The organism is Pseudoflavonifractor sp. An187 (assembly GCF_002160275.1).
In the GTDB taxonomy this organism is placed as follows: domain Bacteria; phylum Bacillota; class Clostridia; order Oscillospirales; family Oscillospiraceae; genus Enterenecus; species Enterenecus faecium.
On sequence record NZ_NFKG01000005.1, the window covers coordinates 56026 to 98729 of the forward strand.

The following is a 42704-nucleotide window of genomic DNA, read 5'->3' on the forward strand; positions in this document are numbered from 1 at the left end:
ACCAGCACCAGCTGCACCACCACATAGGCCAGGTAGATGAGCAGGCCGGGCAGAATGGCCGCCAGCATCTCCTGGTCCAGATTCTGGGGGTTCAAGTTGGACAGGGCATCCAAGTCCAGGTTGGACACCACCCACAGAGGCACCACCGAGCCCATGAAGTTGATGATCATGTGCATGAGCACAGGATAGCGGAGGCGACGGGTGCGCAGGTACACATAGGCAAAAATCAGACCCATGCCGAAGGCATAGAAGAACTGAAACAGATTCATGTGGAACAGAGCGAAGGTGAGAGCGGAGAACACCATGGCGGTCTTCTCCCCATACTGGGCGCAGCGGTCCAGCAGCTGCTTACGGAACACCAGCTCCTCCACCAATGGGGCCAAAATCACCACGGTAAACAGAATCAACGGGTTTCCACCGCTGACCATGGCCTCCACACCATTTTGTGCTGTTCCGCCGGACAGCAGCCCGGACAAGAAGGTGCCAACCAGATTTCCGATGAACATCACCGGGAAGCACATCAGCAACAGCGCCCAAAACTTTCCTCCCCCCAGTTTGGTCTGGGACTGCTCCACCACGGGCATCTTGCGGAGGATCAACAAAAACAGAGGCACACCCACCAGGTACTGCGGGATAAAGGAAGCCGCCCACAAAAACCAGGCGTTCTCTAACACGTTCACACCCATGGCCAACAACACGCCCCCAATCGCCACTGCCACAAGCTGCAGCACGACGATGACCATCGCATAGGCACACAGGGCCCATCCCAATCTGCCAAAGCAGGACTTTGCTTTCTCCACTGATACCAAGTTCTCTTCCTCCATGTGGTATTCCCTCCCATTTCTCTCTCGTTTGAGGTCTTGCTTTTGCCCATTCTCTCATATCTTCCACAAAGAATCAATCCCCTTGTGCAACTTCTCTCCCCTCATCCTCTATCTTTCCATTGACAGATTTAATCGAATGCGTTAGACTGACAGTGTAATCGAACGCATTCGACTAAGGAGGTGACACCATGGACACGCCGAAGATTTTCGAGAGCGAATACCGATTCTGCCTGATTTTGTGGGAGCACGAACCCATCAAGAGTGGGGAGTTGGTGGCGCTGTGCAAAGAGCAACTGGGGTGGAAGAACTCCACCACCTACACGGTCATCAAGCGCCTGGCCCAGCGAGGAGTGCTGAAGAACGAGGACACCATTGTCACCTCTCTGGTCTCCAAGGACCAGGTGCAGGCCGCTGAGATCGACGAGCTGGTGGAGACCAAATTTGAGGGTTCGCTCCCCGCCTTTGTGGCGGCCTTTACCCGCCACCAGAAGATGACCCAGAAGGAGATCGACCAGGTACAGGCGATGATCGACCAATTTAGAAAGGGGAATGGGCCATGACTGAGCTGTTTTTGCACATCGTAAACATCAGTATTTCTGCCAGCTGGCTGGTGTTGGCGGTGCTTCTGGCCCGCCTGGTGCTGAAGCGGGCTCCAAAATGGGCCCATGTGCTGCTGTGGGGCATTGTGGGGGTGCGGCTCATCTTCCCCTTCTCCCTGGAGAGCGCCCTGAGCCTCATTCCCAGTGCCGAGACCATCTCCCCCACCATCCTCACCGACGGCATCCACAGGGTCTACACCGGATTTCCCACCCTGAACCAGTCCATCAATCCCGTACTCTCCCAGGCCGCTACCTCTACCACAGACGCCGCCCCCAACCTCCTGGAGATTTGGCTTCCGGTGCTGGCGGTCCTCTGGTTCTTTGGTGTGGCGGCGCTGCTAGGTTGGAGTGCCGTGAGCTATCTGCGCCTGCGGCGGCGGGTGGCCACGGCGGTACAGCTGGAGGACAATCTCTATCAGAGCGAGGCGGTCCTCTCCCCCTTTGTGCTGGGGCTGGTTCACCCTCGCATGTATCTTCCCTTCTATCTGGACCAGGACACCATGGAGCACGTGGTGGCCCATGAGCGGGCTCACATCCAGCGCAGAGATCACTGGTGGAAACTCCTGGCCTTTGTGCTGCTGAGCGTGTACTGGTTCAACCCTCTGCTGTGGCTGGCCTATCTGCTGCTGTGCCGGGATATTGAGCTGGCCTGTGATGAGAAGGTGGTGCGGGGCATGGAGCCCCAGCAGCGGGCGGACTACTCCCAGGCCCTGCTCTCCTGCTCGGTGCGCCGCCCTGCCATTGCCGCCTGTCCCCTGGCCTTTGGCGAAGCAGGAGTGAAGCAGCGGGTGAAGTCGGTGCTGCGCTATCAGCGGCCCACCGTTCTGGCGGTGGCCGCCTCGGTGGTGGTGTGCGCCATCGTCGGGGTGTGCTTTCTCACCAATCCTCCCATTCCCCGAGGCTTCCCCATGCAGGGACACAATGTGGCAGATTTAGACCCTCAAGAAATTACGGAGCAAATTGCACGGATCGAGCGGCTCCAGGATGCCTCCACCCTCAATGTCAACCCCGACCAGTTTGAAGTCCGTCTCAACGCAGACTTTCAGTGGGTGGACACCGGCACCGTCCGCTTCTTTTACTGGCAGAACCAGCAGTCCTACAGCGCACAGCTACAGCTGAATCTAGAGGATAGCACGTATACGGTCACTCAGCCCACCACCTGCCCAGAGCAGACTACCATATACAAACTGCGGGACTATTTGGAGGCCTTGAAGTATCTGCCCCAGGAGGAGATTCGCCGCCTGGCTCCAGATGCAGACCAGTTTTCCATCACCCATGTAGCCGAAGGCGCTCCAGGTGGGAATCACTCCATCACCTACACCGCCGATGGTGTGGGCAATATCAACAGCTGGCTCATCCATTTGACGGTATTGCCGCTATATAAAACCGGGGACAACGAGTACACCAGCACAGGGGATGGCTTCATCCACCTGTTCTACGGTGCCCAATCCGCCCAAATCCTCGCCACCTATTGGGGCACAGACAACCCCGGCCAATTGCAGCTTCAATCCCCCGACACCACCTATTCCTATGATGCACCCTGTCTGCAATTACTCAATGACGGCACCTTTATCTGGACACCTTCTTCGTATATGAGTTATATCGCCCAAGGATATTATGAGCAGACGGAGGACACTCTGACTCTGTACACCAACGACGGCGCCCTCCTATATGCATATGACAAGGCGGGAGATACCTTGATTTACCATTCAGGTACCACCTTCCAACCTCTCATCACCCAACGACCGCAGTTGCCTAGTACGTAAAAACATCCCACGGAAACCCATTCAGGGTCTCCGTGGGATGTTTTCGTACCATTGAAATTAGAAGAACACCTGCTTGTCCACAGGGGCGGTGCTGGCAATCAGCTTGCCCTTGCGGTAATTGCGCAGGACATTGGCGTCATAGTTCAAAGCGTCGTACCAGTCCTTGGCGTCCAGGATGATGAAGTTGGCGGCGTTACCCTCCTTGATGCCATAGGCATCTCCCAGGTGGAGGGTGCGGGCGGCGTTGGTGGTGACGAAGCGATAGGAGTTGACGATCTCCTCATAGCCCAGCATGTGGCCCGCATACAGGCCCATGAACACCTGGTCCCGCATTTTGGCATTGCCCAGGGGATTCCAGGGGTCGAAGATATCGTCGGAGCCGAAGGAGACGTTGATGCCCTCGTCGTTGAGCTCCTTCACCCGGGTCATGCTGCGGCGCTTGGGATAGGTGTCAGTGCGGCCACCCAGGTGGACATTGACGCAGGGATTGGCCACAAAGTTGATGCCGGACAGCTTGAGAAGCCGCATCAGGCGGATGACATAGGCGTTGTTGTAGCTGTGCATGGCGGTGGTGTGGGAGGCGGTGACCTTCTCCCCCATGCCCATCTCATAGGCCCGGGTGGCCAGAGTCTCCAGGCCACGGGAGGCCTCGTCGTCGATCTCGTCACAGTGGACGTCCACCAGCTTGTTGTACTTGGCAGCCAGGTCCATGCAGATGTTCAGAGACTCCACGGAGTACTCCCGGGTGAACTCGAAGTGGGGGATGGCACCGGCGGCGTCCGCTCCCATCTCCAGGGCCTGCTCCAGCAGCTTGGCCCCGTTGGGGTAGCTGAGAATGCCATACTGGGGGAAGGCCACGATCTGGATGTCCATGTAGTCACGGACCTCTTCCCGAATCTCCAGCATGGCCTCCAGGGCGGTGAGCTTGGGGTCGTTGATGTCCACGTGGGTGCGGACGTACTGGATGCCATTGGCCGCCTGCATGCGGATGGCCTGGTTGACCCGGGCCTTCACATCCTCATGGGTCAGGGAGGGCTTGTACTCCTCCCAGCACTGGATGCCCTCAAAGAGGGTACCGCTGAGGTTCCAGCGGGGACGGCCAGCGGTGAGGCAGGTGTCCAGGTGCACGTGGGATTCCACAAAGGGCGGCAGAGCCATCTTTCCAGCGCAGTCGGCCACCACTTCTTCCCCGGGCAGGGGCTCCAGGTGGGGAGCGATGGCGTCAAACTTGCCGTCGGTGACTCGAATGTCCACCGTGTCCTGGGCATTGCCCAGGTGAAGCTTTTGAAAGAGCATGGTAAAATCCTCCCTGTTTGTTTAGTTGTGTTTTTTACCCAGCAGTTCTCCCAGGAAGAAACACACCGCCGCCACGATCATGGCGTTGATGGCGGCAATGCCCCAGGGAAGGACGTTGGCTGCCACAGCACCCACCACGATGCCGGCAATGTTGAACCAGTTGACGGTCACACGTCGATCGGCGTCCCGGAACTTGCTGCGGTTTTTGAAGAAGTCCAGAATGACAATGGCACCGATGGGGGGCAGCGCGCAGTTCAAGATGTTCAGCCAGCCAGTGAAGTTCCAGTACAGCCAGATGGCCAGGGCGGTACCCACGATACCGGCAATCCAGGTGGTGAACTTCATGCGCACCCCGGAGACGTTGGAGATGGCCAGGCCGCCGGTGTACAGAGCGTTGTTGTTGGTGGTCCAGATGTTGGCGCCCAGCACGATGAGGGCGGGGATAGCCAAGCCCTGGGCGATCATCACATAGAAGATATCATCCTTCCCGGTGAAGGCGCCGCCCACAGCGCCGAAGCAGAACATCAGAGTATTTCCCAGGAAAAAGGCGATGACAGTGGTCCACACCGCGATTTTGCTGTTTTTTGCAAAACGGATGAAGTTGGGGGTGGCGGTGCCGCCGGAGATAAAGGAGCCGATGACGTAGCCAATGCCAGTGACCAGGCTGATGCCGCCGGCAGACTGGGCGAAGATGGCAGTGAGTCCGCCGCCCTCTCCGGTGGCAGTGATCATGGAGTACATGCCCAGCACCACAATGAGGGGCACAGAGATATAGCTGACGATCTCCAGGGCCTTCATGCCGGTGGCCGCGGTGGCGGTCATCAGCAGGCCAGCCACGATGGTCAGCGCCCACGCATTGACCCCCAGGAGCTCAGCAGCAGGGATGGAGAACATGGCCACGCCCACGCCGAACCAGCCGATCTGGGTAAAGCCCAGAATGGCGGAAGACAGGTAGGAGCCCTTCTCACCGAAGGTCTTGCGGCACAGCAGGTCCATGTTCAGCCCGGTGCTGGAGCCAATGTAGGCCAGGATGCCGCAGTAGGCGGAGAGAATCAGGCCGCCGATGAGACAGGCCCAGGCAAAGCCGGACAGGTCCAGACCGTTACCCAGCTTGGCGCCCACGCTCATGCTGGCGGAAAAGAAGGTAAAGCCAAGCATGACAAAGAACATGTTCCAAAAGCCTTTCCGGGCCGAGGTGGGAACCGCCTCCAGGGAATAGTCGGCGTCTACCTGGTGTTGTTTTTCTCGTTCGTGTTTACTCATACGCAATGAATCTCCCTCTCAGTTTCTTATTTCATGGAGTCTACACTCAGTTGAATAATATACCATGATTTTGACAGCAATGTCCACCTACCCTTTCCCTAAAAAATGTCGAAAATCCCCCCACCTCTCCCAGCAAAATTATCCTTTACCAGAAGAGGAATAAAATGCACCCATGTAGCCAGTTTGTCTCCACTTCTCCATATAATTCCTCACAATTTCCACTTACCATCTTCCATTTCGCATAGTTTCAATTCCATCTTACTTCGATTCTTTTGTTGACTTTTCACAGTCTCCGGTCTACAATAGGTAGGTAAAGGCCTGGAATGGGTATCGTTTCCCCCGTCCCCTGTTCCAGCGCATAATCCTCACAAATTGTCAACCCCGTACCGAACTGCAAGGCACAGTTGGAGGCTTCTCCCCAAGGTGTTGGAGTGTCGTTTTCCCTTTCCTGCGTTTTGGTGGGGTTTTCCTTTGTATGATAGGCCAGAGATGGCAACAGGGCGGCCTCAGGCCCCCTTTTACCATAATTGAACAGTGGGAGGCGAAAACAGCAAGCATACGGAAGAAAGAAAAGGAGCATTTTTGACAAAGGAGGAATAATCTTGAACAAACTCGTGAAGTGCATCACAGGCGCGGTCCTGGCGGTATGCATGGTCACCACCGGTATGCCGGGCCTGGGACTGCTCTCCCAAACCGCCCAGGCTGCCGCCGACACCAACCTGGCCCTGAACAAGACCGCCACGGCCAACGATGTGGAGTCCGGTACCAGCTTCACCGCAGACAAGGCTGTGGATGGCAACTCCAGCACCCGCTGGGCCACCAATGCCGACAACGCAGGCACCGCTCCCAAGTGGCTGCAAGTTGATTTTGGCACCACCACCACCTTTGATACGGTGGATATCTCCTGGGAGCAGCAGAACATCGTGGAGTACAAGCTGGAGGTGTCTGACAACGCCGAGAGCTGGACCACCGTGTTTGAGCGCAACTCCAACCCCACCACCAAGGACGAGAGCATCTCCCTGGAGGCTCCCGCCGTGGGCCGCTATCTCCGGGTGTACGTCAGCCGCTACGACCAGGCCGACTGGAAGTCTGTGTCCATCTTTGAGCTGGCTGTGTACAACTCCAAGGATGACACCCCCGATGTGTCCGGCGGCAACTACACCATCTACCCCACCCCCCAGAAGGTGACCGATGAAGAGGGCACCATCACCCTCACCGACACCATCAACGTCATCCAGGGTGAGGGCATCGACACCGTCACCGCCAACCGCATCCAGGAGGTCCTCACCGACAACGGGTACACCACCCAGGTTGCCGACCAGGCCTCTGAGACCAACACCAACCTGTATGTGGGTATCAACGGCTCCGGCGACGCCGCCGACACCTATGAGGGTGTGCCCAAGGACGTGTTCACCGAGGGCGAGAACAAGTACGACATGCACGTGGTGAAGGTATTTGAAAACGGCGACATCGTCATTCTGGGCAAGGACAGCGACGCTGCCTACTACGGTCTGGCCACTCTGAACCTGATGCTGGAGCAGACCCCCGACCGCCAGATGAAGATCTCCACCTTTGAGGACTACTCCTTCCAGAAGTACCGTGGCTGCGTGGAAGGCTACTACGGCTACCCCTGGAGCGTGGAGGGCACTCTGAGCTGGTTCGACTTCGCCAAGCGCTACAAGATGAACATCTTCCTCTACGGCCCCAAGACCGACCCCTATCACCTGGGTCAGTGGGACGAGCCCTATCCTGAGACCGTCACCGAGGAGGAGTCCGCCATCGGTATCCGCACCCGCAGCGAGATGCAGCAGTTTGCTGAGAAGGCCACCGAGTGCAACGTGGACTTCGTGTGGGTGGCTCACCCCGCCATGAAGAAGCCCATCGACTTCACCAATGAGGAGACCGTCAACGAGGGCGTGGACCGCCTGATGGCCAAGTTTGCCGACATGTACGCTCTGGGCGTGCGTCAGTTCGGCATCTTCGTGGACGACATCTCCAACTCTGAGGCCGCCCGCACCTGCGACATGCAGATCTACATGCTCAACACCACCCAGGAGCGTCTGTATGAGACCTACAACGGCGAGGGCACTGCAGCGGAAGACCATGTAAAGGGCCTGTTCTTTACTCCCGCCTGGTACACAACCCGCTCCAGCGGCGCTTCCACCTATATGCCCAAGTTCCGCAATGTGCACGAGGACATCGAGATCTGCTTCACCGGCAGCGACGTGTTCTCCAGCATCAGCAACACCTCTGCCACCACCTTTAAGAATTGGATTGGCCGGGACCCCGTGCTGTGGTGGAACTACCCTGTCAACGACAACTTGGACAACGTCTACTACACCAACCCCATCAACCACTACTACAGCCTGGACTCCAACCCCACCAGCCTCAAGGGCGTGCTGTCCAACCCCATGAACTACTCCGAGTCCTCCAAGGTGGCGTTCTTCGGCATTGCCGACTACACCTGGAACCCCAACGCCTTTGACGCCATGGAGAACTGGGAGGATTGCTTCGACGGCATCTTCCCCGACGACCCCGACATGGCCCAGGCCCTGAAGGTGGTCTACGGCAGCCTGAACACCAGCTATGAGCCCGCCGAGCTGACCCGTCTGTACGCTCAGTACGGCAGTGGCAGCGCCACCGCCGCCGCCAGCCTCATGGAGAAGATGTATGAGATCGTGGACTCCATCGAGAAGCTGGAGACTCTGAAAAACAGCGACGATCCCGTGGAGCGTCTGCTGGTGGAGGAGGCTCAGCCCGCCTTCAACAAGCTCTACGACATGGCCGCTGCCATCGGCGGCGCTATGGCGGTGGAGTCCTCCGACGATCCTCTGGTGCAGACCCACGGCTACTACTTGGCCAAGGCCGCCTATGAGCGTCTGAGCATCTACCGCAACCCCCGCTATCAGATCATCGCTCTGGAAGGCTCCGGCGCTGACATCTACTACAGCACCTGGGAAGCTGAGCCCTCCAACGGCAAGATGAAGGCCTTCGTGGAGACCGCCATGAATGCCATTGCCGACTTCGACGTCACCTCTCTGGACACCAGCGCCGCGGACATCCAGTCCGTGCAGATTCTGCCCAATGAGAACGTGGAGGTCCGTCAGGGCACCACCTGCCAGTTCACCGCTCAGGTCACCGCCAACGGCGAGAACCTCAGCGACGTGATCTGGACGGTGGAGGGCAACACCGGTGAGAACACCACCATGAACTTCAATGGCATCCTGACCATGGATACCAACGAGCTCTCCCCCACCGTCACCGTCAAGGCTGTCTCCGCCTATGACGACACCGTGTTCGCCACCGTGGAAGTGAAGGTCACCGACCGCATCTATGTGGATCCCACCATCCCCACCAACCAGGCCTATGGCGCCGCCATTCTGGGTGGCTCCGGCAATCCCGGCGTGGGCGGCGGCCCGGAGAACCTCTTCGACGAGAGCGAGGACGGCTCCAAGTGGTGCCCCGGCGACAACACCCGCTACAACCAGTGGGCCGCCTTCGACCTGGGCGCGGACAAGACCATCTCCTCCTGGCAGACCGTCCATGCAGGTGTGGAGCACGAGCTGGACATCTCCTCCAACTTCTCCCTGCAGGTCCTTAAGGACCCCAACGCCACGGATGAGCAGCTCCACGACAAGTCCTATCTGGGCAACAGCGCCAACTGGGTCACCGTGGCCGAGTATGTGAACAACACCGAGAACATCACCACCTATGAGTTCGAGGAGCCCGTGACTGCCCGTTACTTCCGCCTGTACATCGCCGACGGCTGCCAGCCCGGCGTGCCCTATGCCGCCACTCGTATCTATGAGTGCCGCCTGTTCGGTGTGGACACCGCCACCGTGGAGCGCACCCACAGCCTGACCATCGCCGACGGCATTGCCAACGGCACCATCACCACCGACGCCTCCAACTATGAGGAGGGCGCCAAGGTCAACGTGTACGTCACCCCCGACGAGGGCTACCGCCTGAAAGAGGGCACCCTGAAGTACAACGACACCGTGATGGAGGGCACCAGCTTCCTGATGCCCGCGGAAGACGTGGTCATCACCGCCGAGTTCGAGGTGGATTCCGGCACCGAGCCCACTGTGGACAAGACTCAGCTCCAGGCCGCCGTGGACGAGGCCTCCGCTCTGAAGGAGGGCGACTACACCGCTGAGACCTGGACCGTGTTTGCCGCCGCTCTGGCCGACGCCCAGGCTATCCTGGCCAATGACCAGGCCACTCAGGCCCAGGTGGACAACGCTCTGACCGCCCTCAACGCCGCTGTGGAGCAGCTGGAGAAGGTTCAGGAGCCCGGCCAGGAGGCCAATAAGCTTCTGCTGCAAAAGACCTATGACTACGCTCTGACCCTGGACACCACCGGCGTGGTGGACTCCGCTGTGGCCGTCTTCCAGAAGGCTATGGACGAGGCCAAGGCCGTGCTGGACAACCCCAACGCCACTCAGGACGAAGTGAACACCGCTTGGGACAACCTGCTCACTGGCATCTGGTCCCTGGGTCTGAAGCAAGGCGACAAGACCATGCTGGAGGTACTCATCGTCAAGGCTGAGTCCATGGTAGCCAACCAGAGCAAGTACATGCCCGACCACTGGCAGGAGCTGCTGGACGCCCTGAACGCCGGCCATAAGGTCATGGACGACGGCGACGCCCTCCAGGGCGACGTGGAGACCGCTGTGGAGGCTCTGATGAACGCCATCCTGGCCCAGCGCTACAAAGCCGACAAGTCCATCCTGGAAGACCTCATCGGCAAGGCTGAGAGCATGGACCTGTCCGGCTATACCGCCCAGTCCGTGGCCACCTTCCGCACCGCTCTGGCCTCTGCCCAGGCAGTTCTGGCCGACGAAACCCTCTCTGAGGACGACCAGCAGACTGTGGACAACGCCGTGGCCGCTCTGTCCGCTGCCATGGACGGCCTCACCGCTGGTGGCGCTCCCGAGACCACCGACAAGCCCGAGACTTCTGAGAAGCCTGAGTCCACCGACAAGCCCCAGGCCACCGAGAAGCCCGAGAACGTGCCTCAGACGGGCGACGAGGCCATGATTCAGATTTGGGTGGCTCTGTCCCTGGTCAGCACCGCTGCTCTGGCTCTGGCCATGGCCAAGAAGAAGCACAACGTGTAAGCCCTTCCCCTCCTGTACCGCTCCGTCCACCGGGGCGGGGCGGTGCAGGAACCTGACATCGGAAAGGATTTGAAACAATGAAAGCAAAGAACAAACGGGTGGCTGCCTTGGCACTGGCCACCGCCCTGACCTTCAGCCTGTCCGCCCCCTTCACCCTACCCCAGGCCCGGGCCACCAACAACACCTCTGTCTCCATGAATGTGCGCAGCGGTGAAGAGCTGGCCACTCTGGTCACTCCCATTGTGCAGAAGTACACCGTGGACGATTCCCAGCAGACCTGGGTGATGTCCCCCTCCAGCCGTCTGGCTGTGCTGGCCACCCAGGAGAACGTGTCCAATGAGCGTCTGGCCGAAGTGGTGAAGCTGGTCAACTCCGAGTTTGTGGAGAAGGAAGTGGTCTCCTCCACCCCCTTCACCATGGTCTACGCCAACGAGGAGGATATGGCTCCCGCTGACGTGCTCATCAAGCTGGACACCGACAGTTCCCTCTATGACGGCTCCGAGAGCCCCGAGGCCTACCGCATTGACATCGGTGCCGACGGCGTAGTCATCACCGCCGCCAGCGAGAACGCCGTCATGTACGCCCTGCGCACCATCCAGAACTACATGGTGGCCAACGACGGCCTGCCCTACGGTACCATCGTAGACTATCCCGACGTGGCCGAGCGCCGTCTCCATGTGGACTGTGCCCGTAAGTACATCAGCAAGGACTGGTTCATCCGTCAGATCCGTGAGATGTCCTTCCTGAAGATGAATGCCATCCAGATTCACTTCTCTGAGAACCTGGGCTTCCGCATTGAGTGTGAGACCGATCCCGCCATCGTCTCCGACGAGTACCTGACCAAGGACGAGGTGCGGGAGATTCTGGCTGAGGCTGAGAAGTACGGCGTGAAGGTCATCCCCTCCTTTGACAGCCCCGGCCATGTGGACCAGATTCTCCGTGCCCACCCCGAGTATGGCCAGATCAGCAACAAGGGCTCTCACTACAAGTCCGGTCTGGACGTGACCAACCCTGAGGCTGTGGAGTACATCTACTCTCTGTACGATGAGTACATGGAGCTGTTTGAGGGCTGCACTGACTTCCACATCGGCGGCGACGAGTACATGGAGTTTGACCGCGCCCCCTTCACCACCGAGTACAAGAGCGTGCTCAACGACTACGCCAAGAAGACCCTGGGCTCTGAGTACCAGTGGAAGGACGTGCTGGCCAACTACATCAACGAGCTGGCCGAGCATGTCTACTCCAAGGGCTTCACCCCCCGTGTGTGGAACGACGGCCTGTACTACGGCGAGAACTCCTGGGAGGGCGCTCAGCGCATTGTCATGCACGACTACATCGGTGTAGACTTCTGGTCCCAGATGGGTTGGAACCGGGACATCGCCAACCTCCAGACCTTCATCAACAAGGGCCACGACACCATCTACAACGTCAACGCCAGCTTCTTCTACTATGTGCTGCGCAACGATAAGCCCACCGACGGCCGGGAGCAGCACTCCTTCGACGTCCTGAACCAGGACAAGAACATCTTCGAGAACTGGACCCCCGGCAAGTTCCAGTCCAACACCATTGCCGACGACCACCCCTCCATCAAGGGTACTTCCATGGCCATCTGGTGCGATAACCCCACCCTGGTGGATGAGGACGTGATCACCGAGGACATCGCCGACGAGCTGCGTGCTCTGGCCTCCAAGGCCTGGAACGTGGAGAGCAACGCCACCATCAACTTCGAGCAGTTCAAGGAGAACTATCAGGTGCTGGGCAACGTGGCCGGCTTTGAGAAGGGCTCCACCCTCCCCGACGCCGGTGAGTTCCAGAGCGCTGAGAGCCTGGGCACCGTCACCCTGCGCTACGTCAGCGACACCGGCAAGGTGCTCAAGGAGGACGTGGTGAAGTACGGCACCATCGGCAACGAGTACACCTTCACCGCCGACGAGATCTACGGCTACAAGCTGGTGAGCGAAGGCAATGTCTCCGGCACCTACTCCAAGGAAGGCGACGTGTACACCTTCACCTACACCCTGTTCACCGACAAGACCGATCTGGGCGCCGAGCTGGAGGCAAAGCTCAACGCCGCCGACTACATCCCCGCCACCTTCGCCGAGTACCAGACCGCTCTGGATGCTGCCCAGGCCGTGTATGACCAGGAAGACAGCGAGCAGCTGGCCGTGGACGAGGCTCTGGCCGCCCTCACCGAGGCCAAGGCCAAGGCCGTTCTGCTGCGCAACTTCGCTCTGTATGTGGAGACCCAGTTCCCCCTCACCGACATCGGCTATCAGTCCGGCTACACCGAGTACAAAGCCGCTGTGAACGCCGCCAAGGAGGTTCTGTACTCTCAGGGCAATGACGCCCAGGCTGTGGCCGCCGCCCTGGAGTCTGTGAACACCGCCAAGGCCGCTCTCATGCTGCCCGACGGCAACACTCCCACCGTTTCCGCCACCGACAGCTACTATCAGAGCTACAGCTATGACAAGATGCTGGACGGCAACCTGAACACCAAGTGCTGGTTCGAGAAGGACCAGGTGGCTGGCAAGGAGTTCGTGTTCACCTTCCCCCAGGCCGTGAACATGTCTCAGATTCGTGTGGTGCAGCCCAGCAACGTGGGCGCTGACATTCTGGAGGGCGCCGACGTTCAGGTGTCCACCGACAAGGAGACCTGGACCACCGTGGGCCACCTGGACAGCTCTTCTTCTGACACCACCATCGAGTTTGACTCCACCGTGGTCAAGTACGTCCGCGTCCTGCTCACTGCCACCAAGAAGAACTGGTATCAGATCTCCGAGGTTCAGTTCACCTACGAGCAGATTCCCGAGGACACCACCGTCCGGGACATCATCGCCGAAGCCGAGGCCATCGACATCACCGGCAAGGATGTGGCCGCCGTCAACACCATGATCGACGCCCTCATCGAGGTGCAGAAGCTGTACGCTGAGGACAACAAGGACACTGCTGAGGCCGTGGCTGCCCTGCGTACTGCCATCGACCAGCTGACCGACACCGACGAGCCCGCCACCGAGGCCAGCAAGGCCCTGCTGCAGAAGGTGTATGACTACGCCGCTGCCCAGGATACCAGCAACCTCATCCCCACCGTGGCTGCCAAGTACCAGGCTGCTCTGGACCAGGCCAAGGCCGTTCTGGCTGATCCCAACGCCACCCAGCCCGAGGTGGACAAGGCCACTGAGGACCTGTTCGAGGCTGTGCACCTGCTGGACTTCACCCAGGGTGACAAGGAAGCTCTGAACCTGCTCATTGAGCGTGCCAAGGAAATGGTGGCCAACGAGGACCAGTACATGGACACCAACTGGCAGATGCTGCTGGATGCCCTGGACAAGGCCGAGGCCGTGTCCGCTGACCCCGATGCCCTGCAGTACGAGGTGGACGCCGCCTCCGAGGCCCTGATGGAGGCCATTGAGGCTCAGCAGCTGCGCTGCGACAAGTCCATGCTGGAGCTGCTCATCGACCGTGCCAACGGCATGGTGGAGAATGCCGACAAGTATGTGGAGACCAACTGGCAGATGCTGCTGGATGCTCTGGAGAAGGCCCAGACCGTCTATGACGATCCCAACGCCACCCAGGCTGAGGTAGAGACCGCCTGTGATGAGCTGCTGGAGGCCATCATGGCCCAGCGCTTCAAGGCCGACAAGTCCATCCTGGATGACCTCATCAACCAGGCCGAGAACATGAACCTGGACGGCTATCCCGCTGAGGCTGTGGCCACCTTCCGCACCGCTCTGGCCAATGCCCAGGCTGTGATGGCGGACAACAGCCTGTCTGTGGACGATCAGAAGACTGTGAACGATGCCGTGGCTGCCCTCACCGCCGCCATGGACGGCCTCACCGCCGATGGCACTCCCGAGACCACCGACAAGCCCGAGGCCTCTGCCAAGCCCGAAGCTTCCAGCAAGCCTGAGGCCACCACCAAGCCCGAGAAGGTGCCTCAGACTGGCGATAACAGCAACCTGGCCGCTTGGGCCACGGCTGGCGTGATCTCCCTGGCTGGCGCCGCCTACGTGGTGACCCGCCGCAAGGACGAGGCCGACCAGTAATCCCCTTGCAACGATCTCAAGCCCCCCTTGAGTCGTCAAAAGCCCCCGCCCTCCGGCGCAAACCGGAGGGCGGGGGCCTTTCATCTCTCTACAATTGGTATTACCATACTTGGCGGCGTACCTGGAGGCTCTCCAATTGGTGGACCGCCTGGGTGCACCGGGCCATGTGGTAGCGGAGATAGGCCTTTTTGGCCTCCCGCTGCTCCTTCTGCCTGCGCTGGAATAACAGCCAGTTGGCACAGGTCTTGTGGCACCCCTCCTGGTAGCTGGGACAGGTCTTCTGACAAGGCAGCATAACATTCACCACTCCTAGAGATTCTTCCTAGTCTATGGTCTCCAGTATAGTCTCCCGTCCTGCGACTCGCCATCCAACTCGTGTAAAGTTCCTGTGAAGGTTGTGTGCACCAAAGAGCCGGGGCAACAGAGCGGTCCTCTGTACCCCGGCGTTTGTCTTTCTCATGATTGATCAAGATTCGTGTTTTCCACCCTTGCGTCGGTTCAGCAAAATGGTAACTGCTACCAGACAGGCTCCCGAGATACACACCAGAATCATCCAGATCACCAGATCACTGGTGTCTCCGGTTGCCGGCGGCTGCTGCACCTGGAATACGTCCTGTGTTTGGACTGGGGGTGTGGGTGTCTGGGGTGCGGCAGGATTGCTCACATCTCCCTGGGGCTGATCTTCCACCACCGCATCTTCCGGGGGCACGATGACCTGCTGGGCCAGAAGTTCGGTGACCTGCTGGGCAATGAGCCCATGTCCGTATGCATTGGGATGAAAATCCAGGTTCAGCTTTACAGGTAAGGACACAGAGGCGTTGCAGGGGTTTTCCTGGGCGGTTTCAAAGGCATCATACACCTTGGCCACCGCACACTCCTGCTGCTGTGCCACAGAAGCGATCACGTCGTTGATGTCTGCCACCCCCGCCCCAAAGGCAGCGCACAGGCTCTGGGCCGAGCTGGCGAAGATGGGGTTCTTGGACAGCTCCTTGACCAAGTAGCTGTACGGGTTATACTGCTCCACCACCACCAACTGAACCTGGGGATTCTCCGCGCGGATATCCAGGACCATCTGGGTCAAGTGGGTATGAAAGTCGGCCAGCGCCTGGGTGGCCCGCTCCGAATTGGAAAACCCAGGTCCTACTTCCAGGGCAAAGGTGAGAACGCCCATATCTCCCCCCATGATGGCATTCTTCATGTCCTCCTGGGTGGTGGGATTCTCGGGATTGCGCTGGTTATACGCATCGGTCAGGTAAGCATACAGGGCGTTCATCAGATCATTGCCGCCCACCGTTATGGTAATGATATCCGCCTGGGCAACCGCCGCGGAAACATGGTCTGTCTGTAGCTTGTCCAGCAGAGAGGTAGCCGTCTCTCCATCCTGGGCCAAATTGGTCAACTCCAGGCCATTGTCCTGGGCCACCTGCTGGGCAAAACTCAACGTGCCCTCTTCCAGCCCGTACCCGGAGGAAATGCTGTCGCCCAGAGCCACATAGCTTGTCCCATTCTCAGACTGCGCTCCGGCCATGGGTATCAGGCACAAAAACAGAGCTCCCAATACCGCCACCCCCAGCAGCTTTTTCACCAGACCACCTTTCCCATTGGTCGATTTCATCAAACAATTGCTCCTTTCTGTTCCAATGTGGGTATTTTAACACACAAAAAGGCGACTCGTAAATCGGCCGAAAGTATGATGTTCCCCTCTTTGTGCCACGGGCGCCCCTCCTTATCTTGCCCTTTTCTGGGGAAAGGCGTATAATAAAATAATACAAATTTTCAAAGGAGGGGAGTTTTACCCTTGAACCCCAACGACAAAACCCAGCTCTTTGAATCCACTCCCATTCCCAAGGCCATTGCCACCCTGGCCATCCCCACGGTGATGAGCTCCCTGGTGATGGTGCTGTACAACCTGGCAGATACCTTTTTTGTGGGTATGCTCAATGATCCCATAGAAAACGCCGCCGTCACTCTGGCTGCCCCGGTTCTGTTGGCCTTCAACGCCGTCAACAACCTCTTCGGCGTGGGCAGCTCCAGCATGATGAGCCGCGCTCTGGGCCGAAAAGACTACGACACCGTGTATAAGAGCTCTGCCTTTGGCTTCTACTGCTCCATTCTCTGCGGCATGCTCTTCTCGGTGTTCTATTTTCTCCTGCGTGTGCCCCTGTTGACGGTGCTGGGTGCCGACGCCCAGACCGCCGCCAGCACCACCGGATATCTGACCTGGACCACCGGACTGGGGGCCGTTCCCGCCATTTTGAACGTAGTCATGGCCTACTTGGTGCGCTCAGAAGGCGCCTCCCTCCACGCCAGCATCGGCACCATGAGCGGATGTCTGCTCAACATCATTCTCGACCCCATCTTCATCCTCCCCTGGGGCTTCCACATGGGGGCCGCGGGAGCCGGTCTAGCCACCTGCATCTCCAACTGTGTGGCCTGTCTGTACTTCTTTGTCCTGCTGTGGGTGCGCCGGGGCAACACCTTTGTGCGCATCCACCCCAAGCACTTCACCTTCCAAGGTGACATCGTCAAAGGGGTGTGCGGCGTGGGCATCCCCGCCTCCATCCAAAATCTGCTCAACGTCACGGGCATGACGGTGCTCAACAACTTCACCGCTCCCTTTGGCGCCAACGCCGTGGCCGCCATGGGCATCTCCTACAAAATCTACATGGTGCCCATGTATGCGGCCATGGGACTGTCGCAAGGTCTCATGCCCCTGGTCAGTTACAACTACGCCAGCCGAAACTACCGACGCATGAAGCACGGCATCACCTTCACCGCCAAAATCTCCGTGTCCTTCCTGGTGGTGGTCACCGCCTGCTACTTCCTTTTCAGTCCCCAGCTCATCACTCTGTTTATGAGCAACCCGGAGGTAGTCTCCTACGGCAGCTCCTTCCTGCGGGCCATGTGTCTGGCTCTCCCCTTCTTTGCCACCGACTTCTTGGCGGTGGGTGTCTTCCAGGCCTGCGGCCTGGGACGGAACTCCCTGATCTTCGCCATTCTCCGTAAGGTAGTATTGGAAATTCCCGCCCTGTACATTCTCAATCGCCTCTTCCCCCTGTACGGCCTGGCCTGGGCCCAGTTCTGTGCCGAGGTCATTCTGGCCATTGCGGCCGTGGTCACTCTCAGCCGCCTGTTCCGGCGCTTGGAGGATGGGCTGCACCACACTGCTTGAGCCGCCCTCTCTTGACGGCAGATTTTATCTGTGCTACACTATTTTTAATCTCATACGCAAAGGGTGAAAGTATGAACAAGTAAACTGTTTCCTGTCATGATTGTATACCAGTGTTTGGTCCATGAAGCCATGGGCCTTGGTTTTCGTGACGCGAGGAACAGTTTACTGACCACTCTGTCTGGGGAGATGTTCTCCCTTTGTACAGGGTTTGCCTTTCGTTGCGTCAGTCTGTCCTCGTGTCATGCGAGGACAGACTTTTTTCTTTGCTGCGAAAGGAGCGATTGACCATGATGCAAGTAAAACACCTCACTATCACCCACAAAAAAGACCTCACGGTCCTGGTGGACGACCTGAGCTTCGTGCTGGGTTCGGGAGATCGGGCCGCTATCATCGGCGAGGAGGGAAACGGAAAATCCACGGTACTCAAGCTTCTGTATGACCCCGCCCTGGTGGAGGCCTATGCCGACTGGACGGGAGAGGTCATCGACCACGGATGCCGCAAGGGGTATCTGGCCCAGGAGCTACCCCCGGAGGCGCTGGAACAATCGGTGCTGGACTACTGCCAGTCCGCCCCCGGCTTTGAGGGCGCCGACCCCAGAGAGATTTCCCGCACAGCCCGACAGCTGGGACTGGACGAAGGGCTGTTCTACGATTGGCGGCCCATGTCCACCCTGTCCGGGGGTGAACGGGTGAAGCTGCGCCTGGCTCTGCTGTTGCTGGCCCAGCCCGACCTGCTCCTGTTGGACGAGCCGTCCAACGATCTGGATGTGGAGACCGTGGAGTGGCTGGAGGAATTTCTCCTCTCCTGCCCCGTCCCTGTGCTCTATGTCTCCCACGACCAGCTGCTGCTCACCCGCACCGCCAACGTGGTCATCCATCTGGAGCGGCTGCGCCGCCGCACCACCGCCCGGTGCTCGGTATCCAACCTGGACTATGCATCCTATACCGCCCAGCGCCAGGCGGCCTTTGCCCAACAGGAGCAAATTTCCCGGAAGGAGCACGCCCAATACCAGGCCAAGCTGGAGACCTATCGGAAGATTCGGGACAAGGTGGACCACCAACAGGCCACCATCTCCCGGCAGGACCCCCACGGCGGCCGCCTGCTGAAAAAGAAGATGCACACGGTGCAGGCCATCGGCCGCCGCTTCCAGCGGGAGGCGGAACAGATGACCCCCATGCCTGAGTGGGAGGAAGCCATCCTGGCCGCCTTTGACCCCGTCAAGGCCGCACTGCCCGCCGGGAAAACGGTGCTGCGCCTGGACTTGCCCCAGCTCACCGCCGGAGATCGGGTATTGGCCCAAAATATTCATCTTTGGGTGACTGGCCCCGAGAAGATTGGCATTATAGGCCCCAACGGGGTGGGCAAGTCCACCCTGCTCAAGTTGTTGGCGGACCAGCTTTTGCCCCGGGACGACATTCGGGCCGCCTATATGGCCCAGAACTACTTCGACCAGCTGCCCCGGGGCCTGACTCCCGTGGAGATTCTGGCCCCCTCCGGGCGGAAAGAGGACATCACCCGAGCCCGTACCCTGCTGGGGTCCATGAAGTACCAGGCGGAGGAGATGGACCATCCCGCCGCCTCCCTCAGCGGAGGCCAGTGCGCCAAGCTGCTGTTTCTGGCTATGGTGCTCCGTGGCAGCAATGTCCTGTTGCTGGACGAGCCCACCCGCAACTTCTCTCCCCTCTCCGCCCCAGTAATTCGCCAGGTTCTGGCGGAGTTCCCGGGAGCCATCCTCAGCGTGTCCCACGATCGGCAATACCTCTCCCAGGTGTGCCAGCGGGTGCTGAAACTGACCCCCAACGGGCTGGAAGAAGTAAATCACTAGACGAAATACCCCCGGCTGTCGATACATACAGCCGGGGGTATTTCATCGCTATTTTTTGAAGAGTACAAATTTCAGGTTGCGGTCACACACCGCCAAGAACACCTCTTTGGCCGAGGAAATGTGGCGCTGCTTGAGCTGTTTGTCCAGCCAAGTTCGGTCCAGCCCCATGCGGTGAATGAGACTCAAAGCCAGGGTGATGCCGCCGTAGAGCACCATGGCGATCATGGGTTTCCAGGGCTCCTCCAGCTCGGTGGCCATCTCGGCGGCGATGGAGCCGATGGTGATTCCGGTGATATAGTCGAAAAAGTCCAACTGGGCAATCTGCTTGTGTCCGATGAGTTTCGCCGACAGAAATAAAACGGCAAAGGACCCCACCGTGGTGAGACAGAGGGTGAGAACAGGCATGGCGTACGCCTCCTTTTCTGGTATTCTGTCTCAAAATCCCAGAAACATGCATTTCATTCTCCATCCCGCCCAGGCTGATAGACCTGCCGCACTTGTGTCCGGTTTTTCCAGATGGTGAGCCAGCACACCACTAGAGTAAAGGCAGCTCCCAGGGTGACACACACCCTCACATCCAGCACCTCCCCCAGTGCTCCCATCCCCAGGCTGCACAGGCTGGAAGCAGCCATAATGCACATGCTCTCAAAGGCGTTGATTCTGGCCCGGAGCCCCTCGGGAAGGTACCGCTGCACCGCCGCCTGGCGCATGGTGGCGCTGTTCACCCCCAGAAAACCTGCACTTGCCCGGTTGAGGAGCATCAGGGGATAGGGCAGCCACAGCAGGCATAGGTCCATGACCTCGTAGAACTGGTAGACGAAGAAGGCAAAGCCGTATTTCTTCTCATCGGGGATACGCACCCGGTACTGTACCACACCACCCAGGCTGCGCCCCACAAACTCCGCCACCGAGAATAGGCCGTACAGGAAAGCGCTCATCCCCGGCATGGTGCGGAAAAAGGCCACCAGCAGCGGGGCATAGCCGCTGGCCACTCCGTTGGTCACCGCCATGTAACTGTAGATGCTGCGCAGGCCCTTCTCCTGTTGGAGGTACCGGGCGGCCTCCCGGATGTCCCCCCACCACAGTGCCAAGGAGAACCGGGCTCCCCCCTTCTCCACCTGCTCCACCAGCTGAATGTGGCTCTCCACCCCCGCCGCCAGCAGGGACAGCCCGGCCTGGATGAGGAGAATCCACGCCACCCCCACCGTGTCCAGCAGCATCGCCGCCACCGGGGTCATGATGACCTTGAGCACCGGGTAGAGGGTGGCGGACACCGCATACCCCTTCTCCTCCAGGCCGCTGGGGATGAGTTTGGGATAGATGCAGTTGTAGGCCAGCTCGTCAAAGACACTCAGGGAGGCCAGCAACAGAGAAAAGCCCAGATACCCCAGGTAGTGAAAGTCCCAGAACATCAGGTAGAGGCCCGCCGCTCCGTAGAGTATGCCATTGAGCACGTCCCCGCCCACCAGAAAGGGCTTGCGGGGCATTCGGTCCATCCAGGGGGCGGCAAACAGAGGGATGACAAAATAGGGCACCAGCTGAATGGCCAGAATGAGGGCGGAGGCCAAGGTGCTCCCCGTCTCATCAAAGACCAGAAAGGACAGGGCGAAGCTTCCCGCAATACCTCCCACGGCCCCCAAGGTGGTGGCCAGGGTGACCAGGGTAAAGTTTTTCGTCCAAAGGGTCTGTCTCATGTCTTTCACCTCACATTCATGGTAGCACAGGGTATAAGGGTAGAAAAAGGCCCTTCCTTTGGGAAAATGTTCTCCCAAGGAAGGGCCTTACCGGGTTAAAAATCCACTCTGATGGGAAAATTCCGGAGAAGCTCGTAGGCGTTGCGGTACTGTCGGTTTGCCGTGTACCACTCCAGCACCCAGGGCAGGTGGAACGCAGCAAAGCTGATGGGGAGCTGAGTCTGGCAGTCCTGGAACACCTGTAAGAGCTGCGCCCCGTATTCCGTGTGGCGCAGATAGTCGGGATACTCCAGGCGGTAGCGCACCAGATGGCACATCTGTCTGCCCAGTTCCCAGTCCCAGTCCATCCCGTCTGCCTGGTCCAGGGCCTCCAAAGCCTGTTGGGTCAGCCCCAGCTTCTCACAGCACAGGGCCAGCTTGTGCAGGTCCATCACCGTGGGGTCGTCCACCGTGGAGAAATAGGCATAGGCATTCTGGTATTCCCCGCACTCCAGGTATCCCGAAGCCTGATTATAGGCGATGCTGCGCAGAATGCTCTCATCCCCCAGGGCCTGGGCCAGTCGCCGTGCCACCCGGTACTGCTCCTCCATCTGCTCCAAATGGAGCTGGTTGCAGTAGCAGTTGCCCATATACAGCTTGGCAAGCAGCATCAAACGCACATACCCCTGCTCACTGGCCCGCTGGTAGGCCTGGCTTAGGCACTCCACGGCGGCGGTGTAGCTGTCCCCCCGGACATAGCGGTCCATCCCTGCCCGCAGCCAGGTATAGGCGCAGGGGTACAGGTCCAGCGCCTCCTGGTAGCGCTCCTGCTGCACCCGCCACAGGGCCAGCTGGCGGCGGTCCAGATACTCCTCCAGTCCGGTGTCCTCCATGGGCTGTTCCGGGTGAACAAAGCCCCGCAGCACTGCCACATCCAACCCATAGGGGCTGCTTGCCAGCCGGGGCCCCTGGGCATCAAACTCCGGGGCCAGATCACCAGGGTCCTCTGGGTCGCAGGACAGCACCGCCTCATAGCAGCGCTCCACCCACTTCTCCCCCACTTCCATGGTCTCCTGGTCCTCGTACCAGGGCACCTCCAGCCGCTCCAGCAGCAGGCGTATCACATCCGGGCTGCCCTCCGCCTTGCCCTGCTCGATTTTGGAGAGGTAGGACACAGTGCAAATCCCACGGCACAGCCCCTCCTGGCTCCAGTCCCGGCGCAGGCGCTCGCCCCGGATGACTGCCCCCGCAAATAGGCGATTACCGGGGGTCTCCATCGTACACCGCCCGGCTGCCTCCGATGAACTTGGGCCGGGTGCGGGCGCACAGCAGCAGCCCCTCCCCGATGTGGTCCAGGCTCAGGCGCACGGGCACCGCCACGTCTTTCAGGTGCATCCCGATGAGGGTTCCGCCAATATCCAGGCCGCCGTGGGCCCGGATGTGCTCCACCGCCACGGGGTGCTCAAAGTTCTGCCAGGCGGTGGTGGCAAAGGAGCCTCCCGCCTTGGGCTGGGGCACCACGCACACCGGCTCATAGCCGTATTTCTCTGCACATGCCGCTTCGATGATCAGGGCCCGGTTTAAGTGCTCGCAGCACTGAGCGGCCAAAAAGATGCCCTTATCCTGCACCACAGGCCAAATCCCTCGAAAGATAGCCTGGGCAGTCTCCAAGCTGGAGGCCTTGCCAATGTGGCCCCCCACCACCTCAGAGGAGGAACAGCCCACCACCAGAATCTGGCCGGAGGTCATGCCGGACACCTCCAGCAGTTCACAGACGGCCTGACGGCTCTGCTCTTCCATCTGTTCCAAGGTCCACGCCATGTCTGTCACCTCACAAGTTGTAGAGTTTGGAGTATTTCTCCGTGAGATAGTCGGTGTACACCGTGGGGTCGAAGTCCCCGCAGGCCTGCTGTACCAGCTCCTTGGGGTCCAGCATACAGCCATAGCGGTGGATTTTCTCAGTGAGCCACCCGGTGACCTGGCTCAGGTCCCCTCGGGCCACGCTGCCCCACACATCCACGTCCTTCTCCATGTTGCGCAGCATCTGGGCCCCGTAAGCGCTGCCCAGGGCATAGGAGGGGAAGTAGCCGATCATGCCGCCGGACCAGTGGGAATCCTGCAAGCAGCCGTGGGTGTCGTCGGGCACGTCCACCCCCAGATACTCCTTATACAGTCGATTCCACTCAGCAGGCACGTCCTTCACCGCCAGGGTGCCGCCGATGAGCTGCTTTTCCATCTCATAGCGCACCATCACGTGGAGGCAGTAGGTGAGCTCGTCAGCCTCAGTGCGAATGAGGGAGGGCTGGGCCATGTTCACCGCCCGGTACATCTGCTGGGCGGTCACGTCGGAGAGCTGCTGGGGGAAGAACTCCTGCATCTTGGGGAAGATGGCCTCAAGAAAGGGCAGGGAGCGGCCGATGATATTCTCATAGAACCGGGACTGGCTCTCGTGGATGCCCATGGAGGCCCCGCCGGTGAGGCAGGTGTAGTCATAGTCCGGGTTCACGTCCAGCTCATACCGGGCATGTCCCCCCTCGTGGATGACGGAATACATGGAGCTGGCTACGTCATTCTCCAGGTAGTGGGTGGTGATGCGCAGGTCCTGGGTGTTGAAGCCCAGGGTGAAGGGGTGCTCGGTCTCCCCGATGGCGCAGTGGCCCCGGTCCAGGCCCATGACCTCCATGAGGTAATCGGAGAACTTCCGCTGGTCCTCCACGGAGTAGGTACGGTGGAGGAAGCTGACATCGGGCTGCTCCTTCTCCCCCACGGCATGGATGAGGGGCACCAGCTTGTCCCGCACCGTGGCAAAGAACTGGTCCAGCTGCTCCATGGTGATGCCACGCTCATACTCGTTGAGCAGGGCGTCATAGGGGGCCTTGTTGGGGTCATAGTACCCGGCAAAGCGGCGGTTGTAGTCCACCACTTTCTCCAGCAGAGGAGCAAAGAGGGGGAAGTCGTTGGTCTCCTTGGCCCGGTGCCATACATCCTCGGCTTCGTTGATGAGCATGGCATACTCCATGTACTCCTGGGCGGGGATGCGGGAGAGCTGGCGGTACTCCCGGGTGAGCAGCTCCACCTGGCGGCGCTGCTCGGCGGTGAGCTGCTCCCCGGCCTGGGCCAGGGTCTCCAGCATCTCCCCCACCTTGGGGTCAGAGAAAATCTTGTGCTGCTCCCCGGCCAGAATGCCCAGGGCCACCCCACGGCCAGCGGCGGTATCCCGGGGGGCCACGGTGACCCCGTCTAAGTACAGAGAGGACTGGGCTACCGTGTAAGCGTACAGCTTTTTTTGCAGCTGCTCCAGCTCGTCCATGGCCTGTTGAATTTCCATAACCATCATTCCTTTCATATAAGCCCTCCAGAACAATTCTGGAGGGCTTAGACTGTAAAAACCTCATATCTATGCAAGAAAGTCAGAGCGTCTTGTGTTTGAAAAAAGCCCTCGGCAGAGTTTTCCCATCCGAAGATGGGAAAATAAATTAAAATCCGTTTTTTTCGGGGACATGCGCATCGAAAAAAACACTTCTCAGCCCGCCAGTGTGGCATCGGGTCGTCCTTTGACCCGATGATGCATGCAGCGGGCTGCATCCACTCGAAAAAATGCTTGCATTTTTGAGAATCTTAGATGTGTAGTTGTGCGTGGCAGTCCTCCACCAGCCGCCGGGCCACAGCCAGACCACGGGGCGACAGCCCTCCGTCCACGATGCGGATATCGCCCCGCCACAGTCCGGTGCGGCGCAGCCAGTGCAGCGCCCGCACCCCCTGTTCCAGCCCCTCCCCGTCCCCGTGTCCGGTCAGGGAGACGGTGAGGTTCAGAGGAACCGGGAGCAGCAGCCGCCCCAGGAGAAGCCAGCACAGGGCCAGCAGCCCAAAGGCCGCCAACAGGCCCAGCACCGTAAAGGCCAAATACATTCCCATGACCATCCACCACCTTTGTGGCATTCTATGCCCAAAGGTTGGGGGTGGTCACAGAAAGCGTTCCTTAAAAGAGGCTTTTCACGCCGTAGGAGAGAATGCTGATGATGAGTCCGGCGGACAGCACGCCGCCCGCAATGGAGGGCATGGCCTTCTTCAGGCGCATGTCCAGGAAGGCGGCCACCAAGGCCCCGGTCCAAGCTCCGGTGCCGGGCAGGGGGATGGCCACGAAGATGGCCAGGCCCAGATACTGATACTTCAGCACCGAGGCACTTTTCAGGTGGGCCTTCTGCTCCATCTTATCCACCACGCTGTTGAGCCGGGGCATATGCTGGCGCATGAACATAAAAATACGCCGGATATACACCACGATGAAGGGGACGGGGATCAGGTTCCCGATTACCGCCGCCAGGTAGGCTGCCCAAACCGGCAGACCCGCCGCCACGCCAAAGGGAATGCCTCCTCGCAGCTCTACCACAGGGATCATAGACACCAACAGCGTGAGGATGAACTCCCCGTTCAGGTCGGTGGTGAGCCATTGCATCAAATCCATTCTTTTATTCTCCTTTATTTGCTTCTAAAATCTTTTTCAGGTAGCGGCCCGTGTAGCTCTCCGGGCACTGGGCCACCTGTTCGGGGGTGCCGCAGCACACCACCGTGCCGCCCCCGGCGCCCCCTTCGGGGCCCAGGTCGATGAGGTAGTCGGCGGTCTTGATGACATCCAGGTTGTGCTCGATGACCACCACGGTGTTGCCCGCCTCCACCAGCCGCTGGAGCACCTCCACCAACTGGTGCACGTCGGCGGTGTGCAGGCCGGTGGTGGGCTCGTCCAGAATATAGATGGTGGACCCGGTGGAACGCTTGGCCAGCTCCGTGGCCAGCTTCACCCGCTGGGCCTCACCGCCGGACAGGGTGGTGGAAGGCTGGCCCAGCTTGACATAGCCCAGCCCCACGTCCATGAGGGTCTGGAGCTTGTTTTTCAGCCGGGGCAGGTTCTCAAAGAAGCCCAGGGCCTCCTCCACCGTCATCTCCAGCACCTCGTGGATGTTCTTGCCCTTGTAGCGCACCTCCAGGGTCTCTCGGTTGTACCGCTTGCCCTTACACACCTCACAGGGCACATAGATGTCCGGCAGGAAGTGCATCTCAATCTTCAACAGGCCGTCGCCAGCGCAGGCCTCACACCGGCCGCCCCGGACGTTGAAGGAGAAGCGGCCGGGCCCATAGCCCCGGCTCTTGGCGTCGGGAGTGGAGGCGAACAGGTCCCGGATATCTCCAAACAGCCCGGTATAGGTGGCGGGGTTAGAGCGAGGGGTGCGGCCAATGGGGGATTGGTCAATGTCAATGACCTTGTCCAAAAACTCGATGCCCTCGATGCCGTCGTGCTTGCCCGGCCGGGCCTTGGTGCGGTTGAGCTCCGCCCCCAGCCGCTTATACAAAATCTCGTTGACCAGAGAGGACTTACCGGAGCCGGACACTCCGGTCACCGCAATGAAGGTGCCCAGGGGGAAGTCCACATTGATGTGGCGCAGGTTATGCTCGGCAGCACCCAGCACCCGCAGCACCTTGCCGTTGCCCTCCCGGCGATGCTCCGGAACGGGCACTTTCTTACGCCCAGACAGGTAGTCGCCCGTGATGGAGCCGGGGGTGTTCATCACCTCTTCGGCGGTGCCGCAGGCCACCACCTGGCCGCCGTGGACGCCGGCTCCGGGGCCGATGTCGATGATATAATCGGCAGCCCGCATGGTGTCCTCGTCGTGCTCCACCACAATGAGGGTGTTGCCCAGGTCCCGCAGGTGCTTCAAAGTGCCCAGCAGCAGGTCGTTGTCCCGCTGGTGCAGGCCGATGGAGGGCTCGTCCAGGATATACAACACCCCCATGAGGGAGGAACCGATCTGGGTGGCCAGACGGATGCGCTGGCTCTCGCCGCCGGACAGGGTGCCCGCCTGACGGCTCAGGGTCAAATATTGCAGACCCACACTCTTCAAAAAGCCCAACCGCTCCCGGATTTCCCGCAAAATACGGTCGGCAATCATCATCTGGGTCTCGGTGAGGGTGATGGTGTCCAGGAAGGCCAGGGCCTCGTCCACCGGCATCTCACAGAACTGGTGGATGGAGATGCCGCCCACCGTCACCGCCAGAGACTCGGGGCGCAGCCGCTTTCCGTGGCAGTCGGGACAGGGGGACTCGCTCATGCACTCCTCAATCTCCCGCTTCATGGCATCCGACTGGGTCTCCTTATAGCGGCGTTCCAGGTTGTTGATGATGCCCTCAAAGGGCTGGTACAAAACTCCCTTGCCCCGAGGCTGGTCGTAGTGAATGGTGAGCTTTTCGCCCTTGGTGCCGTACAGAATGATGTTGAGCACCTCGGGGGTGAGCTTTTCAATGGGGTCGGTGAGGTTGAAGTGGTATTTAGCAGCCAGGGCCTCAAAGTACATCCGGGAAATGCCGTCCGACTTGATGTTGTTCCATCCGGAGGCGGAGATGGCCCCCTCCAGAATGGACAGGCTGCGGTTGGGGATGATAAGGTCCGGGTCCACCTTCAACTGCGCCCCCAGGCCGGTACAGGTGGGACAGGCGCCGAAGGGATTGTTGAAGGAGAACATGCGGGGGGTGAGCTCCTCAATGGAGATGCCGCAGTCCTCGCAGGCGTAGTTCTGGGAGAACACCAGGTCCTCGTCCTCCTGCACCAGGTTGATCAGCACCACGCCGCCGGACAGCCCCGTAGCCGTCTCCGCCGAGTCGGTGAGACGGCGGGTGATGTCCTCCCGGATGACCAGGCGGTCCACCACGATCTCAATGTTGTGCTTTTTGTTCTTCTCCAGCTTGATCTCTTCGGACAGGTCGTAGAGGGCACCATCCACCCGCACACGGACGTAGCCGGAACGGCGGGCGTCCTCCAGCACCTTGGCGTGTTCGCCCTTCTTGCCCCGGATGACGGGGGCCAGCACCTGGAGCCGAGTGCCCATGGGCAGGGCCATCACCTGGTCGATGATCTGGTCAATGGTCTGCTGGTGAATCTCCTTGCCGCACTTGGGGCAGTGGGGGGTGCCCACCCGGGCCCACAGCAGACGCAGATAGTCATAAATCTCCGTCACCGTGCCCACGGTGGACCGGGGATTTTTGGAGGTGGTCTTCTGGTCGATGGAGATGGCGGGAGACAGGCCCTCGATATAGTCCACATCCGGCTTCTCCATCTGGCCCAGGAACATGCGGGCGTAGGCGGACAGGGACTCCACATAGCGGCGCTGGCCCTCAGCGTACAGAGTCTCAAAGGCCAGGGAGGATTTGCCCGACCCGGACAGGCCAGTGAGCACCACCAGCTTGTCCCGGGGAATCTCCACGTCAATGTTTTTCAGGTTGTTCTCTCGAGCGCCCTTAATGAGAATACGGTCGATCATATTGGATCTCCTTCAAGTGTTGGGCTGGGTTCAGCAGCCAAATTCCTTTGCCACGTCACGGAGCATCTCCCGGATGGGCAGCTCGTAGGGACAACGGGTCTCGCAGGCTCCACACCCCACGCACTCCCCGGCGTGATGGTCCAGAACCATGTACCGCTCCACGGCCCAGTCCACCAGGCCGTAACGCCGGGCGTAGTTGGCCATGAGAAACTGAGAGGGAATGTTGATGCCCACCGTGCAGGGGGCGCAGTAGCCGCAGCGGCGGCAGAAGTGAGTGCCCAGCTCGGCCCGGATGCGCTGGCATTCCTCCAGCTCCTCCTGGGTCAAGGGGGCGGACAAATCCACCTGGGCGTTGCGCTGCACCTCCTCCACGCTGCCCATACCGGGGATGGACACGTCCATGACCCCAGAGGCGGCAATGAAGCGCAGAGCCAGGTTCCAGTCGTCCAGGTTACCCCCCGCCATGGGCTTCATGGCGATGGTGCCAATGCCCTTTTCCCGGGCCAGGGCCAGTACCTCATGGCCCTGCATCTCCACGATGTTGTAGGGGAACATCACCGTCTCGATCTGGTGGGCGTGCTCCTCCACCAGCAGGCGCAGGGCTTCCAGGGAGTGGGCGGTGGCTCCAATGTGGCGGATTTTCCCCTCTGCCTTGGCCTGGGCCAGGGCCTCATAGGCCCCGTCGGGGCCAAAGACCTGGTCAAAGTCCTTCAAGGGCAGGTTGTGAATCTGGTACAGGTCGATATAGTCGGTCTGAAGGTTTCCCAGGCTGATGCCAATGTCCTTCTCCATAGCCTCACGGCTGCGGGACATAGACTTGGTGGCCAGGATGAACTTGTCCCGGCGGCCCTTCAAGGCAGCACCCAGATATTCCTCAGATACCGTGTAGCCCCGGGCGGTGTCGATGAAATTGATGCCGAACTTCTCCAGCTCGTCCACCACCGCCAGGGTGTTGGCGGCGTCGGAGCGCTGGATGGGGATGCCGCCAAAGGAGATGGCGGACACCTTCAGTCCGGTGTTACCTAAGGTTACCATGTTCATAGTTGTACTCCTCTATTCTTCCACAATCACGTCAGCCGTGGTGGCTCGCACCAGGTCCAAAATAGCCTGGGGTGCCACCTCCACCTGAAAGCCGATCTTCCCGGCGGACACATAGATGGTGTCCTGGTCCAGGCAGCTTTGATGGAACACGGTGGGGAACTGCTTTTTCATCCCCACCGGAGAACAGCCGCCGTGGACATAGCCCGTGAGGGGCAGCAGTTCACGGCTGGGCAGCATGGCCACCGACTTCTCCCCCACCGCCTTTGCAGCTTTCTTCAGGTCCAGTGTGGCAGCCACCGGGATGTCAAACACATAATATCCCCCGGAGGCCCCACGGGTCACCAGGGTTTTGAACACGCAGGCAGGGTCCTGGCCTAAACTCCGCGCCACACTCACCCCATCCGGGGCAGTCTCCCCGTCGTGGGGATAGGTGTGGCCCTGATAGGGCACCTTTTTCTGTTCCAGAACCCGCATGACGTTGGTTTTTTCCTCTTTCTTCTTTGCCATGGTATTGATTCAGTCCTTCTCTTTGAGACGAATAATCTGATCACGCAGCTGAGCGGCCAACTCGAACTCCAACATGCGGGCCGCTTCTTTCATTTCCTTTTCCAGGCGGGCGATGGTGGCCTTGCGCTCGCTGTCGGTCAGCTTGCGGGAGCGCTTGGCGGTCTCCTCGCCCTCCTGGGCCACCGTCATCAGCTCCCGCACCGACTTGTGCACCGTCTTGGGCACAATGCCGTGCTCCTGATTGTAGGCGTCCTGGATGGAGCGGCGGCGCTCCGTCTCGGCAATGGCCCGAGCCATGGAGGGGGTCACCGTATCGGCGTACATGATCACCTGGCCCTGGGCATTTCGGGCGGCACGGCCAATGGTCTGGATGAGGGCGGTCTCGGAGCGCAGGAAGCCCTCCTTGTCCGCATCCAAAATGGCTACCAGGGACACCTCGGGCAGGTCCAGACCCTCTCGCAGCAGGTTGATGCCCACCAGCACGTCGAACTCGCCCAGGCGCAGGTCCCGGATGATCTCGGTGCGCTCCAGGGTGTCGATGTCGTGGTGCATATACCGCACCCGGATGCCCGCCCCTTTCAGGTAGTCGGTGAGGGTCTCCGCCATTTTCTTGGTCAGAGTGGTCACCAGCACCCGCTCGCTCTTCTGAGTGCGCTGGTTGATCTCCCCGATGAGATCGTCCATCTGTCCCTCGATGGGCCGCACCTCCACCAGGGGGTCCAACAGACCTGTAGGCCGGATGACCTGCTCCACCACCTGCCCGGACCGGGTACGCTCGTACTCGCCGGGGGTGGCGGAGACGTACACCACCTGGTTGAGCCGTGTTTCAAACTCGTCAAACTTCAAAGGCCGGTTGTCGTAGGCACAGGGCAGCCGGAAGCCGTAGTCCACCAGGGAGGTCTTTCGGGCCCGGTCGCCGTTGTACATGGCCCGCACCTGGGGTAAGGTCACGTGGCTCTCGTCAATGAAGAGCACAAAATCCTTAGGAAAATAGTCCAGCAGGGTGTGGGGCGGGGAGCCCACCGGGCGGCCCTCAATAACCCGGGAGTAGTTCTCAATGCCCGAGCAGTACCCAATCTCCTGCATCATCTCAATGTCGTACATGGTGCGCTGCTTGATGCGCTGGGCCTCGATGAGCTTGCCCTCCGCCTCAAACTGGGCCACTCGCTCCTCCAGTTCCTTATAGATCTCCTGGATGGCGGCATCCATCTTCTCCTTGGGGGTGACGTAGTGGGTGGCGGGCCACACGGGGATGTTGTTCAGCCGCCGAATCACCGACCCGGTGAGGGCGTTGACCTCACTGATGCGGTCGATCTCATCCCCGAAGAACTCCACCCGCAGAGCAGTGTCCTTCCAGTAGGCGGGCCAAATCTCCACCGTGTCCCCCCGGACCCGGAACATGTTTCGCTCGAAGGCGATGTCGTTGCGCTCGTATCGGATGGACACCAGCCGCTTCAACAGCTCCGGGATGGGAATCTCCATCCCCACCCGCAGGGAGACCATCATGCTGGCAAAGTCCTCCGGCTCGCCCAGGCCGTAGATGCAGGACACGGAGGACACCACGATGACGTCCCGCCGCTCCAACAGGGAAGCGGTGGCGGACAGGCGCAGGCGGTCAATTTCCTCGTTGATGGCCGAGTCCTTCTCAATGAAGGTATCCGTGTGGGGAATGTAGGCCTCCGGCTGGTAGTAGTCGTAGTAGGAGACAAAGTACTCCACGGCGTTGTTGGGGAAGAACTCCTTGAACTCGGCACACAGCTGGGCGGCCAGAATCTTATTGTGGGCCAGCACCAGGGTGGGCCGCTGCACCGCCTCAATGACCTTGGCCATGGTGAAGGTCTTGCCCGAACCGGTGACGCCCAACAGGGTCTGCTCGTCCAAACCGTTTTCAATGCCCTGGGCCAGAGCCGCTATGGCCTGGGGCTGGTCCCCGCTGGGGGTGTATTCCGATACCACTTCAAACCGATTCATCCTTCCACCTCTTCCCTTTCACGCTCAAACGGTCAAATAGCCAGATTCCCGCATGGACACCATCTCGTCCTCGGCGATGACGAAATGGTCCACCAGGCACACGCCCACCTGCCGCAGCAGCTGGGCCAGGTACTTGGTGGTGTGCACGTCCTGGGCCGAGCACATGGCAATGCCCGAGACGTGGTTGTGGGCCAGGGCCACCCGGGTGGCTCCGCAGGCCAGCGCCGCCTCCACCACCTGTCGCCCGGTGACCTCCACCTGGTCGGGCACGCCCTCCCCCAGCTTGCGGCAGGAGATGAGCTTCTGTTTCCCGTCCATACACACCACGTACACCATCTCGTTGCGGGCCCCGAAAAACAGGGGCATCAGCAGCTCTTTGAAGTGCCAGCTGTCGGTGAGCTGCCCCTCAAAGCTGGAGCGCTCCTCCAAATATCGCCCCGCCAGGGCAGGCATGAGGTGGATGAGGGTGGCAGTATTCTCCCCTATCCCCTTCACCGCCAGCAGCTGCTCCCGGGTGGCGTTGAACACCCCGGCCAGAGAGCCGAACTGTTCCACCAGTTCATGGGCCAGCGGGTTCACATCCCCCTGGGGGATGGAGAAAAAGAGTAACAACTCCAAGGCCCGATGGTCTGGCATCCCTGCCAGACCACGGGCCATGAATTCCTGTTTCACCCGTTGACGGTGCCCTTGGTGCACGCCGCCGGGTTTCTTTTTGGAACTGGAGTCCGCCACGCCCATTAGCCCTTGGCCCCGTAGGTGGCCAGGTACTCCTCCATGCGCTCCAGCATGGCGTCGTCAATGTACACCTTGCCGTCCACAGGCTTGTTGTGCAGGCACTCCATCACGTCCCGGATGGTGACGATGGGGTAGACCTGAATGCCGTAGTCCTCCCGCAGCTCATCCAGGGTGGTGCACTCCCGGGTGCCCCGCTCCATACGGTCCACGGAGACGAACAGGGCGTCGATGTGCACATCGGCCACATGCTTGAACAGCTCGATGGACTCCCGCACGGCGGTACCGGCGGTGACCACGTCCTCGATGATGGCGATGTGGTCCCCGTCCTGGGGCTTGTAGCCCACCATGGAGCCGCCCTCACCGTGGTCCTTGGCCTCCTTGCGGTTGAAGCAGTAGGGCAGGTCCCGGTCATAGTTGCGGTACAGAGAGGCGGCAGCGGTGACCGCCAGAGGAATGCCCTTATAGGCGGGGCCAAAGAGGGCGGTGATACCCTCGGGCATGTGCTCCTGAATGCAGGCGGCATAGTAGTCGCCCAGTCGGGCGGCCTGAGCGCCGGTCTTGTAGTTGCCGGTGTTGACGAAATAGGGGGTCTTACGGCCAGACTTGGTGACGAAATCGCCAAAGGTCAACACGCCAGAGCGCACCATAAAGTGAATGAATTCCTCGCGGTAGTTCATATTCATGCATCCTTTCTCTGCTTTAGGCATTAATCGCTATATTATACCATTCTAGTCTGGTTTTCTCAAGAGGTTCCCGGTTATTTCCCCTGTCAAACCCTCCGAATTTTTGGGCTTATCCCTCCTGGGTTTTCGCCGTGTCGTAGACGTCCTGCACCTGGTCCAGGCGCTGCCGGAACTCCTCCACCGCCCAGGCGGGCGAGAGCACCTCCACCTGCGCCCCCAGCCCGAACAACCAGCCCCAGAAGGGCGGGCTCACCACCAGGTCCAGCGTGACGGTAAAATGCTCCTCATCCTGGGGCACCAGCATGATATCCTGTCCAAATCGATCCAAAAACACTCCAGCCAGGGGCGCCGCACACCGCAGCCGCAGCTGGCAGGGCCGTCCGGCATACATGCCGAAGTGGCGGCGGGTGTACCCCTCCAGGTCCCAGCTGCCCCGGTCCCGGCCCCGCTCTGGGGTGAGGGTGATGTCCGTCATCTTGTCCACCCGGTAGTGGCGCACCTCCTCCCGGTCATGGTCCCACCCGGCCAGATAGTAGTTCTCATTGTCCCAAATGAGGCCGTAGGGGGTCACCTGATACTCCGCCCCGCCCCGGCGGAATACCCGTTCCTTGTTCATATTCATCTCAAAATAGTGAAAGGAGATCACCCGATTGGCCCCGATGGCCCCGTGGAGGCGGTCCACATTGTAGAAAATGCTCTCGTTCATGGTCTTGATGCGCCGGTCCACATACACCTGGCGCTGGAGCTGCCGGGCCTGGTGGACGGAGGCCAAAGACTCCAGCTTGCCAATGAGGGCGCTGCTCTTTTTCTGGGTGAGAAAACGGCTGGACTGCACCGCATCCACCAACAGCTTCAGCTCCGCCAGCTCAAAGTCCCGCTGTCCAATGAACCAGCCGCCGCCCACTCCTCGCCGGGTCTGCACGTCCAACCCCAGCTGCCGCAGCTGCTCCATGTCGTCGTAGATGCTCTTGCGCTCGGCGGGGGCGTTCCACCGCTCCAGCTCCTCCTGGAGCTGGCCCAGGGTGAGAGGGTGCTCCTCGTCGCTGTGCTTTTGCAAAAAGCGGGCCAAAACCATCAATTTTCGCTTCTGATTGGTCCCCTTTGGCATAGTCTTCCCTCCTTTTTTGGAATAGTATACCACAAACAAAGTCCCGTTTATAGGACTTTCTGTGAGGATAGAAAAACAGACGCCGTCCTGTGATGACAGCGTCTGTTGCAAGCTCTCAAGAAAGCCAACGTCCATATCAACGGACAAAAGCCCTCGGCAGAGTTTTCCCGCCCGCAGGCGGGAAAATCAATTGAAATCTCGTATTTTCCCAGGACATGCGCATGGGAAAATACACTTCTGGAGCCCGCCAGTGTGGAATTGGGTCGTCCTTTGACCCAATGATGCATGCAGCGGGCTGCATCCCCTTCGAGAAAATGCTGGCATTTTCGAGAAATAACGTTTACCATCCCTTGCGCAGCACGTCTTCCACCTGCTGCAGCTGCTCCACAGTGTTGACCCCCAGCATCTCCAGGGGAGAGCAGGTGTCACACAGAGCCACCTTGCCCCCAGCCTGGGCGATGAGGGCGGGCACATCAGTGAGGTAATACTCGCCCTGGGCGTTGTCGGTGGTGAGCTTGTCCAGCCAGGCCAGCAGGTCTCCCACCCGGAAGACATAGGTGGCCACGTTCACCTCGGTGATGGCGGCCTGCTCGGGGGTGCAGTCCTTGGCCTCCACAATGGCGGCAAAGGTACCATCGGGGTTGCGCAGGATGCGGCCATAGTTGCCGCCCTCCTCCAGGTGGGCGGAGAGCATGGTGCAGGCGCAGCCGCTTTCCAGATGGGTGCGGATGAGGCTCTCAAAGGTCTCACGGCGCATCAGAGGGGTGTCCCCACAGCAGATGAGCACGTGGCTGTCCGGGTCGGTGAGCAGCGGAGCGGCGTAGCGCACCGCGCCGCCGGTGCCGTTGAGCACCTCCTGCTCCACGCTGGGATACTCGGGGAACCGGGCGCGCACCTTATCCCCCATCCAGCCCACCACCAGAATGGTGTCCTCCTTGGGGAGGAAGTTCAGAGACTTCAACACGTAGTGCAGCAGAGGCTTTCCATCCGCCTCCCGCAGCACCTTGGGCAGGTCGATGCCCTCGGTTTGCAGCCGGGTGCCCTTACCCGCTGCCAAAACCACTGCTTGAATCTTTTCTGCCATGGGAATCACGTTCCTTTCTCTCGTTATGCGCCCGCCAGAGCCTGCTCCACGTCGGCGATGAGGTCGTCCAGATCCTCAATGCCCACGGACAGCCGGATCAGGTCGGGGGACACCCCAGCGGCCACCAGCTCCTCGTCGTTCATCTGACGGTGGGTGGAGGAAGCAGGGTGGAGCACGCAGGTTTTAGCATCTGCCACATGGGTAGCGATGGAGCACAGCTTCAGCCCGGCCATAAACTTCTCGGCGGCAGCCCGTCCGCCCTTGACGCCAAAGGACACCACGCCGCAGCTGCCGTGGGGCAGGTACTTCTGGCCCAGGGCATAGTAGGGGTCACCGGGCAGGCCCACATAGCGCACCCACTCCACCTTCTCGTGGTTGGACAGGTACTCGGCAATGCCCTGGGCATTGGCGCAGTGCTTGGCCATGCGCAGAGGCAGGGTCTCCATGCCCATGCCCAGCAGGTAGGAGTTCATGGGGGCGGGGGTGGCGCCCAGGTCCCGCATCAGCTGCACCACGCACTTGGTGATGTAAGCGCCGCCCTGGCCGAAGGCCTGGGTGTACACCAGACCGTGGTAGCTCTCATCGGGGGTGGTGAGGCCGGGGAACTTGTCCGCGTGGGCCTCCCAGTTGAAGTTGCCCGAGTCCACAATGGCGCCGCCCACGGCGTTGGCGTGGCCGTCCAGGTACTTGGTGGTGGAGTGGGTGACAATGTCAGCGCCAAACTCAAAGGGGTGGCAGTTGGCGGGGGTGGCGAAGGTGTTGTCCACAATGAGGGGCACCCCGTTTTTGTGGGCCACCCGGGCGAACTTCTCAATGTCCAGCACCACCAGGGAGGGGTTGGCGATGGTCTCGCCGAACACGGCCTTGGTGTTGGGGCGGAAGGCGGCCTGGAGCTCCTCCTCGGAGCAGTCGGGGTCCACGAAGGTGAAGTCGATGCCCATGCGCTTCATGGTCACTGCAAACAGGTTATAAGTACCGCCGTAGATGGTGGCAGAGGACACCACGTGGTCGCCAGCGGAGGCGATGTTGAACACAGAGAAGAAGGAGGCAGCCTGGCCAGAGGACAGGAGCATGGCAGCAGAGCCTCCCTCCAGCTCACACAGGCGGGCGGCCACGGCGTCGCTGGTGGGATTTTGCAGCCGGGTGTAGAAGTACCCGGAGGCCTGTAAATCAAACAGCTTTCCCATGTCCTCGCTGGTCTCATAACGGAACGTGGTGGACTGGATGATGGGAATGTTGCGGGGTTCTCCGTTTCCGGGCCGATATCCGGCGTGGAGACAGCTGGTATCAAATTTCATGGGAACGCTTCCTTTCTAAACGGTAGGGTAATCTTTGTTATTTTAGCATAGTGAAGTAACCCTGTCAACTCAACTGGGGTCTGGGGAGGGCTGGCTGGACGGGGTGGGCTGAGTGACCAAAATATCGCCGTACCACTCCAGCGGCTGCCCCTCCACCAGGATCTGAACCTGCTCCACATTTTCCAGGCTGCACAGGGTGTTGACCAGGGAGTCAAGGACCAGCTGCTGCTGCCACTCCTCCTGGGGAACCTGTTCCAAAAACACCCCGGACAGGTCCACATAGCACACCCTGCCCTCCTGGCGGGCGGAGAGCACCTTGAGGTCAGCGGGCAGAATCCGCTCCAGCCCCTCGTCCTGGGGCCCGGCAATGAGGGCTTCCACCACCACCTGGGCCACCGAATCGCTCTCAATGAGGCGGAACACCCGGAACTCAAAGCCCAGTTCCTGGCTGTCCTTTCTCTTAAAATGAAGGGCGGCGGTCACTTCCACCGGCTCCTCCTCCGCCCCGGTAAACATCACATCTTCCGCGGTAAACACCTGTCGGTCCCGGTAGGGCAGCTGGCTGCCGTTGGCAGTGATGCACACCTCCTCCACCCCCTCCAGCTGGGTGAGGGTGAGGGTGATGCAGTAGTCGGCCATGGTCAGCTCAATGCCCACCAGGTCTCCATAGGGCCAGGACAGGTCCACGGTCACCCGCTTTCCGTCCTGCTGCCACTGCTGCAAATCGGTGCCCTGAGGGAAGGGAGAGACCAGCTCGCTGTCCTCCCCTGGCCCCTCCAGCAGGGCCTCCATGAGGGCGGGCACCGTCTGTTCCCCGGTGTACGGAACGGACTCCAGGGCGGTGGTGGCATTGTCCCAGTGGTCCAAATCGGCGGTGTACCACAGGCTGAGGCCGCTCTGGCTCTGGTGGCCACCGCACCCCATTAGGGAGGCCAGCAGCGCCGACCCCAGGGTCAGCGCCCATACTCTGCGCCCTCTCATAGCTCCTCTCCCCCTTCCTCTACAATGCGGGGGAATCGGGCGGTGAACCGGGCTCCCACCCCGTCCGGGCCCCGCTGGGCCATGATATCGCCGCCGTGGAGGCGGGCGGTGTCCCGGGCGATGGACAGCCCCAGACCAGTGCCCCCCGCCTCTCTGGACCGGGCCTTGTCCACCCGGTAGAAGCGGTCGAACACCCGCAGCAGGTCCTCCTCCGGGATGCCCACTCCGGTATCCTGCACCGTCAGGGTAATCCAGTATTCCTCCCGGGCCACCTCTACGGTGACAGAGCCCCCGGGCTGATTGTACTTCACGGCGTTTTCCATCAGATTAAAGGCCACCTGGTACAGGTCGTCCTGGGTGGCCAGCACCATACAGTGGGGCTGGAGCTGATACCGCAGCTCCACCTGGGCAGAATGGGCCAGGGGCAACAGCATGTGCCCCACCTTTTCCACCACCTGGCCCACGTCCACCGGCACCCGCTCCCGCTGGAGTCGGGCATCCAGGCGGCTGAGGGCCAGCAGGCGCTGGCTGATGCGGGTAAGCCGGTCGGCCTCCTCCCCGATGTCGGAGACGAACTCCCGCACCGTCTCCATATCCACCGAGCTATTTTGCAAAATGGAGTCGGCCAGCAGCCGAATGGAGGCCAAGGGGGTTTTCAGCTCGTGGGAGGCATCCGAGACAAACCGCCGCCGCACCTCCTCAATGGTCTGCAAGCGGTCGGTGAGCTCGTTGAACTCCATGGCCAGCTGAGCCATCTCGTCCTTGCCCTTGACCTCGATGCGGTGGTTGTACTCGCCCTCCCGCACCGAGCGGATACCACCCAGCAGCCGGGAGGTATTGCGGGTGAGAGCTTTGGACAGAATGAGGGCAGCCACCAGGGCCACCACACAGATTACCACGGAGATGTACCGCAGGGTGGACTGGATGGACAGCAGCACCTCCGCCTGCTCCGTGTCGTATTCATAGAGGTACACCGCCCCCAGGGTGACACCACGGTACACCGTGGGGACGGCCACACGGGTGCGGAACGCCCCCTGCCGATACTCGGACCGGCACACGTCCTCCCCCCGCAGGGCCTTGACCACCTCGGCGGTGATGGCATAGTCTCCGGTACGCTTTTCCAGGGTGGAGCTGTCATAGAGGATGAGTCCGGACTCGTTGGTCACCAGCACCCGGGTGCCCTGCATGTCGTCCAGCAGCTCCATGGCCTGGGCCACGCCGTCCTCGGTGAGCACCTCCGACACCGCCAGGGCGCTGCCGATGGCCAGGGCTTGCCGTTTCAGTGAGGCCTCCTTGGCTGAAAACACCATATTCTGGGCCATAATCAAAGGGTAGGTGTTGAGCACCAGCACAATGGCCACCACCAACAGCAGATAGGTGGCCACATACTTGCCCTGTAGGCTGTGGAAAAAGGGGACCTCTCCCGCCTTGACCTCCCGATTCTCCCGGCGGGCCCGCTGCCGCCACTGCTTGAACACCTGTCTCATGGGCACTCACTGCTCAGGTAGTAGCCCACGCCCCACTTGGTGAGGATGTGGGTGGGGTTGGCGGGGTCGGGCTCCAGCTTCTCCCGCAGACGGCGGATGTGCACGTCCACGGTGCGAAACTCTCCCACGTACTCGTAGCCCCACACCACATTCAGCAGATTTTCCCGGCTGTACACCCGGCCGGGATTGCGCATGAGCAGCTCCATGAGGTCAAACTCCTTGGCGGTGAGCTCCACCGGATGCCCGTCCCGACGGGCCACCCGCTGGTCCAAATCCAGGGTAATGGCCCCGTGAACCAGGCAGTTGGTGTGCTTTTTCTGCTGGGTAGAGGTGCCAGCCCGGCGCAGTAGGGCCCGAATCCGGGCCTTCACCTCCAAAATGTTAAAGGGCTTGGTGATGTAGTCGTCGGCGCCGCACTCAAAGCCCATGATTTTGTCCGCATCCTCGCCCTTGGCGGTGAGCATGATGATGGGCACATTGGAGAACTCCCGTATCTTCATGCACGCCTGCAAGCCGTCGATTTTGGGCATCATCAAATCCAAAATAATCAGGTCAAACCGTCCGGTCCGGGCCAGCTCCACCGCCTCTTCCCCGTCGCTGCCGGTCTCCACCTCATATCCTTCATTTTCCAAGTTAAATTTGATACCCTTCACCAGCAGACGCTCGTCGTCCACCACCAGTATCTTGGGCATGTCATTCCCTCCCTCTATTACACCGCAATCAAATCCAACAGGGTCTCCATCATCTTCTCGCTGATGCCCGGCACCTCAATGAGGTGCTCCGGGTACTCAAAGGGGCCGTGGATATCCCGGTAGCGCACGATGGCTGTGGCCAGCGCTGGACCGATGCCGGGCAACTCCTCCAGCTGCTCCCGGGTGGCCAGATTGATGTTCACTTTGCCCCGGTCCAGTCCGGCAAACTCCACCCCGGACTGGGGGCCTGGGCGCAGCTCCAAGGTCTCGATGCGCCCCTGTCGCATGAGCCAGATGGACACCGTGGCCAGGAGCATCCCGCACAGCACCAGGCACAGGATACGGCCTATGTACTTCATGCCGGAACCTCCTCTTTTTTCCCGTGGCTTTGGTTGCGTTTTCGTCCGATTTCTGCTATAGTATTTCTGCTGCAGCAGGGCTTAGCCCGTCGTCTGCCCCCACATTATAACATAGATGATTGGAGAATCCTATGAAAAAATACATTCGTCGCGCTGCGGCTCTGGCCACAGCTCTTGTTCTCACCCTTTCTCTGTGTCTGCCCGCCGCCTTTGCTCTGGACGACCCGCAGCCCCACTGCACCGCCGCCATTGTGGTGGACGGGGACAACAACGAGGTCTTGTATGACTACAACGCCTACGAAAAACGCTACCCCGCCTCGGTCACCAAGATCATGACCACCCTGGTGGTCCTCCGGGCCATTGACGCCGGAGAGCTCACCCTGGAGACCCAGGTAACAGCCTCCAAAGAGGCGGTGACCCTGCCCGAGGGCAGCTCCACCGCCGGCATTGTGGAGGGCGAGGTGCTCACCATCGAGCAGCTGCTGTACTGCGATCTGGTGCCGTCGGGCAATGAGGCCTGTAACATTCTGGCCGAAGCCCTGTGCGGCTCGGAAGAGGCCTTTGTGGAGCGCATGAATGAGACTGCGGAAGACCTGGGCATGACGGGCACTCACTTTGCCAACCCCCACGGTCTCCACGATCCCGACCACTACACCACCGCCTATGACATCTACCTCATGGCCTCCGCCGCCATGGAGTACGAGATTTTCCGCGAAATCGTCTCCACCCCCACCTACACCCTGGAGCCCACCAACATGGTCTCGGAGCCCCGGATTCTCCACAGCACCAACGCCCTGATTAGCAACTGGTATGTGTCCGGCGTGACCTACTCCAAGGCCATCGGCATCAAGACCGGGTACACCGAAGAGGCAGGCCGCTGTCTGGCCTCCGCCGCCACCGACGAGCAGGGCCGCACCTTCTACTGCGTGGTGCTGGGCTCGGAATACGCCCAGGACGAGTCGGGCAACTGGCATTTCTACTCCTTCAGCGAGAGCTCTCGCCTGCTGGAGTGGGCCTTTGACAACTTCACCCGCACCACGTTGCTCAGCGAGACCTCGGAGAACGTCATCCGGGAAGTCCCCGTCACCCTGTCTGCCGACACCGGCCACGTGTTGGTCCAGCCCGTGGGCTCCATTGAGGCCACGGTGCCGGAGTACGACCCCGCCAAGGCAGAGCTGAAAATGGACCTGCCCGAAAGTCTGGAGGCCCCCATCCAAAAGGGACAAGTGGTGGGCAGCGTCTCCCTGGTCTACAACGGCATCAACTACGGCTCTCTGGACATGGTGGCCACCGATGATGTGGCCCGCTCGGACTTCCAGTACACCATGAAGGTCATCTCGGACACCTGGGCCCTGTGGTGGGTGAAACTGCTGGTCATCCTGGCCGTGGTGCTCATCCTGGCTCTGGTGGTGTACCTGATCTTCATCCGGCCCATGCGCCGGGGCGGTCGTCGTCGGTATGGCTACACCGGTCCCCGCCGTGGGGGCGGCTATAAGGGCCGTCGGAGATAATTCCAGCTATTCATGATTTTTTCATAATTTCGTTTCAATTTGGACAACACTTTCCCGGCCAAGTCTGGTATTATCATGGTGTCAGGAAGAAAGACACCAGACATTTTCAAAATCCTCCCTCTCTCTTTTCTCTTTTCAAGCAAACCCCCTCCGGTCGCCCAGCCGGAGGGGGCTTTCCTTTGTGCGAAAAGGCGCAGACGCTTCTCGCACATGCACATTCACAGTTCCTTCATAAAAGATTCGTATTTTATCCATCACTCCCCCATGGGGGTCTGCTATGATATGCGTGTCAGGAAGAAGTGAATATGCTTTCATTGAACATCCTCCCTCTCTCTCTTTTCTCTTTCAAACAACA

General features: G+C 60.2%; 32 protein-coding genes (1 of these 32 running past the window's edge). 7 read left to right on the forward strand and 25 right to left on the reverse strand.

From position 1 onward, the window contains the following. On the reverse strand, positions 1 to 824 hold the 5' portion of the coding sequence (locus B5F22_RS04330) for a type II CAAX endopeptidase family protein (RefSeq protein WP_087391275.1). It extends 163 nt beyond the left edge of the window; the window shows 824 of its 987 coding nt (coding positions 1–824); it begins with the start codon at positions 822 to 824; the stop codon falls past the left edge of the window. Between the two features lie 188 nt (positions 825 to 1012). Here B5F22_RS04330 and B5F22_RS04335 point away from each other — a divergent pair, with 188 nt between their 5' ends. Together B5F22_RS04335 and B5F22_RS04340 are read left to right on the forward strand one after the other, a co-directional pair. Continuing rightward, positions 1013 to 1384, forward strand: coding sequence for a BlaI/MecI/CopY family transcriptional regulator (locus B5F22_RS04335; protein ID WP_087391278.1), 372 nt, complete (start codon positions 1013 to 1015; stop codon positions 1382 to 1384). Beyond that, a complete protein-coding gene (locus B5F22_RS04340; protein ID WP_087391281.1) occupies positions 1381 to 3189 on the forward strand; it encodes a M56 family metallopeptidase in 1809 nt (602 codons plus the stop codon). Before B5F22_RS04335 ends, B5F22_RS04340 begins: the two co-directional genes overlap by 4 nt. Positions 3190 to 3246: 57 nt before the next feature. Here B5F22_RS04340 and codA read toward each other — a convergent pair whose 3' ends face one another. After that, on the reverse strand, positions 3247 to 4485 hold the full coding sequence (gene codA / locus B5F22_RS04345) for a cytosine deaminase (protein ID WP_087391284.1): 1239 nt from the start codon (positions 4483 to 4485) through the stop codon (positions 3247 to 3249). Between the two features lie 21 nt (positions 4486 to 4506). Further along, on the reverse strand, positions 4507 to 5748 hold the full coding sequence (gene codB, locus B5F22_RS04350; RefSeq protein ID WP_087391287.1) for a cytosine permease: 1242 nt from the start codon (positions 5746 to 5748) through the stop codon (positions 4507 to 4509). A gap of 602 nt (positions 5749 to 6350) precedes the next feature. On the opposite strand from codB, the gene B5F22_RS04355 reads away from it, so the two are divergent. After that, positions 6351 to 10868, forward strand: a complete 4518-nt coding sequence (locus B5F22_RS04355; protein WP_087391290.1) for a beta-N-acetylglucosaminidase domain-containing protein — start codon at positions 6351 to 6353, stop codon at positions 10866 to 10868. A gap of 77 nt (positions 10869 to 10945) precedes the next feature. Continuing rightward, positions 10946 to 14911 carry a family 20 glycosylhydrolase gene (locus B5F22_RS04360; RefSeq protein ID WP_087391293.1) on the forward strand — a complete coding sequence of 1322 codons (3966 nt, stop codon included), beginning with the start codon at positions 10946 to 10948 and terminating at the stop codon, positions 14909 to 14911. 100 nt (positions 14912 to 15011) lie between these two features. On the opposite strand, the gene B5F22_RS04365 is transcribed toward B5F22_RS04360, so the two are convergent. Both B5F22_RS04365 and B5F22_RS04370 read right to left on the reverse strand, forming a co-directional pair. Then, on the reverse strand, positions 15012 to 15206 hold the full coding sequence (locus B5F22_RS04365) for a hypothetical protein (RefSeq protein ID WP_087369999.1): 195 nt from the start codon (positions 15204 to 15206) through the stop codon (positions 15012 to 15014). A 171-nt stretch (positions 15207 to 15377) separates the two neighbouring features. Next, positions 15378 to 16526, reverse strand: coding sequence for a GDSL-type esterase/lipase family protein (locus tag B5F22_RS04370; protein WP_087391296.1), 1149 nt, complete (start codon positions 16524 to 16526; stop codon positions 15378 to 15380). Between the two features lie 183 nt (positions 16527 to 16709). Here B5F22_RS04370 and B5F22_RS04375 point away from each other — a divergent pair, with 183 nt between their 5' ends. Further along, a complete protein-coding gene (locus tag B5F22_RS04375; protein WP_242955058.1) occupies positions 16710 to 18083 on the forward strand; it encodes an MATE family efflux transporter in 1374 nt (457 codons plus the stop codon). Positions 18084 to 18370: 287 nt separating this feature from the next. Beyond that, positions 18371 to 19909, forward strand: coding sequence for an ATP-binding cassette domain-containing protein (locus B5F22_RS04380; RefSeq protein ID WP_087391299.1), 1539 nt, complete (start codon positions 18371 to 18373; stop codon positions 19907 to 19909). Between the two features lie 48 nt (positions 19910 to 19957). On the opposite strand, the gene B5F22_RS04385 is transcribed toward B5F22_RS04380, so the two are convergent. From B5F22_RS04385 to B5F22_RS04480, 20 genes are all read right to left on the reverse strand, one after another. Next, positions 19958 to 20314, reverse strand: a complete 357-nt coding sequence (locus B5F22_RS04385) for a hypothetical protein (protein WP_087391302.1) — start codon at positions 20312 to 20314, stop codon at positions 19958 to 19960. Positions 20315 to 20367: 53 nt separating this feature from the next. Continuing rightward, on the reverse strand, positions 20368 to 21603 hold the full coding sequence (locus B5F22_RS04390; protein WP_087230945.1) for an MFS transporter: 1236 nt from the start codon (positions 21601 to 21603) through the stop codon (positions 20368 to 20370). Positions 21604 to 21698: 95 nt separating this feature from the next. Further along, positions 21699 to 22859 carry a helix-turn-helix transcriptional regulator gene (locus B5F22_RS04395; protein ID WP_087391305.1) on the reverse strand — a complete coding sequence of 387 codons (1161 nt, stop codon included), beginning with the start codon at positions 22857 to 22859 and terminating at the stop codon, positions 21699 to 21701. Next, the gene (locus tag B5F22_RS04400) at positions 22843 to 23403 is read right to left on the reverse strand and encodes a TIGR01440 family protein (RefSeq protein ID WP_087391308.1); all 561 of its coding nucleotides are present in this window, start codon (positions 23401 to 23403) and stop codon (positions 22843 to 22845) included. Before B5F22_RS04400 ends, B5F22_RS04395 begins: the two co-directional genes overlap by 17 nt. A gap of 10 nt (positions 23404 to 23413) precedes the next feature. Beyond that, positions 23414 to 24910, reverse strand: coding sequence for a carboxypeptidase M32 (locus B5F22_RS04405; protein ID WP_087391339.1), 1497 nt, complete (start codon positions 24908 to 24910; stop codon positions 23414 to 23416). 290 nt (positions 24911 to 25200) lie between these two features. Continuing rightward, positions 25201 to 25497, reverse strand: a complete 297-nt coding sequence (locus B5F22_RS04410) for a hypothetical protein (RefSeq protein ID WP_087391311.1) — start codon at positions 25495 to 25497, stop codon at positions 25201 to 25203. A gap of 64 nt (positions 25498 to 25561) precedes the next feature. Continuing rightward, positions 25562 to 26047: a small multi-drug export protein gene (locus tag B5F22_RS04415; RefSeq protein WP_343223924.1), complete on the reverse strand. Its 486-nt coding sequence runs from the start codon at positions 26045 to 26047 to the stop codon at positions 25562 to 25564. A 4-nt stretch (positions 26048 to 26051) separates the two neighbouring features. Continuing rightward, positions 26052 to 28892, reverse strand: coding sequence for an excinuclease ABC subunit UvrA (uvrA, locus tag B5F22_RS04420; RefSeq protein WP_087391314.1), 2841 nt, complete (start codon positions 28890 to 28892; stop codon positions 26052 to 26054). A gap of 30 nt (positions 28893 to 28922) precedes the next feature. Further along, positions 28923 to 29933, reverse strand: coding sequence for an aldo/keto reductase (locus B5F22_RS04425; RefSeq protein ID WP_087391316.1), 1011 nt, complete (start codon positions 29931 to 29933; stop codon positions 28923 to 28925). Positions 29934 to 29945: 12 nt separating this feature from the next. Then, positions 29946 to 30440 (reverse strand): Cys-tRNA(Pro) deacylase, encoded by a 495-nt coding sequence (gene ybaK / locus B5F22_RS04430; protein ID WP_087230963.1) that lies wholly within the window; start codon positions 30438 to 30440, stop codon positions 29946 to 29948. Positions 30441 to 30449: 9 nt separating this feature from the next. Further along, on the reverse strand, positions 30450 to 32411 hold the full coding sequence (uvrB, locus tag B5F22_RS04435) for an excinuclease ABC subunit UvrB (RefSeq protein WP_087230966.1): 1962 nt from the start codon (positions 32409 to 32411) through the stop codon (positions 30450 to 30452). Between the two features lie 24 nt (positions 32412 to 32435). Then, positions 32436 to 33083, reverse strand: a complete 648-nt coding sequence (locus tag B5F22_RS04440) for a JAB domain-containing protein (protein WP_242955059.1) — start codon at positions 33081 to 33083, stop codon at positions 32436 to 32438. 65 nt (positions 33084 to 33148) lie between these two features. Further along, positions 33149 to 33823, reverse strand: a complete 675-nt coding sequence (pyrE, locus tag B5F22_RS04445; protein WP_087370023.1) for an orotate phosphoribosyltransferase — start codon at positions 33821 to 33823, stop codon at positions 33149 to 33151. 115 nt (positions 33824 to 33938) lie between these two features. Beyond that, a complete protein-coding gene (locus B5F22_RS04450) occupies positions 33939 to 34937 on the reverse strand; it encodes a WYL domain-containing protein (protein ID WP_087391319.1) in 999 nt (332 codons plus the stop codon). A gap of 340 nt (positions 34938 to 35277) precedes the next feature. Further along, the gene (locus tag B5F22_RS04455; protein WP_087230978.1) at positions 35278 to 36021 is read right to left on the reverse strand and encodes an NTP transferase domain-containing protein; all 744 of its coding nucleotides are present in this window, start codon (positions 36019 to 36021) and stop codon (positions 35278 to 35280) included. Positions 36022 to 36044: 23 nt separating this feature from the next. After that, positions 36045 to 37319: an O-acetylhomoserine aminocarboxypropyltransferase/cysteine synthase family protein gene (locus B5F22_RS04460; RefSeq protein WP_087391322.1), complete on the reverse strand. Its 1275-nt coding sequence runs from the start codon at positions 37317 to 37319 to the stop codon at positions 36045 to 36047. Between the two features lie 69 nt (positions 37320 to 37388). Next, positions 37389 to 38300: a GerMN domain-containing protein gene (locus B5F22_RS04465; protein ID WP_087391325.1), complete on the reverse strand. Its 912-nt coding sequence runs from the start codon at positions 38298 to 38300 to the stop codon at positions 37389 to 37391. Beyond that, a complete protein-coding gene (locus B5F22_RS04470) occupies positions 38297 to 39787 on the reverse strand; it encodes a HAMP domain-containing sensor histidine kinase (protein ID WP_087230987.1) in 1491 nt (496 codons plus the stop codon). The genes B5F22_RS04465 and B5F22_RS04470 overlap by 4 nt, the downstream gene beginning before the upstream one ends. Continuing rightward, positions 39784 to 40479 (reverse strand): response regulator transcription factor, encoded by a 696-nt coding sequence (locus B5F22_RS04475; protein ID WP_087230990.1) that lies wholly within the window; start codon positions 40477 to 40479, stop codon positions 39784 to 39786. The genes B5F22_RS04470 and B5F22_RS04475 overlap by 4 nt, the downstream gene beginning before the upstream one ends. A 17-nt stretch (positions 40480 to 40496) precedes the next feature. After that, positions 40497 to 40838: a helix-hairpin-helix domain-containing protein gene (locus B5F22_RS04480; protein WP_087391328.1), complete on the reverse strand. Its 342-nt coding sequence runs from the start codon at positions 40836 to 40838 to the stop codon at positions 40497 to 40499. A gap of 131 nt (positions 40839 to 40969) precedes the next feature. Between B5F22_RS04480 and B5F22_RS04485 the strand changes: the two genes are divergently transcribed. After that, a complete protein-coding gene (locus B5F22_RS04485; RefSeq protein ID WP_087391331.1) occupies positions 40970 to 42349 on the forward strand; it encodes a D-alanyl-D-alanine carboxypeptidase family protein in 1380 nt (459 codons plus the stop codon). The last annotated feature ends 355 nt before the right edge of the window (positions 42350 to 42704 follow it).

Bases quoted from the DNA above. Each gene is read 5' to 3' on its own strand.
- B5F22_RS04450 (WP_087391319.1), bottom strand. From the start codon at position 34,937: ATGCCAAAGGGGACCAATCAGAAGCGAAAATTGATGGTTTTGGCCCGC.
- B5F22_RS04380 (WP_087391299.1), top strand. From the start codon at position 18,371: ATGATGCAAGTAAAACACCTCACTATCACCCACAAAAAAGACCTCACG.
- codB (WP_087391287.1), bottom strand. From the start codon at position 5,748: ATGAGTAAACACGAACGAGAAAAACAACACCAGGTAGACGCCGACTAT.
- B5F22_RS04360 (WP_087391293.1), top strand. From the start codon at position 10,946: ATGAAAGCAAAGAACAAACGGGTGGCTGCCTTGGCACTGGCCACCGCC.
- B5F22_RS04335 (WP_087391278.1), top strand. From the start codon at position 1,013: ATGGACACGCCGAAGATTTTCGAGAGCGAATACCGATTCTGCCTGATT.
- ybaK (WP_087230963.1), bottom strand. From the start codon at position 30,440: ATGGCAAAGAAGAAAGAGGAAAAAACCAACGTCATGCGGGTTCTGGAA.
- B5F22_RS04425 (WP_087391316.1), bottom strand. From the start codon at position 29,933: ATGAACATGGTAACCTTAGGTAACACCGGACTGAAGGTGTCCGCCATC.
- uvrB (WP_087230966.1), bottom strand. From the start codon at position 32,411: ATGAATCGGTTTGAAGTGGTATCGGAATACACCCCCAGCGGGGACCAG.
- B5F22_RS04475 (WP_087230990.1), bottom strand. From the start codon at position 40,479: ATGCCCAAGATACTGGTGGTGGACGACGAGCGTCTGCTGGTGAAGGGT.
- B5F22_RS04385 (WP_087391302.1), bottom strand. From the start codon at position 20,314: ATGCCTGTTCTCACCCTCTGTCTCACCACGGTGGGGTCCTTTGCCGTT.
- B5F22_RS04340 (WP_087391281.1), top strand. From the start codon at position 1,381: ATGACTGAGCTGTTTTTGCACATCGTAAACATCAGTATTTCTGCCAGC.
- B5F22_RS04400 (WP_087391308.1), bottom strand. From the start codon at position 23,403: ATGGCGTGGACCTTGGAACAGATGGAAGAGCAGAGCCGTCAGGCCGTC.
- codA (WP_087391284.1), bottom strand. From the start codon at position 4,485: ATGCTCTTTCAAAAGCTTCACCTGGGCAATGCCCAGGACACGGTGGAC.
- B5F22_RS04470 (WP_087230987.1), bottom strand. From the start codon at position 39,787: ATGAGACAGGTGTTCAAGCAGTGGCGGCAGCGGGCCCGCCGGGAGAAT.
- B5F22_RS04460 (WP_087391322.1), bottom strand. From the start codon at position 37,319: ATGAAATTTGATACCAGCTGTCTCCACGCCGGATATCGGCCCGGAAAC.
- B5F22_RS04395 (WP_087391305.1), bottom strand. From the start codon at position 22,859: ATGGAGACCCCCGGTAATCGCCTATTTGCGGGGGCAGTCATCCGGGGC.
- B5F22_RS04485 (WP_087391331.1), top strand. From the start codon at position 40,970: ATGAAAAAATACATTCGTCGCGCTGCGGCTCTGGCCACAGCTCTTGTT.
- uvrA (WP_087391314.1), bottom strand. From the start codon at position 28,892: ATGATCGACCGTATTCTCATTAAGGGCGCTCGAGAGAACAACCTGAAA.
- B5F22_RS04370 (WP_087391296.1), bottom strand. From the start codon at position 16,526: ATGAAATCGACCAATGGGAAAGGTGGTCTGGTGAAAAAGCTGCTGGGG.
- B5F22_RS04365 (WP_087369999.1), bottom strand. From the start codon at position 15,206: ATGCTGCCTTGTCAGAAGACCTGTCCCAGCTACCAGGAGGGGTGCCAC.
- B5F22_RS04455 (WP_087230978.1), bottom strand. From the start codon at position 36,021: ATGGCAGAAAAGATTCAAGCAGTGGTTTTGGCAGCGGGTAAGGGCACC.
- B5F22_RS04390 (WP_087230945.1), bottom strand. From the start codon at position 21,603: ATGAGACAGACCCTTTGGACGAAAAACTTTACCCTGGTCACCCTGGCC.
- B5F22_RS04480 (WP_087391328.1), bottom strand. From the start codon at position 40,838: ATGAAGTACATAGGCCGTATCCTGTGCCTGGTGCTGTGCGGGATGCTC.
- B5F22_RS04465 (WP_087391325.1), bottom strand. From the start codon at position 38,300: ATGAGAGGGCGCAGAGTATGGGCGCTGACCCTGGGGTCGGCGCTGCTG.
- B5F22_RS04410 (WP_087391311.1), bottom strand. From the start codon at position 25,497: ATGGGAATGTATTTGGCCTTTACGGTGCTGGGCCTGTTGGCGGCCTTT.
- pyrE (WP_087370023.1), bottom strand. From the start codon at position 33,823: ATGAACTACCGCGAGGAATTCATTCACTTTATGGTGCGCTCTGGCGTG.
- B5F22_RS04405 (WP_087391339.1), bottom strand. From the start codon at position 24,910: ATGGAAATTCAACAGGCCATGGACGAGCTGGAGCAGCTGCAAAAAAAG.
- B5F22_RS04415 (WP_343223924.1), bottom strand. From the start codon at position 26,047: ATGGATTTGATGCAATGGCTCACCACCGACCTGAACGGGGAGTTCATC.